Origin of the sequence: Peribacillus sp. NPDC097197 (genome assembly GCF_050278025.1) — a bacterium.
Lineage (GTDB): Bacteria > Bacillota > Bacilli > Bacillales > DSM-1321 > Peribacillus.
On record NZ_JBNNST010000016.1, the window covers coordinates 1 to 57671 of the forward strand.

Consider the following 57671-nt stretch of genomic DNA (forward strand, 5'->3'; position numbering starts at 1 on the left):
CTCGACTTGCATGTATTAGGCACGCCGCCAGCGTTCGTCCTGAGCCAGGATCAAACTCTCCGAAGAAATGTTTGACTTGCTCATTTTGCTTTTTTTATAGTGTGTGCTCACTCAAAATTTACGTTGGCGCTTTGTTTTGTTCAGTTTTCAAAGAGCAATTTCGTTGTCGTTTACTTCGCAAGCGACTTATACATCTTATCATGTTTTCGTTTAGGTTGTCAACATGTTTTTTTGATGTTTTTTTATTTCGTAAAGCTTCGTTGAAGCTGCGAAAGCTGATGTCCCGCAGCGACATGTATTAATATAACACCTATATTATTATTGGTCAATACTAAAAATGATTTTTTAGTATATTTTTTTTAAACTTTATAAAATCGGTGATAAACATCGTGCCCTTTGGTCTCGACTATAATGGTATCCACTACTTTCTTTTCAATTAAGTATTCTAAAAGAACGCCTAGATCGATTGAATAATAACTTAGTTCTGGATGCTCCATTAACTCCGCTATGGTCCAAGATCCTTCTCTAGCATTCATTATTTCCAGTAGGTGTTGAGAACCGGCATTAGTACGGGAATAAATAAGGAACTCACTAGCTAGAAAAAGAAGCTCCAACCTTTTCTCCAGGGTTTCTTCACTGCTAATCAGTTCTTCGTACAACTTATATATTTCAGGTTCCATATGCTTCACTTGATTCCAAACCGTCACCTCTGGATGAAAACCTTGTTCTATTATTTCCAATCGAGCTAGATGATGTAGCGAGTGAACAATATGGTTATAGGCATCCAGGTAATGGCCATTCTCAAAAAAGTCTTTTCCATCCCTATACCTACGAATTAACTTTGCAAATTCCATTCCCATCTTCAGCTTTCTTCCATAGAAGGGAAACTCACGGATTTCGGTTTTTAAATGCTCCAGGTATTCATTTCGGTCGAATAAAATCTTCCCATTATAAATCCAATCCACGACTTTACGATTCGACCCTAATAAAATCCATTCCTTGACTTGCTCTTCTTTCACAACATGTAAAGCCGCTTTCTTATCCTGATAGGTATAGTGCTTTAAAAATACAGGTTCCTCTGCATCATCCACGATGACAAATAGGACATAATCAAACGTATCAGTGATGGGGCTTTTGTGCTCCCTTTTTTCTATTAACAAAATCCCTAATGTGGACTTCAAACTTGCTCGCTCTTGATAAATCGGGCGAAGGATATCTTCCATTATAAATTCCTCCAAAACCATTTTTCTTTTTACATTCGACAATTCTCTTCAAAAATCCTGTTTTCTGAGCCTAGATGTTCCTTCCTATTTTTCCTCGGGTCAACCATAAGTCATTTGTGTCCTTTATTTCTTTTTTGTTCCAACCTTAGTTTATGTTATAGTTAAAGTTATATTTTAGGAGGGTCTAACATGGCTAAATATTCTAGCAAAATCAATAAAATCCGTACGTTTGCTTTAAGTTTGATCTTCGTTGGCTTTATCGTGATGTATATCGGTCTATTCTTTAAGTCGCACCCTATCGTCATGACGCTCTTCATGGGTCTTGGACTTCTATTCATTATCGCAAGCACAGGCGTTTACTTTTGGATTGGGATGCTGTCCACAAAGTCGGTACAGGTTATCTGCCCGAACTGTGGGAAGCCTACGAAAATATTAGGTAGGGTCGATATATGTATGCATTGCAATGAAACGCTGACCCTTGATAAAAAGCTGGAAGGCGAAGAGTTCGACGAAAAATATAATCGCAAAAGCCTGAACGACTGAATGGAATGGATTTTAGTTACAGTGCTTTTGCAACAAAAAAAGTTCCAACCAAGTGGCGGAACTTTTTTTAATGCGCTTCTTTCTTTGCACAATCCGTGCATTCCCCATAGATTTCCATCCGATGGTGACTTACGTTGAATCCGGTGACCTGTGCTGCAAAGTGCTCGACCTCATCCAATGCAGGATAATCGAAGTCGACGATTTTACCACAGCTTTCGCAGATAACATGATAATGATTCGTTGTTACGAAATCAAATCTAGCTGACGAATCGCCATAGGTAAGCTCTTTGACCAATCCCACTTCACGAAACACACGCAGGTTGTTATAAACCGTAGCCACACTCATATTCGGAAACTTGCCTTCTAACGCTTTATAAATATCATCAGCAGTAGGATGCGACATGGAGTCTATCAAATACTCAAGAATTGCATGGCGTTGAGGAGTTATTCTTACACCGGTATCTTTAAGGGAATCCAACGCTTCTTTCAACTGAACTTCAGACACCGTCATCCACCTCTTTTTCTAATTAAGTATGAATTATTACATTGTAATGTTTATAAATAGTGTACTCCCCATAAGCAAGCTTTGTCAATATATCTACACCCTTAGTTTATTCCTCATTCATTTAATTATTTCCTGTTTTTCTAGTTGGTCCTAGTATCCCTTTTTAGGGTCGATGATATTAATGAAATCCTTTCCGTCTTTTAGGTAGACTTTCATGTTTTCCTCAAAGATTGAAAAGGTCCTTGGTAAATATTCGCCGCTTTTGCTTGATAGGTGCGGGGTTACCGTGACCTGCTCCATATTCCAGAATGGGTGGCCCTTCACTAGCGGTTCAGGTTCGAATACATCCAGTATCACATGAGCGAGTTCATGCTCCTGCATGGCCTCTATGAGCACGTCTTCCTTGAACAGATCTCCCCGTCCTATATTCACGAAGACGGCTGTACGTTTCATTGCCTTAAAATGTTCTTTCTTTAACAAATCCTTCGTTTCATCCGTACTAGGCAAGACGCTTACGATATAATCCGCTTTAGGCAATGCTCTCTCAAGCTCCGTAAGGGCGTATAGATGATCGATGTGTTCGACGGCTTTCCCACTACGATTCACTCCGAGGGTCGTCATTCTAAAAGCCTTGGCAAGACGTGCCACTTCCCCTCCAATTGCCCCCGTTCCTAGGATAAGCATCGTTTTTCCATTCAACTCGCCTACTTCTATCTTCCGGTCCCAGATTTCTCCCGCTTCATTCTCAATTAGTTGTTTTAATTTCTTTTCATACTGTAAAAGCATGCCGATTGTATATTCAGCCATCGGGATTTTATGGATGCCCCTAGCGTTGGTCACCATGATTCCGCGTTTCTCAATGGCGGCAAAAGGCATTAACTCCAATCCGGCACTCATGACCATGATCCATTTCACGTTCACTGCCTCTTCAATGATTTCATCGGTTAAATCTTCTCCATATGTAATAAGAACTTCGGCCTCTTGGAGCTTTTCATCCGCCCAAGTTTCTTGATACATGAATGTCAAATCGGGAAATGCTTGTGCCATCTTCTTTTGAATATCTTCATTCGGAATGATTGTTGAAAATACTAACATGATTATCTCTCCTTTTCTTTACATAAAAAAAACACGGGCACTGAATGTCCCGCGCAACTTTCTATGAGGAGGTATTCCCTTACTAAATCATATTCAGGGGTCCTCTATTTGAGTTGGACAAACGCCTCTCCCTATTAAAAAGGGCTTTATTTTAATTGATTTGGATTCAATTCGCATAATTCCGGTGGCACGAATAAACCGTCCTTACGAATCAGTATATCATCAAAGTAGATTGCTCCGCCCCCATATTCGGGTCGCTGGATCAAGACCATGTCCCAATGAGACAATGATTGATTTCCATTATCGGCCTCTTGGTAAGCTTGACCAGTGGCAAGATGCAGACTGCCGCTAATCTTCTCGTCGAATAGGATATCACCCATCGGTTCCATGATATACGGATTGATTCCCAGGGCGAATTCCCCGATGTACCGGGATCCTTCATCCACATCGAGCAAACGATTCATTTGGTCCGACTGGGTGGAAGTAGCTTTCATGATTTTCCCCTTTTGAAACGAAAGGGTTATCCCATCAAATACCTTCCCTTGGTAGGAAGAAGGTGTATTGAAGGAGATCGTGCCATTGATACTGTCTTTTACCGGTGCCGTGAACACTTCGCCATCTGGAAGATTGTTTTTACCAGCGCAAATGACGGCGGGGATATTTTTAATGGAAAAAGTCAGGTCAGTCCCCGGCGATATGATCCGGACTTGATCCGTTTGATCCATCCAATCCTTTAGAGGCTTCATGGCGCTTTCCATTTTGTGATAATCCAGTGTGCACACGTTTAACAAGAAATCTTCATACTGCTCAAAGCTCATGCCGGATCTTTTTGCAGAACCGATGGTCGGATAATTCAGTAGCACCCAGCGCCGGTTATTGACGAAGAACATGGTGGACGTTTTCATGGCATCCTCCTGAAGACGATATCTCTCATGAGTGACACTCACTCCTCGCTCTTCATTTCCATCGCCTGATATGATGATGACTGCATCCACATCTTCGTATTTCTTATAATTCCATTTCGATAAGGTATCGAGCTGTTCCTTAACATTTCCTTTTAGCAGATGACTGGTAATTTCGTCATCTTCAAGTTCCACATAAGGATAGGCCCCCATTCTATAGGCTTCGTCAATCAGTTCCTTCAATAGGGCTTTGGCTGCAACAGGCCCACGGATCAAGACCCGCTCTTTCGCCTGCAGCCTCAGTGAATGATGAATCAGCTGCTTGGCAAGCTTGATAAGTCGCTCATCCTTCATTAGCCTGTACCTTATTTTTCTAGGTCGCGAAGAGTTTCCAACGCTTCTTCGACGTGGCCCTTTACTTTGACTTTACGCCATTCTTTAACGATCGTTCCTTCCTTATCAATCAGGAAAGTCGAACGCTCAATGCCCATGTATTCCTTACCGAAGTTCTTTTTCAATTTCCATACACCATATAATTCAGCGGCTTCTTGCTTTTCATCAGCAAGCAACAGGAAAGGCAACCCATGTTTTTCAATGAACTTTTCATGACGTGTTACCGGGTCCGGGCTAATGCCTATGATGACAGCATCAAGCTCTTCGAATTGTTCATTAGCATCACGGAAATCACAAGCCTCCGTCGTGCAACCGGGTGTCATGTCTTTTGGGTAAAAATATAATACAACGTGTTTACCCTTGAATCCTGATAGGGTAACTTGTTCTCCGTTGTTTGCTGGTAATTGAAAGTCTGGTGCTTTTTCTCCAATTTCGACCGTCATTCTAAACCCTCCATTTCTTTCATCATGGTAAGCGTACCCAATAATCGAAAGAAACACAACTTTCATTTCTTGTTCTTTCTTTCCTTCTGTTCAAAATCGATGACAGCCCTGATCACAAATGCCGCAGGAAGCGTATAGCCAATGAATGCTTGGATTGTCGCGATCATCCGGCCAATGCCGATTGGGGAGATATCCCCATATCCGACGGAGAACATCGTCATCGCACTAAAATAAAATGAAGTCTTCAGCTGCTCGGAAAAGGTTCCATCCAAGCGATTGCCCATATCAAGAATCACCGAATGATTCTGAAGCTCGTATAATAAATAAATCAGTGCAAAACCGACTAATAATGTCGCATATAAATTGCCGAGCCACAGCATATCTTCAAGAGAAAACTTCTTTGCCTCCGACTCAGAAAGAAATAAGGTCCGAATGCTCATCACCATGCAAAAGATAATCCCCACAATCAAAATATAAAAGGTCATCCCCCACGCCTCATTTCAAAAACAACCCACTTCCCTTATACATACTCTTTTGCGAGTCAATATATGCTCGTTTTAGGGGTCAGACCCTATTTCCCAGCTGCTGCACCATCAAGAAAACATAGATACAGCATGGGTTCTCGTGCCACATGGTGGGGGTCAGACCCCATTTCCCGACTTTTTCCTTGTTGACCCATTTGGCCGGGATATGCTAAGATGGGTTAAGTTTTTATAATATTTTGTAAATTTTAGTTTCCGTGTTTATGCGGACGGAGTTTTTTATGAATTTCATATGTGGAGATAGGTTCCTAAGCTTTTTAGGATTAAAAGGGAAGTCCGGTGTAATTCCGGCACGGTCCCGCCACTGTAATGGGAATGTATAGCGCTTTTGTTTGATGCCACTGGTCTTTTTGGATTGGGAAGGCTTTTAGTGCTAAGTAAGAGTTCCCTGAGTCAGGAGACCTGCCTATTTCGACAACACTGTTTTAACCTACGGGAGATAGGGAGGTGTTAGGGACCTTATAATGATAAGGGGTATTTTCGTGCCCCTTTATTTTAAGCATTTCTAACTTTCTCTTTTGACGGTTAGGGGTGCTTTTTTTGTTGTTATTTCATTAAAAGGAGATGGATGTGTTGAAAAGTAGTAATATAGGGTACCCACGAATCGGTGAGGATCGTGAATGGAAACGTACATTAGAGGCCTATTGGGCTGGAACATTAAATGAAACGGAATTCATGGCGCAATTGGAAGCGATCCGTTTAGGCAATTTGCAAAAACAAAAAGATCAAGGCATCGATATCATCCCGGTCAACGACTTTACGTTATATGATCAAATGCTCGATATGTCCGTCATGTTCGGCCTGGTGCCAGAACGCTATTCGGCTTATAAAGGTGGCATGGTCCCCCTTTCCGTTTATTATTCAATGGCCCGTGGGAACAAGGATGAAGTCGCTTCCGAAATGACGAAATGGTTCAATACAAATTATCACTATATCGTTCCAGAGCTAAAACAGTCCCAGCTTACGTTGACAGAAAACAAGCCGCTTGCCGCTTACCGCGAAGCCAAGGAAAAACTAGGAATCGATACGAAACCGGTTATAGTCGGACCTTACACATTCATTTCTTTGTCAAAGGGCTATGATAAAAAAGATCTTCCGGCCATCATCCTGAGCCTGTTGCCTTTATACACAAAAATTTTGCGAGAGCTGGAACAAGAAGGCGTGAAGTGGGTGCAGATCGATGAACCTTCCCTTGTTTCTTCCCTTTCCAAAGACGAGATGAAAACTGTTACATACCTGTATGAAAAATTGAACGAAGCTGTCCCCAACCTGAACATCATGCTGCAAACATACTTTGATGCTGTAGAGCACTACCAAGAAGTGATCGACTTGCCCGTTCAAGGAATCGGCCTTGATTTGGTCCATGACAAAGGAAAAAATCTCAGCAATCTTCAAACAGTCGGTTTCCCGCAAGATAAAATACTTGGGGCCGGTGTGATTGACGGGAAAAACATTTGGCTTTCTGACTTGACGAAAAAAATCAAGTTGGTCGAGTCCATTACGAAACACGTAGCCGAAGATCGAATTTGGCTTCAACCTTCCTGCTCCCTGCTACATGTTCCAGTGACGGTTCGAAACGAGACAGAATTAGCTAGCGAAGTGAAAGAAGCCCTTGCCTTTGCTGATGAGAAACTAGAAGAAATCACACTTTTGGTCAGAGGAAACAACGAAGGTCCAGAATCAATCGAAGAAAAGGTGACGGCAAACAAAGCTGCATGGCAGACCTTAAATAATTCAAAGGCCAGAAACCATAAAGACGTTCAATCCGCTGTCGAACAGGCGAAGCAGCAATCCCATGGCCGTACCCTGCCATTTAAACAGCGCTATCAAAAACAACAGGCGTATTTCAACCTGCCCTTCCTTCCAACCACGACAATTGGAAGCTTTCCGCAGACCGCGGAAGTTAAACAGGCCCGCGGGAAATTCAAACGCGGTGAATGGACGGCTGATCAATATGAAGCATTCGTGAACGAGGAGATTAGCAGATGGATTGATATCCAGGAAGAAATCGGATTGGACGTCCTTGTACACGGGGAGTTTGAACGAACCGATATGGTCGAGTTTTTCGGCCATAAATTGGGCGGATTCGTCTTCCTTGAAAAAGGCTGGGTTCAATCATACGGCTCCCGCTGCGTAAAACCTCCCGTCATCTATGGAGATGTCCATTTCCTCGATCCGATGACGGTCAAAGAAAGTGTGTATGCACAAGCCTTGACGAAAAAAACGGTGAAGGGAATGCTGACCGGTCCTGTTACGATTCTGAACTGGTCGTTCGTCCGTGACGATATTTCACGGGAAAATATCTGCTATCAATTGGCATTGGCCTTGAAACAAGAAGTAGAGGCACTGGAATCAGCAGGGATCAAAATGATCCAAGTCGATGAACCAGCCCTGCGTGAAGGCCTTCCATTGAAAAAAAGCGACCATGATGAGTACTTAAACTGGGCGGTCCATTCATTCTTGATTTCCACTTCGAGTGTGGAAGATACAACGCAAATACACACCCATATGTGCTATTGTGATTTCAACAGCTTCATGGATGTCATCTCCTCCCTTGACGCTGATGTGATTTCCATTGAAACGTCCCGCAGCCACGGCGAGCTCGCTTCCGCATTCGAGGAGAAAACATATGAAAAAGGAATCGGCCTTGGTGTGTATGATATTCATAGCCCTCGCGTTCCTGCAGTGGAAGAAATGGTCGATATGATCGAACGTGGCATCAAGGTACTGGATAAAGACCAATTTTGGATTAACCCTGACTGTGGCCTGAAAACAAGGGGCGTTCCAGAAACCGTCGCTTCACTGAAAAATATGGTCGAAGCCGCAACGGTTGTCCGGAATAAGCTATTGGTCCAACAGGAAAATGACTGATTTAACAACAGGCATTCCCGTTCAACAGTCACGGACGTTTTTAACGGACCTCGTTTTTCCACCTGATACAAACCATCACAATACCATCTTTGGTGGAAAAGTGATGGCGTATGTGGATAAAATCGCCTGCATTGCAGCGATGCGCCACTGCCGGAAACCGGTCGTAACCGCTTCAAGCGACTCCTTTGACTTCCTGGCCCCCATTAAGACCGGGGATGCTATCAATTTGGAAGCCTATGTCACCTGTGCCCATCGAACGTCAATGGAGGTATTCGTAAAAGTAGAACGGGAGAACCTGTTGACTGGCGAAAAGCAACTCACCGCCCGCGCTTTTTTAACGATGCTTGCGATAGACGAAGATGGAAAGCCCATACCGGTTCCACAGGTCCAACCGGAAACGGAAGAAGAAAAGCGGCAGTACGTCCAAGCACAAGCTAGATATCTCGAGAGAAAAAACAAACGCATATAAGCAAAAAATCCCTTCAACAAAATTGTTGAAGGGATTTTTTTTAGTTTCCTGCTCCGCGGTACCTTTTCACACCCTGATTCCAAATGAAGATCGAGATTATGAAAAAGACGACCCCTATAACAGGTGTGGCGAATGCATACGCGTACCACTCTTCTTTTCTAAGAAAATAGGAAGCGGGATACACACCGACAAAGGCAAACGGCAGCACCCAAGTCAGAACAAAGCGGATGACCTTGTTATAAATATCAACCGGATAGCGCCCGTAGTTCCCGATGTTGTACATCATCGGCATGATGGACGTTTTGGCATCAGACCAGAAGCCGATGCTTGCAATCGCAACAAAGATGGCTGCATACGCGAGTGCCCCGCCGATTGCAAAGATGATGAAGAGAATCGGATCATACCAAGTTAGTTCCAGGTTTAACGAAACACCGGAATAGAAGATGATGATCAAACCAGTCACGACTCCAAATAATGATTCAAGCTCAATCCGCTCCAAGATGACTTGAAACAGGCTGTGAATCGGCCTTGTTAATATCCGGTCCATCTCCCCTTTGACGATGTAGCGATCATTGAAATCCCAGATGTTGAAAAAGGATGAAAATAGCGCAAACGGAATAAGGAAAAAACCGTATATGAATATGATTTCGTCCCGGCTCCACCCGCTTAGGAACTCCGTATGTCCGAAGACCACTAAAATAAACACCAGATTCACGACTTGGTTCAGCAAGTCCGAAAGAATCTCGATGACGAAATCAGCCCGGTACTGCAATCTCGTTTTCATATATTGACTCACATATTGAAAAAACATTGATACGTAAAACATCCCATCAACCTCCCTGAATAATCAGCTGTTTTTTTGCGACTATCCATAAAACCTGGATGGGGATAACGAGAATGATGACCCAGATCAATTGCTGTAAAAGAGCCATGCCGATGTCTCCCGTTCCGTATCCATTCGTGAAAATCATACTCGGGACATAGCTGATTCCTTGAAACGGCAGGAACTTCATGATGTCCTGTGCCCAGATTGGATAAAAGCTGATAGGCAATAACAAGCCTGAAAACAAATCAACAATGACCCGTTTCGCCCGGATCAATCCGGCATTATTATATAAGAAAAATGTCGTGATTCCCGTTAATAAGTTGATTTGCGTATTGATGATGAAGCTGAATAACAGGGAAATTCCGAAAAGCCCCCATGTTGCCGGTTCTTTTGGCAAATGGATGGGGAAAATGATGGCGACGAGCAGCATACCTGGAATCGAGAAGAAAAAGAAACGGAAAATCCCCTCACCCAGGCCTTGCATCGTCTTCATCCCTAAATAGTTATAAGGCCGAATCATCTCGATTGCGACCTTGCCGTCCTTGATTTCATCGGCAATCTCACGGTCAATATTATTGAAATAAAAGGCGCGCGCCATCCAGGCAACCGCCACATAGGTGGTCATCTGCATGCTGGATAGTCCTTCAATGGAACTTTTCTCTCCATATATTGCATTCCACAAGAAATAATAAGCACCAATATTGATGCTATAAATTAAAATACCGGTATAATAATCGGTTCGATACGCAAGCATCATCAAAAAACGCATGCGAATCATAGCAAGATACTTTCCCATGGTCCTCTCCCTTCTTGGTAGACACATTTTTTCTGAAAGAGTCAGACCGTGCCTTCTTCGTAAATATTACGAACAATCTCTTCGATGGACGTTTCATGGATTTTGACGTCCTTGATTTTAAAATGTGAAACGACAGCGGCGACAAGTTGTGAAATATGATCACTTTCCTCTTTTAATACGGCTATGTATGCATGATTCTTTTCATCGTGCTCCCAATTTACATAAAAGGATAGCGGCAAGGATTGCAGTTCATTCAGTTCGACTGGCTCGATGAATTGGAAATGGACCTGTTTTTCCTCTGCCCAATTATCTTTCAGGCTTTGCAATTCCCCGTCATAAATGATTTGCCCTTCATCAAGCATGATCACCCGCTCGCACAAGGCCTCGATATCCCCCAAGTCATGCGTGGTCAGAAGGATGGTCGTGTTGTATCTTTCATTGATTTCCTTCAGAAACTCACGGATTTTCATTTTCACTAACACATCAAGACCGATCGTCGGCTCATCCAGGAAAAGCAACGGTGGATTGTGTATCAAGGCAGCAGCCAGTTCACAACGCATTCGCTGGCCAAGGGACAGCTTACGCACTGGTTTATCCAGCAAAGGCCCGATATCCAACGTCTTTATTACATGTGCCATATGATCGTTATATTGTTCATCAGACACCTTATATACTTTTTTCAGCAGCCGGAAGGATTCCTGGACGGCGATATCCCACCATAGCTGCGAGCGTTGCCCGAAGACGACCCCGATGGTCTGGGTGAACTTTTCCCGTTCTTTATGCGGATTCATGCCATTGACCATGATATCACCGGACGTCGGCTCCAAAATCCCCGTCAGCATCTTGATCGTCGTCGACTTTCCTGCCCCATTTTCCCCGATATACGCTACCATCTCACCCTTTTTTACAGTAAAATTGATATCGTTGACAGCAGGCACGATTTTATAATTTCTTGTAAGTAAGTCGCGGAAGGCCCCTTTTAATCCGGAACGGCTTGAAACCGACTTGAATTCCTTCCGTAATTGATTAACCTGAATTGCATTGCTCATTATGTTATTTTCCTCCATATTCCTTGTCCTAATCAAATAGTTTAGCCAACCTCAGCTTTTTAAACAATAAAAATGCCTGGATTCAGGATATCCTGGGTTGGGCGAATTTCGACGATGTATGTATTACCTATAAAAAGGAGACTAATCGCTATGAATATAAAAAAGTTATTGCTCACGCAAATCGAAAAAATCGTACTGGAATTACGGTATGATTTCTTGTACGAGGACGAATACGACCAACTATTGTGCCAGATCGTCCAAAGGGATTCGTCCGGCTCCATCGAAAATACCCCACTAAGCTTTCATTTACATATTAATGAAGAAAAAGGAACAGGACACGCAACCTACTACCAGGCCCAAGGCGAAATCAAACGCCAAACCTTCAACATCGAAAACCCAAGCACCATCCTAGATATAATGTCCTTCATAAGTGAAACTTTGGGGTCAGACCCCATTTCCCAAACGAAATAATTCATCCAAAAAGCTGTACCATCAAGGGTTACAGCTTTTTGGATTGGGGGTCAGACCCTATTTCCCAACTCTTTATAGGAGACTAGTTCGATGTCACGCACGGCTATGGCTTTTTGGATCAATGGGTCTGTCAGGATGGCCATTTCCTTTACACGTGGCAGGGCGTAGGAGCTTCCGTTTAGTATCGATTCGTCTATATACCCGGGATGGCACATGATTTCGACTGTCTCGGAGGATAGACTTTTATCCAAGATATCAACTAAATGACCTGTCGTCAGGTCCGATCCGTAGAAATCCGTTATCAATTTCTCTGTCCTTTTCACCCCTTGATAACCATGAATTGCCCCATCCAATTTCCGAACCGGCAAGCCATGCGCTTTCGCTATCTTTTCAACGATGGGATAAACCTTCTCCAAGCCGTGAACATGGTGATGGCTATCAATGTGAGTCGGTTCCAGCCCCAATGATAGAAATCTCTCCATTTGGCTGTTCAATTCTTTTTCTATATCCGCAGGATCAGCAAACTTATGCATATCCCCGCGTTGATGAAACGCACCATCCTCCCTCACCAGCGAAGGAACATCGCTTCTCACTGGAAAGCCGCAGGTCAAAACCAAGTGAATCCCACGCCAAGATTCGGGTTTTCCTTAGCCAGCGCTACCGCATGCTCGGCACCCGGCATATTGGCCATCAAAGTTGCCGACGTCACGACACCATTCTGAAAACATTCAACAATCCCCAAATTAATTCCCTTACAATACCCAAAATCATCCGCATTAATAATCAGCTTCGTCATCCTTATCCCCCTCCCATTCCCCTTGCCTACTGCTATGAATATACCAGACCGTGGGGGTCAGACCCTATTTCCCAAACAAAATAAAAAGCATGAAAGCTTGGTATATATGGGGTTCGGTCTGCTTGTTTGGGGGTCAGGCCCCATTTCCCAGCGATTTTAAAGTGGAAAAGTGCTATGATTAGGAGTGATTATGTTTGTATTTTTAGGAGGTTTTTAGATTGGATTTTACTAATTCGGAAATTATACATAAAGAGGCATTGGAGCATATCGTCGGTGGGGTTAATAGTCCTTCCCGTTCTTATAAAGCCGTGGGCGGCGGTTCGCCGGTGGCCATGGATCATGCCAAGGGAGCTTATTTCTGGGATGTTGATGGCAACAAGTATATCGATTATTTAGCGGCATACGGCCCGATCATCACAGGCCATGCACACCCCCATATCACAAAGGCGATCACAAAGGCTGCAGAAACAGGTGTTTTATACGGTACGCCGACAAAACATGAAGTCACCTTTGCCAAAATGTTAAAAGAAGCGATGCCTGGCCTTGATAAAGTCCGTTTCACCAATTCTGGTACGGAATCCGTCATGTCCACCATCCGCGTAGCCCGCGCTTACACGGGTCGCGATAAAATCATCAAGTTTGCCGGCTGCTATCACGGTCACTCCGACCTTGTGTTGGTTGCTGCAGGTTCTGGTCCGTCCACACTTGGAACACCGGATTCCGCTGGTGTCCCAAAAAGCATTGCACAGGAAGTCATCACGGTACCTTTCAATGATATCGAGCCATTCAAAGAGGCCCTGAAAAAATGGGGCAACGAAATTGCCGGTGTCCTGGTCGAACCGATCGTCGGCAACTTCGGCATCGTCGAACCGCACCCTGGATTCCTGGAAGATGTGATTTCCTTATCTCATGAAGCTGGAGCACTCGTCATCTTTGATGAAGTCATCACTGCATTCCGCTTCATGTACGGTGGGGCTCAGGACTTACTTGGCGTTCAACCCGATTTGACCGCTCTTGGAAAAATCATCGGTGGGGGTCTTCCAATCGGTGCTTATGGCGGCAAAAAAGAAATCATGGATACGGTCGCACCATTAGGACCTGCATATCAAGCAGGAACGATGGCCGGAAACCCTGCTTCCATGCTATCCGGGATCGCTTGCTTGGAAGTGTTGAAGGAAGAAGGCGTTTACGACGAGCTTGATCGCTTAGGGAAGCTCCTTGAAGACGGCATTCTTAAAGCCGCTCGTCAATATAATGTGCCTATTACCATCAACCGCCTAAAAGGTGCCTTGACCATCTATTTCACTACAGAAACAATCGAAAACTACGAGCAAGCTGAAAATACGGACGGCGAAATGTTCGGTAAATTCTTCAAGCTGATGCTTAATCAAGGAATCAACTTGGCACCATCCAAATATGAAGCCTGGTTCTTGACAACGGCCCATACGGATGAAGATATCGCTTATACTTTAAAAGCGGTTGAACATGCATTCAAGAACTTGATTTAAGCTGGACAAAAGAATAAATATGCACCAACCATTCAACCCCAAGATGGATATCCATCTTGGGGTTTTCTCATATCGGCTAAATTAAACTTTCAAATTGGCTTTCACGGAGTTTTTTCTAAAAAACACACTTTTCCATCCTATCCAATATACTGTATAAAAAATTGATTTCTGAATATTTAAATGATATGATACCAATACATTTATATCCATTTATTCTATTTTATATCATTCAATTAAAAAGCTTGGACAGTTGTTCAAGTTTACTAATATGAACGTTTCATAAAATCAAAAGCCACAGGGGGTGAACGGCAGCAAATAAGGGTTATCCTTATTGACGCCAAACATATGACTCAACAATGGACACCTGCTACATTCAAAGAATTCTATAGAGAAGAACATGATGCCTGCGGTATCGTAGCCCGTATCGAAAAAAAGAAAATCCCCACCAATGAGAACATTTTCGCATGCATTGATGCACTGGTTAAGATGAATCACCGTTGCGGATTCATCAATGGCGAAGGCGATGGCGCCGGTATCCATATTGATATTCCACGTGCTCTTTGGAAAAAGAAACTAGAAAAGGAAAACATCGATTCCGGCATCGTCGATCAAGACGATTTCATAGTCGGTCACCTATTTTTAAGCAGAAAAGCAGATGCAGGCAAATTAAAAACCGAAGTCAAAGAAAAATTGCAGAAACGTGGGCTATCGCTCGTTTTTGAAACGGATAAAGCATACCGCTCTGAAGCTTTGGGCCCGATTGCCATCCAAGAGGATCCTGTGTTCTGGCAAATTGCCTGTTCATCCACGACTACCAATCAACAGGAACTCACCAACATCCTTTTCGAGCTGACGTCCGACATCGAGAATAGTGATTACATTCATGTCGCTTCCTTAAGCCAGCATCATGCCATCTACAAAGTAATGGGTGCCGGGGATACACTCCCTGCCTACTATCATGATCTTGCCGACCCCCTTGCAGCCTCAACTATGACACTGGGTCATAACCGTTTTTCCACCAATACTCTATCAAGTTTTTTCCGTGTGCAGCCATTCAGTGTCCTTGGACACAACGGCGAAATCAATACCATTGCCAAATTACGTGATGAAGCCAAAATGATCGGGGTTCCGATTGCTAAAGACGGAAGTGATTCCCAGGATTTGAATAAAACGATTGAAACATTCATCTGCCGTCACGGCTACTCTTTATTCGAGGCAATCGACCTGGTTTTTCCGCCAATCATCAACGAAATCAAGGAATACCCTGAGCATTTGCAGAACCTTTATACGTATCTAAGGGAAGCATGGGGGCATTTTGCACAAGGCCCAGCTGGAATCATCTCCCGATTCGGAGATGAAGCCGTATTCTCCGTAGACTCGTTAGGCCTACGTCCGCTTTGGAATATCGAGACGGCTTCTTCCTATATGTTCACTTCCGAGCCTGGTATCATCCCCTCTTCAGAATATACGGGAGACCCAAGACCGATGGGACCAGGGGAAAAGGTCGGGTTAAAATGGAATGGCGACCTTATTGAACTATATAACTATAAAGAATATCAAGGGAAAGTGTATGAGCGCTTCAATGAACGTTTTGTTCTTTCCGATGACCTCGTTCGCCTGCAGCCACCAATTTTCGAGAAGGTGTTCACCATGACGCAGCCACAGGCCATTCATAACGGACAATATAAGGCATTCGGTTGGGAAAGGGAGCACGTTCAATTAGTCGAGCAGATGGCTGAAAAAGGTGCAGAACCCATCCGTTCATTGGGTCATGACGCACCGCTTGCCGCCCTTAATCCACAGCGGACCAATCTTTCGGATTTCATTAAGGAAAGCGTCGCCGTCGTAACCAATCCAGCCATCGACCGGGACCGGGAAACCGAGCACTTTTCCACGAGAACCATTATTGGAAGACGTCCTTCTTTATTTGAAGCAAAGAAGGCCGGTCACGTTACCGAACTTCTGACACCTTTATTAATCGAGGGACTGACAGGGTATGAATGCTCCTCCACCCTTTCACAACCAAGCTATGATCAATTTGTCCTTCACAACCAGGATCAAAAACTGGCACATTTCATTTCAAGCACGTTTACAGAAAAGGAGAGTATCCCTGAAGCGTTAAAAAGGATAACGGATGAAGCCGTAAAATCGGTCGATGCCGGGAAAACGCTGCTCATCCTCGATGATGCCCTTGCTCATCAAAACGGGAACCTATGGCTTGACCCTCATCTTGTCACGTCAGCTGTCGATCAAGCATTGGTCAATTCCGGCAAGCGCCGCGATTGCTCGATCCTGTTACGTTCTGCATCCCTAAGGTCACTGCATGATATCATCGTTGCCTATGGCCTCGGTGCCAACTTGATCAGTCCCTATTTCATGTTCCTTTCATTATCTTCCGGGGACCTGAAAGGCGTTATGAATCTATATAACTCGTTGACTAAAGGACTGGAAAAAGTGATCTCCACCATCGGGATTCATGAATTGCGCGGCTATGGCCGGCTATTCTCAAGCATTGGGTTACATGAGGAGATTGCCTCTTATTTGAATGTGGCCAATTTCTTCGGAGCAAACCATTTAGACTATGATTTTGACAAAATCAAAGAGGATAGCATCCAGCGTGCATTAGATTATGATAATGAAAAAGAACGGATGGGTAAAACCTTTCATCTATTCCCGCGGATTTGGAAATCCATCGGCGAAGTCGCTTCCACGGGAAATTATGACGCCTATCGTGAAAAGATCACGGAGCAAGAAGAATCAAACCCGACGACAATCCGTCACCTGACATCACTTAAGTTGTCAGACACACCTGTCCCAGCCGAAGATGTCAGTCTATCCATTGGCGATCAGGAGTTGCCTTTCGTCATCGCCTCCATGTCATTCGGTTCTCAAAATGAAATAGCTTTCCGAGCGTACGCAGAAGCGGCAGACCGTTTGGGCATGATCAGTATGAATGGCGAAGGCGGAGAAATTAAGGATATGCTCGGAAAATACCCGAAATCACGTGGGCAGCAGATTGCTTCCGGAAGATTCGGTGTCAACGCCGAACTCTTGAACTCTTCTAATCTCTTGGAAATTAAGATTGGGCAAGGGGCAAAACCTGGTGAAGGCGGACATCTTCCCGGTTCGAAGGTTACGGCAAAAATTGCGGAAGCACGGAATGCGACGATTGGTTCTGACTTGATCTCCCCTTCCAATAACCATGATATATATTCGATTGAAGATTTGGCCCAAATGATCCATGAGCTGAAAACGGCCAACGATAAAGCCAAGGTGGCCGTCAAGGTACCGGTTGTTCCCAATATTGGAACGATTGCCGTCGGCGTTGCCAAAGCCGGCGCCGATATCATCACGCTTTCCGGCTTTGACGGCGGAACGGGTGCAGCACGGATTCATGCCCTTGAACATGTAGGTCTGCCTGTCGAAATCGGCGTAAAAGCCGCCCATAATGCGTTGCTTGAATCCGGAATTCGGCAAAACATCGAAATCTGGGCTGACGGTGGATTGAAAAGCTCGATGGATATCCTGAAATTGATGTTGCTCGGGGCCAACCGCGTTGGTTTCGGTACCCTATCGATGATTGCCGTTGGCTGTACAACATGCCGCGGTTGTCACCTGGATACATGCCATGTCGGGATTGCCACCCAAATCGAATCGGAAGCACAGGCAAAAGAACATGGATTGCGCCGCTTTGTTCCTCGAAAATTTGATTTGGCGGTTCAAGGATTGACGAATATGTTCACGGCATTCGGCCAGGAGCTAAAAACCCTGACTGGATCACTGGGTGTGAAGAACCTTCAGGATATCGTCGGCCGCTCTGATTTGCTTGAGCAAGTGAAAGGCCAACAATCGCTGGATCTGACCTATTTATTAAAGAACCTTGATATCACGCCATTCTCCAATAGGGAAAAAGAAGCTTATTTGAATGAAAGTTCCCTACAGGTGGCGGTGGGAGCGGAATATCTTGATTCGCAGGTTGAAGAATTACAGCAATCCCGCAGTTATAGCGGCATCACTTCCGAGCAACGGGTCCTTGGTAGCCGTGTTTCGTGTCACCGCGTCCGTAACAGATTGGATGGTTCGTATAAGAATCTGCCTCCCATTCATCTTTCCTATCAGGATGGTTCCATCCCTGGTAATGGCCTTGGTGCCTATAACACCGAGGGAATCACCATTAGCGTAAATGGCGGAGCCCAGGATGGAATCGGCAAAACGTCAATCGGTGGGAATATCGCCATTTTCAAATCACCAGGAAAAGATGGCAACCTTTACAATGGCTCTGTCGGTAAAGGTTTCGGGTATGGGGCACAGCACGGACTCCTTATCGCCCAAGGTGATGCCGATGCAAGGGCGGGAATCCGGCTTTCAGGTGCCGACATGATTATCGGTGGCCTAGTGAAAAAGCCGATTCCAGAAAATGAACATGGCAATATTGCGGTAACCTCGAACATCAAGGGATTTGCATTTGAGTATATGACAAATGGCAGAGGATTGGTTCTAGGGGATCCGGGTCCATGGATTTGTGCAGGCATGACCGGCGGTGTCGTTTATTTAAGGCTTCAGCCGGAAGTCGGCCTAACGAAAGAAGTTATCCAAAGAAGGATTGCGAAGGGTGCGAAAGTGTCGATTGAATCCCTTTCCAAAAAAGGACTTCAGGACGTGAATGAGCTCCTTGGCAAATACGTTGCCCTTTTAAAAGAGCAAGGGCAAGAAGAGGAAGCAGCCTCTCTTGGGGCCTTGCTCCATAATCCGGGAAACCACTTCCTTCAAGTTGTTCCCGTTAAGGAACAAGCAGATCCATCTGTATCAACCGAGTGATGATAAAAAAGCTAATGTCTTTTTACAGGACATTAGCTTTTTTCCATCTTTGTAACTCCCCACAGCAAGAGGAAAAAAGCACCTCATTTACATATGTCATAAAATCTTCATTTTTTCCCTTCCGTAAAAAGCTTATAATTACTTTTACGGCTGCTTTGCTCCATTACTTTTTGTTTACAACATTAAAAATTAGTGTAAAGTACTAACATATAAGTTAGAATACAACTTTACGAATATCCTGTATAAAGAAAGAGCTTCTTATCAGGAACAATAACATCACAAAGAAAGGATTTACCTATATATGAAGTTTGGTGCCCGCATTCTCAAAACAGGAATAGCGATTGTTTTAGCGCTTTATATTTCGGAACTGCTTAATCTTCCTGCTCCTGTCCTTTCTGGGATTGCTGCTATTTTTGCCATCCAGCCAACCATCTATCGTTCTTATCAGACGGTGCTGGAACAAATTCAAGGAAATATCATCGGTGCCTTAGTCGCCATTTCCTTCGTTTTATTGTTTGGTAATGATATTTTCATTATCGGATTGGCCGTAATGGTAGTCATTACGATAAATCTGAAATTGAAAATGGATAAGACGATCGTACTTTCCATCGTGACAGTTATTGCCATTATGGAAAGCCAAGAAGGAGAATTTTTAAACTTTGCATTTGTGCGTCTTTCATCCGTCTTACTTGGGATTATTGCTTCATTTATTGTCAATCTCGTTTTCATCCCGCCAAAGTATGAGGCAAAGCTATATACGCGCATAACCGATGTGACAGAAGATATTTTGAAATGGATCCGAATAAGCACTAGGCATGCTACAGAACATACCTTATTGAAAAAGGATATTAGCAGATTAAAAGAAGATTTGCTTGATTTAGAGCATATCTATTCCATGTATAAAGAAGAACGTGAATATTTCAAAAAGAAAAGTGTAGCTAAATCAAGGAAGCTTGTCGTTTATCGTCAAATGATCATCACGACGAAAAAGGCGTTTGAGACCTTGAGAAGGATTCATAAATTCGAGAATGAAATCTATCATATGCCTGAAGACTTCCAGAAGACGATTTTACATCATCTTGATTCCCTCATACGTAAGCATGAGCAGCTGATTTTATTGCATATCGAAAAAATCAAAAACATTGAGGAAATCGATGATTGGGATCAGGGTTCCCTCAGCCGCAAAGACCTTCTTGCCCTCTTCTTTGAGCAACAAAACGAAGTCGACGAAATGCATGATGACCTCGGGCATCTTTCCGCCCGCCTTGTTCCATTGATTTCTTACATCATTGAGTATGACGAACAATTGGAGCATCTCGAAAAGCTGATTGTCAGCTTCCAATCCTTCCATAAAGATGAGAATGAAGTGTCTATCCAATATGAAGAAGATTAATAGAGAGACGGTTCACTAGATAACCGTCTCTTCTTTTATGTTGGGCTCCCAACATTTTCTCTCCGATATATGTGAATAGTCTAACTATATAGAAAATATCATTCCCCATTGACATTTATTCACAAACGAATTAAGCTAAGATAACTCAACAATAATGTTTAAACTCAGCACTTGCTGAGAGACGGAATTTTAAAAGGATTTCCTTTTTTCGTTCGTCACTTGCCATCTAGGCAGGTGGCGATTTTTATTTTTCAGGGGTGAAAAAACATGCAACTTTTGAAGTATTCTATAATGGTTTTAATTGGTTCCATCTCATACGGCACATTATCCACCATGATGAAATTCGGATTCAAGGATGGTCATTCTTCCGGGGACCTAGTCGGCAGTCAATATTTGATTGGATGGCTGATTGTCGCCGTTTTGTTCCTTTTTTCGTTTAAATATAAAATTTCTTGGAAAAATGCCGGTTTGCTTGCCATTACTGGGATGATGTCCGCTTTTGTCGGAAAAGCCTACGCGGTGGCTGTTGCGGAGCTTCCGGCTTCCATTGCCGTAGTATTTTTATTTCAGTTCACCTGGATTGGTGTCCTTATTGAAAGCATCATAAACAAAAGACGTCCAGATCGAAGCAAGGTCCTGGCCATCTGCTTGCTCTTTATCGGGACATTATTTGCAGGTGCCATCTTTGGCCAGCCTCTCTCTGCCCTTAGTTTGACGGGGGTATTATTCGGGCTTCTGTCTGCCTTGCTCTTTGCTCTTTACATGTTCTGCAACTCTAAGTTCGCCGTTGAAGAGCCCTCGATGAAACGTTTATTTTTCATTGCGACAGGTGCCATGCTGACTGCGGTATTCACAACCAATCCGGTAACGCTTGCCACCAATCTTGTCGAAACCAACCTTTGGCAATTCGGTCTATTGCTCGGTACACTTGGTGTTGTGGTTCCCTTCTTTTTCTTTGCCGTCAGTATGCCGAAAGTCGGCGTCGGCCTGGGGACGATCCTATGTGCCGCAGAATTGCCTTCCGCGATGGTCGTTTCCGTCATCTTCCTTGGAGAAGGCGTAACATCCCTTCAATGGTTTGGAATGTTCTTGATTATCGTCGGAATCGCCTTGCCGGAGTATTTAAAGTATTTGTTGAAAAAGACTCATACCAAGAAAAAGCCTTTGCACGGAAAAAGGGTTTCTTAATGTAACATTCATACGAAAAAAAGAGAAGGATAGCTGAAGCAACTATTATTTGCCTCAGCTATCCTTTTTGCCGTTTCAGTATAATGCCTTGATGGATAATAATAGACATATACATGCTAACGTAAAGAAAAGGACCGAAATTTTGAGATTCTTTCTCATATTAAATCCGTAGGCACTAAAGAAGATGGCAGCGGCTAATTTGGCAAAACCTTTGAAATAAGCATGATTTGAAAAAAGAGTACTGCTAAAAACAACGGAAATCACCAAAGTTACAAAGATTAGAATTTTAAACCACCATGGCTCTCTCAGGAAATGTCTAACCATAAATTTTATCCGCTGCATGAATGTATACTCCCCTTCGATACTCTTTATTAACTAAGTGTATGGTATTTTAACAAGTTTATTAGAATAATCTGCCCCGAAATTCATCTGCATCCTATGTATTCCACAATGATCAAAAAGACCATCCCGCAACAGCGAGATGATCTTTTTTGATGTCAGTTATCCAATTGTTGCACCTGAAAGAGTTTATAATAATTGCCTTGTTTTTGCATAAGCTCTTCGTGTGAGCCGATTTCGGTGATTTCCCCATTATCGATATGGACAATTCGATCGGCATGCGTGATGGTGGAGAGACGGTGCGCCACGATGATCGTGGTTCGGTCCTTCGCCAATATATCAAGGGCTTCTTGAATATTATGTTCACTTTCCAGGTCAAGGGCCGATGTTGCTTCATCCAGGACAAGAATCGGTGGGTTTTTTAGAAAGACCCTGGCGATGGCTACCCGTTGCTTTTGGCCACCTGAAAGTTTCACGCCCCGCTCGCCCACTTTCGTATCATAGCCTTCTTTCAATCCCATAATGAATTCATGGGCGTTGGCTGCTTTGGCGGCTGCAAATACCTCTTCGTCAGTAGCGTCGGGTTTCCCCATCAGGATATTGGCCTTCACAGATTCACTGAATAAGATGTTATCTTGCAGCACCATCCCGATTTTATCGCGCAAGCTTCGAACTTGATAGTTTCGGATATCGGTTCCGTCCAGTAAAACGGCCCCTTCCGTGACATCATAGAACCGGGAAATCAAACTGACGATGGAGGATTTTCCCCCACCACTCATGCCGACCAGTGCAATGGTTTCACCAGGCAACACATCCAGGTTGATATGTTTTAGAACAGGTGCCTCCTTCTCGTCATAAGCAAACGAGACATCCTTGAAGGTGATCCGTCCGTCCACATGCTTCAGTTCTTTTGAATCCGGTGCATCATCGATATCGTACTTCTCATCCACGAACTCGAATACCCGGTCCATGGAAGCCAATGTTTGGGTCATCGTCGTCGATGAATTGACTACGCGACGTAGAGGATTATAGAGCCTGTCTATGAACCCGACGAAGGCGACCATCGTTCCGAGTGTCAACTGCCCCTGTATGACTTGATATCCGGCAAAGCCAATCACCAGTAATGGGGCAAGGTCCGTAATCGTATTCACGACGGCAAACGATTTTGCATTCCAGCTTGTATGCTTGAGTGCCTTATCGAGGAAATTTTTATTCTGCTTCGCAAACAGTTCCTGCTCGCGGTCTTCTATCGCAAAACTTTTGATGACAGACATCCCCGAGACACGCTCGTGAAGATGACTCTGCACATCGGCCAGAGCTTGTGACCGTACTCTCGTATAGATCCTAAGCTTGCCGAAGAAATGCTTGATTGAAAACGCATAAAAAGGCAGCATGAGAATCGAGACGATCGTCAGCTTCACATCCATCGTAAACATGATCACAATGACAATGGCGATGGTGGCGATATCGAGCCAAAGGTTCATCAGGCCCGTAATCACGAAATTCTTCGTTTGCTCGACATCTGTGATCATCCTTGAGATGACCTCGCCCACCCTCGTATTGGAATAATATTTAAAACTTAATTTTTGTACATGAGTGAATAAATTATTGCGAATATCATATAAAATCTTCGTTCCGGTCCATTGGGCAAAATATTGCCGGTAGTATTCAATCGGAGGCCTTATTGCCACGAAAATGAATACCATGATGCCCATCGCCCACAGGAGGTGTTCGGTTTTCTCTTCTGTCGTCAGATTTCCATTAATGATGTCATCTACAACATATTTACTTAATAAAGGAATCAACAGTGGAATTCCGAATTTTAACAGACCTATGAAGACTGTCCCGATAATCTGCCATTTATATGGCTTAACGAATTGCATATATCTCTTAATGCTGCCCACGGGGTCCCTCCATTTTTTTATCTATTTTCTCTTCTTACTATACCCTATTAGCCTTGATTGTCCGACCATCTGCAAAAGAAAAAGCCTGCAATGTTAGCAGCAGGCCCCCTCACTGTTATCGATACGTTAAAAAACGTTCATACCAACTATCAATAAATTCCGCTGAGAATGGTCCTTTTCTCTGGCGAATCATATATATTAGATAGTCTACATTCTGCTTTAGTATTTTATCGATAGCTTCAGGATAATTCATTTCCTTCGAATGTCTTTCATATTCATCCTCATCCAGCAAATTAAACGTCATATCTGGGAATACTTTGATGTCCAGGTCATAATCAATGTATTTCAGTGCTTCTGGATCGTATGTGAACGGAGAACTGATATTACAGTAGTAATACACCCCGTCCTCTCTCAACATGCCAATCACATTAAACCAATACTTTGAATGAAAGTAACAAATCGCCGGTTCCCTTGTGATCCAGGTCCTACCATCAGATTCCGTCACGATCGTTCGGTCATTGGCCGCAATCACCAAGTTTTGAGTTCCCTTCAAGACGGTGGTTTCTTCCCAGATACGATGGATATGTCCATTATGTTTATAGCTTTGGATTTGGATTTTTCCTCCTTCAGCAGGAACAATCCCCATTTATCTCTCCCTACTTTCTATAGACACCTTCAACGTACTGTGCCCTATTCCGTTACAATCGTGTGGATTCGCTTATATACATTTTTCCATTTACCCTATATTCCTATATTATAGCGATTTATTAGGAAATTTAAAACAAAAGAGGCTAATCTACAGTAAAAATGTGTAAAAAGATTAAAAAAAGCAATCTTTTTCCTCATTCTCATCTGAAAATTAGCCAATGTTTTTATTGAACTGCCGCCTGCTCCTGTTGATAACATCGAATGACATCCTCCGTTTGCCGCTCGAACGTTTCATGAATCGTCTTCAATTCCATTTTTCTATGTTGAATTTCCTCTTGAACGGTGACCGCTTTATCTTCTTCCTGATTCGCAAGGAATTGTTTCTCTATATCTTGGTATCTTTCGATTTCGGATTGTACATATAAAAGTCGTTCCATCGTTTTCAACTGGGCGTTAATGAGCCGGTTAAATTCCTCCATATTTGCACCATCCTACATCTGTATTTTTCCCATAGTATGTATATTCTATTTATTTACAGTATTTCCTTTTACATTTAATTTAAAACTTATCCCTTCTCTAAATTTTAACAAAATCCCCTTTCATCTATTCGTCTGGGCAGGCAAGATTAAAACGGGACCAAGGGCGCCAAGCGTGAAGTGGAACTAACATCAATATAGGGTAGGTTCATGGCAAATGATCACAATAAAAGGCACCCTTCAAAAGAAGGATGCCTGGTCGTGGTTGGAGTTCAATTACCCTTGGCTTTTTTTGCTTTGGGATTTTTGGTTTTGTTGTTTCACATCTTGTACATTTGTTTCACTCGCAAACTCTGTACCGTATTGGCCTTGGCCTTGTTGAGATTGCGCGTTTTGTTTTTTAACTTGTTGAATGTCAGTACCTGATTGTGTTTTGTTTTTGTAATTAGCCATTGATATCACCTCCACGGTAATAAGGTATCCATCATCACCGTGGGCTATCCGGCTAATTTTTACCAATTACTTAAACAAGCAGGGAAATTCCGCCATCGACGATGATCGTTTGCCCACGGATCATGCTTGATTCGTCCGCTATCAAGAAGAGAATCGTGTTCACCATATCCTCCACTTCGACCATCCGTCCTGCAGGTGTTTGTTCGGCGGCTTCCGCAAGCATTTGTTCGCGGTTTGGGAATGACTTTAAGGCATCCGTATCAATGACACCGCCTGAAACCGCATTGACGCAAATGTTTCTTGGTGCCAATTCAACGGCCAAATACCTTGTCAATGCTTCGAGCGCAGCCTTTGATACTCCGACTGCAGTATAGTTTTTCAGATATCGGATCGAACCGAGTGAACTGATGCTGACAATTTTCCCTCCGCCGTTTTTTTCCATTAGCTTTGCCGCTTCCTGGGCACAAAATAAAAGGGCTTTCGTATTGATATCCATGGTCCAGTCCCAATGTGTTTCTTCAAGCTCCATTAAAGGACGCTGTACGCCAGATGCCGCATTATTGATGAAAACATCCAAACGCCCGTAATGGGCATCGATTTCGGCGAACATGTTCTTCACTTTTGCGACATCGCCGACATTGGCCTTTACGACAAGCGCTTTCCGCCCCATGGCTTCGATTTCAGCAGCTACTTCTAATGCTTTGGACTTGCTCCGGGCATAATTAATAACAAGGTTGTACCCTTCTTTTGCAAGACGTAATGCCGTGCTTCTTCCGAGACCCTTACTGCTACCTGTAACGAGTGCTACTTTTTGTTCCATATGTTTATTCCATCCTTTCTGAGTGAACATTAAAGTATAACGAATAAAAAAGGAGTGTGTGTCTATGTATGTTGGACGAGATATGACAGAGTTGTCCATGATGGAGAAATCGGATTGGGAAAATAGCGAGCTTGCCTATTTTCATCACTCCCTTCAACAAATGGTACCTTATTTGAACCAAGAAGGACAGAGTATCCATAAGGAAATCGTTCAAGAAATCGAAAGAAGAGGCGGGCTGAAAAGACAGGAAGCCGATTACACTCATGGTACCGAGACAACCTACGATTGACTTGAATTTAATGAAAGATGCCGAAAGCAAAGCTTTTCGGCATCTTCTTTGTTGAGTTCATTCTAAAATATATTTACGTTAAGCAGTTTTTTCTTCATAAGGCAAAAATTGAATTAGCCCCTATCGTTATAGGCTTTCATCATCTTTTGGTGAGAGACTGGAAATGCAAATTCCTCCATCGCCTCTTTACTCACCCACTTCAGCTGATTTTCCCCTAAGGTGTCATCACCGATTGGTTCCTTCAACACTCCGGTATACGTATCCATCTTCCATACCAGATGGGAAAAGACATGTTCAATTTTGACGAGCGAATCGATCAATTCCGGTTTGCTACCGTAAGTCTCAAGAAAACGCGCCTCAAAAAATTCCCGTTTATGTTGAAGGGTTGTGTGAATCTCGAAGTTCGGGTATTCCCAAAGGTTCGCAAGCAATCCTTCCGACGCCCGCTTATGAATGAGGAATTCACCTTTTTCATTCGTCAAAATCGCAGCAACGATTGGTACGTCACGCGACTTTTTCTTTTGGATCTTGACCGGCAGCTCTGACTGTACTCCCTCCTCAAATGCCAGGCAATGGCTTTGCACAGGGCATAACAGGCAGGCTGGCTTGCCTGGCGTGCAAATGAGTGCACCCAGTTCCATCAGGGCCTGATTGAACTCAGACGTATGATTGGGATCGATTAGCTTGCGTACGGCGACCTCGAAGGTTTTCCTCGTCTTCGGCTTAGCGATGTCTTCATAGATCATCAAGATCCGGGACAACACACGCATGACATTTCCATCGACGGCCGGTTCTGGCTTTCCATAGGCAATGCTTAGGATCGCTCCGGCCGTATAAGGTCCGACACCCTTCAGTTTCGAGATTTCCTCCGGGCTATCCGGGACAATCCCATTATAGGATGCTTGGACTTCCTGGACAGCACTATGCAGATTGCGGACCCTTGAATAATAACCAAGGCCTTCCCACGCTTTTAATACCTTTTCCTCATCGGCAACCGCGAATTCACCAAGAGTGGGGAACCAGTCCATAAACCGGTTAAAATACGGGATGACGGTATCCACCCTGGTTTGCTGCAGCATGATTTCAGAAACCCATACCCTGTATGGATCCTTATTTTCACGCCATGGCAAATCCCTTTGTTCTTCAAGGAACCAGTTGACCAAATCTTTCTGAAACGCTTCAATATTTACTTTTTCTATGGTTGGGATCATTATTTCTTTCGCCATTTTGTTCCTCCAAAGATGTTAACTCTTATTAAAAAAGGGAATACACCATAATGGGCATTCTTTTTTAACAGGCACTCATTTCGTTTTATTGTAAGGGGCAAGGTAAGAAAGTCAAATATATTCATTTGATTGATAATATATAAATACGGTATGATGGAAAGAAGACATATTTTTCTATATTGTGGCAGGGAGGTTTTGCTTTGGATACAGGCACTCACTTTGTCATGGGGATTGCTCTTGGAGGACTTGCCACATTAGATCCTGTTATTGCGCAAAGCCCCATTACTTTCAGTGCGGTAATGGCTGGTACGGTTTTGGGTTCGCAAGCTCCTGACATCGACACCATTCTAAAATTAAAAAATAACGCTGTTTATATACGAAATCACCGGGGAATCACGCATTCGATTCCTGCCGTGTTACTTTGGCCCCTGCTTATCAGTGGCACCCTTTACATGATCATGCCTGAGACGAACTACCTTCATTTATGGCTATGGACATTTCTGGCCGTATTCCTGCATGTTTTCGTCGATATCTTCAACGCCTATGGGACACAGGCGCTACGGCCCATTTCCTCGAATTGGGTGGCACTTGGGGTCATCAATACGTTCGACCCGTTCATCTTCGGGATCCATGTTGGCGGCTTGATATTATGGGGATATGGTTTTCCCCCTGGTTATCTATTTCTGACGATGTATGCCATACTCGTTCTTTATTATCTCGCCCGTTTCAGGGAAAGAGCATTCGTAAAGCGAGCAGTCAGACAGCAGATTCCCGGTGCACGGAAAATTCTCTTATCACCAACGATGAGCTATCACCGCTGGAGAATAGCCGTGACTGCCGAAAAGCATTATTATGTGGCCCGGGCTGATCGAGGCTACGTGACGATTCTTGATACGTTTGATCGAATCCCGCTTCCTGAAAGCAAAGTTCTTGAAGCCGCCAAGCATGATATCAATTTGGCAGCCTTTCTCTCTTTTTCCCCCGTCTACAGATGGGAAATTGAGCAGAACAAGGATTATTATGAAGTCCGGTTCATCGATTTAAGGTACCGCAGCAACGGTTATTATCCTTTTGTCGCCGTTGTTCATTTAGACGATGACTTGAATATCTTGAATTCATTTACCGGCTGGATCTTTAGTGAAGCGAAACTCAAGAAGAAATTGAATATCATTTTGTAGTACCTTCATAAGAAAAAAAGGCTGATTCCGAGGGGGAAATCCCCAATGGAATCAGCTTTTTTTAATGAATTTGGTTCTGTTGATCCAGTAAATGCTTATATTTAGGATTTTTTGCAATGAATTCGTGGAATCGTTCCCCGTAGTTGTCGATCCAAGTCTGGACAACTCGTGATGTCATTTCTTCGCCCGCATATTCATGTCCCGCTTTCGCATAGGTCGCCTCGAAATCTTCCCATAATAATTCAACCCAAGTTAGAGCCTGCTCATACGTTATGTGATCATTTTTCTCGAGCAAAATCTTGGTTAATCTTTCATGGTAATCATTCATCTAAACCACCCCGTTGCCAATATTTTTACAGACTGAATTTTACTGTTCCTTACCCATACTAGTAGAGAACAGAAACACTTTTTTACTTATTCTAATGCTTGGAGGAGAAAAACTTGAGAAATAAACAAAAAGGTTTTCCTAACCAAAACAATAATAAATTCCAAGGCGAACCTCGCGCAAAGGAGAGATATGCTTCAAAACGGGCGGATGGCAGCATCAATACACATCCACAAGAACGTATGAAAGCTTCAAGCGAAAGAACGGAATAAAGATACTACCAAAAGGAATCGGGTTCGTCACGATTCCTTTTTTTATTTCAACATCGAAATGGGCAACGCTTCCTCTTTCCCACTTCCACCTAAACGGTATCCCCAGGCAAAAACGCCATTCATATAATCAATTTTGAAGTAGACACCCGGGTCGCCTTCAACTTGATAAATTTCACCTTTTTTAAAATCATCCGGATTTAACAGATAGGCTTTAGCCATGGTCACTTTCCGTTCCAATACGGAATATTCGTTGACCATTCCCAGTTGCTCGGCTTTTCTCGCCTTTTCCGTCAGTGTGGCAATTTCTTGCTGCAGCTCGTAATCCGACATCGTGCTATATCTTACCTCGCTCATATATAAGGCTCCTTAATTAATAATATGTACTTCTATATTAAACAAAATTATGCGTTTTGGCTATGCATGTACCTTAATCGACATCAGAATCGTTCAAATAGCGGTCGATCAATTCGATGGGGAACCCTTTTCGATATAGTGCCTGCTTCATCTTCTGCTTATACTCAAAGCCTTCATAGTTCCGGTAACGGCGTTGAAGTTTTTCGGCATGATGCGTAAGCGAGGTCCATTGCTCATCCTCGTCTTTTTCCACGCCCACCTCTTCCAAGGCCTCGTGTATGATGTCCCGGGGATATCCTTTACGGACTAATGTTTGTTCCACTTTTTGCTGTAATGCCCGTTCCGAGATATTCTTTTCTTTCCTGATCGACTTTTCGGCAAGCTTTCTTGCATGCTCCACTTGAATCTCGTGGGGGTATTCCAACAAAGCTTGTTCGATCAGCTTATCCTGAATCCCTTTTTCCTTCAGCTCCTGCTTTAGCGTGATTGGTCCTTTATTGCCACCGTTCACATGCGTCCGGACATATGCCTTGGCAAAATCGAGATCGTCGAGATAGTGAAAGCTGTACAGCTTATGTATCGCTTCTTTTATAATCGGTTCTTCGATATCCTTCTTTTTTAAATACAGGCGGACTTCCGATTCTGAACGCATGCGGTAGGATAAATAATGGAGGGCATCGGTAAACGCCTTTTGTATTTCATCATGAAACTGCACTTCGGCAAGAAGCAAATCATCGAGTACCGTGCCTTTTTTCAACTGGAACTTCAGAAGGACCTCTTCGTCCACACTGAACGCATATTTTTCATCGACAAATATATTGTAACGGTCTGTTCTTTTCTTTTGGGTCGTTATTTTCGTTATGTTCGGCATACTTTCCACCCCCTTCTTACTTTACCCGTTTCTGTGAACCTTTTCTAGACAAGCACGTCCAAAAATGAAAAAAGAACCCGAGCGTGTTACAGTGAAGGAAAGACAGAAAAAGGATGTGATTTTCATGAAAATAGCCATTGCCGGTGGAAGCGGTTTTGTCGGCTCTGCCCTTATTGACGAATTATTAAAAGAAAATCATGAATTATATATATTGACCAGGCATCCAGATAAATATGATAAGCAAGAGCATATTCATTACGTAGGCTGGCTGAGCGCAGTATCAAGCCCTGAGAGACAGTTGGAAGATCTTGATGTGTTCATCAACCTAGCCGGGGAGTCATTAAATAGCGGTCGTTGGACACAGGAACGGAAACGGACGATTGTCGAAAGCCGGGTCGAGGCTTCCAAGGAAATGAACCGGATCCTCTCCAAGCTTCCGAAAAAAATCCCGTGCCTAATCAATGCCAGCGCAGTGGGATACTATGGCATATCCGACCAGGAAACCTTTACAGAGGAATCGGATTCCATCGGGGAGGACTTTCTGGCCCGCACCGTCAAGCTATGGGAAAAAGAGGCGATGAAATCCAGCCCCTACTGCGAACGTGTCGTCCTCACAAGATTTGGCGTAATCCTGGGGAAAAAAAAAGGGGCACTCCCCATGATGACCCTTCCCTACAAACTTTTCGGCGGTGGAAAAATCGGCAAAGGTACCCAATGGCTTTCCTGGATTCATATTCAAGACGTCGCCCGTGCGGTTTCTTTTTGCATGAAGGAAAAGAATATCCAGGGACCAGTCAATTTCACAGCGCCAAACCCCGTTCAAATGGATACGTTCGGTAAAACGATTGGCGCCGTTATGAAACGGCCTCACTGGTTCCCGGTCCCTCCATTCCTTCTAAAAACCGCACTCGGCGAAATGAGCATCCTGGTCCTTGAAGGGCAAAAGGTCCTACCAAGCAAACTAATGAAGGAGGAATTCACATTCTCCTTTCCCACTCTTAAAATGGCCCTAGAAGATATTTTACATGTATGATTGAAGTTATTTGGGAAAAAATAGGATTATCACATGAATTGGAGATGATCTAAATGGCGAAAAAAACGGATAAAGAAAAAAGTTTCCTAACAAGCATGCAAGAGATCACTTACTCTCGCGAATTCAAACAAGCAGATCGAGCCGGCGGTTTTACAGAAAAGAAACCCCGTCGTTAAGTTTGGCGCTTTTTTCCGTACATGATGATCTACCATTCAACACACAATAAGCTGGAGATGATTTAAATCAAATCATTTCCAGCTTATTTACTTTCATCGAGGGGGCGCTAACATGGGTCGAAATAACATTCACCATAATCGGGATAAAAACAAACAAAAACTGCCACAGGTACCTAAAAACCTTAAAAGTGACGGAATTGATGTCGAATTTTCTACCGAACTAGCCGACCAAGATGATATGGAGGCTCAAGCGCGCGCCAATGCCGCTGACCGTCGAGCCCATAACCGTAAATCATAGCGTTTAGAGGAGGCTGCATATTCAGCAGCCTCCTCTTATACACACCATCTTATCCACAGCCTTGTTAATATTGTGGATATTTTCTGAATATACCGATAAATAATGGGTAATACGACACCTCTTGATTATATGAAAATAATGTAAATTATGGATAACTCTGTGGATAATGTGGATAACAAGCTATATTCCTTGAATCGTAAGCTTTTTACATGTGGATAACATTTAAAAGGAGACTCCTATGACTGGAGTCTCCTTTTCTTATTCATTCACTAATTCAACTAATGAATCGATCATCACCCATTGTTGCCTTAGACGGTATTCTGTGGATTTTTCATAAACCAATTTGCTTGCGGCAGCTTGATCGCTTTCGGCATTCACTAAACTGCGTCCTTCGAGAATGGAATGTTCATCGACGACCGCATGCCATGCAATTCGAAATGACTTACTCAATTTGTTCCCCCCATTATGTTTTCTCATGTTGTCCTTTATTTTATCGGCCACTCGGATTTTTATTTTAAGGGGAATCCTCAAATTATTGTTCTTCCACGACGTTCTCTTCCAACTGTTTGCGAAGCATGAATTTCTGGATTTTGCCACTTGCGTTTCGCGGCAGCTCCTCACAGAAAATATATCGTCGTGGACGCTTATAGTTAGCCAGCGTTATGCTATTCCTGCACCAATCCTCTAAATCCTTCTCAGTTAACGATGAATCTTTCGCCACGATAAACGCCGTCACCGTTTCTCCCCATTTATCATCTGGTTGACCGAGCACGGCACAGTCGAGAACCCCCCGATGTTCATAGAGGGTATCTTCCACTTCACGAGGGTAAACGTTCTCGCCACCCGAAATGATCATATCATCCACCCGGTCCTTGACCCATAGAAAACCGTCTTCATCAAGGAAACCGATATCCCCGGAATGGTACCACCCTTTATGAAGCGCTTTTTCCGTCTCTGGCTCTCTTTGAAAGTACCCTTGCATGATGCAAGGTCCTTTCACGAGGATTTCCCCTGTTTCCCCAGGACCCATGGCATCATCGGGATCCGCTGGCCCATCTTCATTCGGACGGGCAATGACGATTTCATGGCCACGGCATGCCTGGCCGGCTGAACCGGCTTTCCGGATTTGGTCGTCTTCCAGCAGCAAGGTGATGGCTGGACCCATTTCGGTCATCCCGTAAGCCTGGATGAACTGGATGCCCAGTTTTTCCTGGCAAGCGAGCACAAGCGTCGGGGCCATTGGGGCTGCCCCGTACAATCCAAGCTTGAGGCTTTGAATATTATAGTTCTCCAGGTTCTCCTGAAGCAGCATGTTCCACATCGTCGGGGCTGCGAATAGTTTGGTGATTCCTTCCGCTTCGATCAGCTCAAGTGCCAGCTTGGGATTGAACTGATGCATAATCACATTCTTAGCTCCGACCTGAACGCGTGGTAAAAATGAACAGTGCAATTCAGCACAATGGAACATGGGTGCGGTAATCAAACCGACGTCTTGACTTTCATATCTCATCGCCTCTGTTATTATGGCTGACTGCTCGACCATATCCTTATGAAGATGGATCACTCCCTTAGGTCTTCCTGTCGTCCCGCTCGTATACATGATGGCATAGACATCATTTTCATCCACGGCTACATCAACCGGTGTGGAAGATGCATGGATCAGTTTTTCCTGATAACTCTTGGCATAGCTTGGAACTTTCTTATCAATGAACCAGAAAGCAATGCTTGGAAAACGTTTTTCAATCGCCGCCACGGACGATTGCAACTCCTCCTCGAAGATCAGCACCTTTGGCTTTGCATCACTGATGATGAAGGCCAGCTCTTCCGCCATCAATCGAAAGTTAATCGGATTAAAGACAGCCCCAATCTTGGCACAGGCAAAAAACGCGGTGGCCAGTTCTTCATTATTATATAAATAAGTAGAAACCCGGTCTCCTTTTTGGACACCTTCTGCTTGGAGCGCAGCCGCCAGTCTATTCACCTTGTCGTTCCACTGGATGTATGTATATCGGGCATTCCTTCTCACGTCGTAGATAGCTTCTTTAATGGGGAATTTTTGAACCGTCTGATCGAATAGGGTGTTAATCGTAACCGACATCTTTTTTCCTCCTCAAATACCTGCCATCATCCGGGGGATTCCTGATGATGACAGCTTTCTACTTCATCCAAACCTGACCTTCACGTGAATTTACCGATTACTCAACCTTTCGATGATTGTTGCATTGGCCATCCCATGCCCTTCACACATCGTTTGCAGTCCATAACGGCCGCCTGTCCTTTCCAGTTCATGCATCATGGATACCATCAGGCGGGCACCGCTTCCGCCAAGGGGATGTCCCAGGGCAATCGCCCCTCCGTTTGGATTCAGCTTCTGCGGGTCTGCGCCCGTTTCCTTCAACCAAGCCAGGGGTACAGGTGCAAACGCCTCATTCACTTCAAAGATATCGATATCATCAATGGAAAGACCCGACTTTTCCAAAGCCTTTTGCGTAGCCGGAATCGGACCCGTCAACATCAATGTCGGATCTGAGCCGACAACCACCCGCGTATGCACTTTAAAACGTGGTTTTAAACCAAGTTCTTCTGCCTTACTTCTCTCCATCAACAGTAAGGCCGCAGCCCCGTCGCTGATCTGGCTCGAGTTCCCGGCATGGATCAGACCATCTTCTTTAAAAACGGGTTTCAATCCAGATAGGACCTCAACCGTCGTTCCAGCTCTTGGTCCTTGATCTGCCGTGACGTCAATCGGGTTGCCTTCTTTATCCGTACCTGTAACGGAAATGATTTCCCGGTCAAAATATCCCTCTTTTTGCGCGCGTATTGCCCTCTCATGGCTTTCAACGGAAAATGCATCACATTCCTCGCGTGTGATTTCCCACTTTTCGGCGATTCGTTCAGCTGAGAGTCCTTGGTTGATCACCTCATAGTTGTCAACATACTTTTGGCTCGTAGTCGCCCCTTGGTAATTGAATCCCATCGGAACACGGGACATATTTTCCACACCACCCGCTACGACCACATCCATATCGCCTGATAGGATGGCTTGGGAAGCGAAGTGAACAGCCTGCTGGCTTGATCCACATTGACGGTCGATGGTCGTTCCTGGCACTTCAATCGGATAACCGGCAATCAAGGCAGCCACACGGGCAATATCTCCAGCCTGCTCCCCAGCCTGTGTTACACAGCCTAAAATGACATCTTCAACGATGGCTGGGTCGATTCCTGCTTTTTCAACCAGTTTCCTTAACACTTCTCCAGCTAATTCGTCAGGACGAAAGTCCCGCAGGACCCCATTCCTTCTGCCAACCGGTGTACGGATCCCCTCAACAATAACCACTTCACGCATCTAATCGCTTCCCTTCCATTCTTTTTTAGAGGCCAAGATTCTTAGCTATGATTTTTTTCATGATTTCATTGGTTCCTGCGTAAATGCTTGCTACAGGTATATCCCGGTAGCGCCTAGCAATCTTGTATTCTTCCATATAGCCATAGCCACCGTGAAGTTGCATGCATTCCGTGGATATTTTCCTGGCGGTTTCCGTCAATCTCCATTTCGCCATCGACACTTCGGTTACAACGTTTTCCCCTGCCATATGGTTTGCAATCAGTTGGTCCAGAAAAGCTCGGCCCATTTTGATTTCCGTTGCCATCTCGGCTATTTTAAACTGCGTGTTCTGGAACTGGCTCACCGATTTGCCGAATGCTTCACGACTTTTCACGTATTCAATCGTATCCGCAAGCATGTCCTCCGATGCAGCTTGGGCACAGATTGCGACCACAAGGCGTTCCTGTTGCAGTTTCTCCATTAAATAGGTGAATCCCTTGCCTTCTTCACCAAGCAGGTTTTCCTTTGGCACCCGGCAATCCTCGAAAATGAGCTCTGCTGTATCCTGACAATGCAGGCCAAGCTTTTTCAACTTCCTTCCCCGTGAGAACCCGGGTGCATCTCGTTCCACGACGATCAATGAAACGCCTTTATGCTTCGGAACAGCATTTGGATCGGTTTTACAAGCTACGATAATCAAATCGGCATGGATGCCATTTGTGATGAATGTCTTTTGCCCGTTAAGAACATAATGATCTCCATCCAAGATCGCCGTCGTTTTAATATTGGCCAAATCCGATCCCGTCCCCGGTTCCGTCATGGCGATAGCCGTAATCCTTTCCCCGGTCGTACATGCAGGAAGCCAGCGCCTTTTTTGTTCCTCGGTTCCATAGGCGGAAAGATAGGGTACCGTAATATCGCTATGAAGCCCGAAACCGATTAATCCCGAGCCCACCCTTTCCAGTTCTTCATTGATGATGACCCCAAAGCCCCAATCGACTCCTGACCCACCAAACTCTTCATCAAGATCAGGACAGAGAAAGCCTTGCTCGCCCATCTTCTCCCAGAATGACCGTGGGATGAGTCGCTCTTCTTCCCACTTTTCATAATGTGGAACCGCTTCTTTTTCTAAAAACTTCCGTAATGATTTACGGAAAATCTCGTGATCTTCTGTTAAGTAAGAATGCTTCATCTGTTCTCGCTCCTCTTTCTTTTCTCTTCTTCTATCATTACTCCGGTGTCATGGTCACCTTGGTGACATCCTGATGGCCCCGTCCAGCCGGATCGTTTCCCCATTCAGCATCGGGTTGGTTATGATGCTTTCCGTTAGCTTCGCGTATTCGTTTGGATACCCGAGCCTTGATGGGAACGGTACCGTTTTCCCAAGGGATGTCCTCGCTTCTTCCGGAAGCGAATCGAACATCGGTGTATGAAATAAGCCAGGTGCAATCGAGACGACCCGAATGCCAAAAGAAGCAAGATCCCTTGCTATCGGTAAGGTCATGCCGACGATTCCCCCTTTTGAGGCACTATAAGCAGCCTGCCCGATTTGGCCTTCAAAAGCAGCTACGGAAGCCGTATTAATGATCACGCCCCGTTCGCCCTCTTCATTCATTGGATTATGGACCATTTTCTCCGCTGCGAGACGTATGACATTAAACGTGCCGATTAAGTTGACCGTCACCACTTTTGAGAACGCTTTCAATTCATGTGTGCCTTTTCGGCTGACGACCTTCTCGGCAATGGCAATCCCCGCACAATTGACGACCGTGTTAATCGTCCCGAATGTTTCGATTCCTTGGTCCATGGCGGCTTGGACACTATCCTCTTGCGTCACATCCGTTTTAATGAACAGGACGGAATCCCCTAATTCCTCGACCAGCCTGGCCCCTTTTTCTTCCGAGAGATCAAGAATGATCGCTTTCCCGCCTTTATGGATGATGTTTCGCACCGTTGCCTCACCCAGTCCTGAAGCCCCACCTGTCACTACTGCCACTGTCTCTTGAATATTCAAGTCCTCCACCTCTTTCCCTTTGTTTTTGAAGCTTATGATTCAACCTTCAAGTTATGAAGGGTTTTCTTAAAATCATGGATCATATATTCAAAATCCCGCTTCAATTCAGCAAGTTCCCTCATTCGTTCATTGATTTCTTCTAATTTCTGTCCCGCTTTTTCTATCGTTCTCTCCAGTTGCTTGACCCCTGTTCTGTCCTGCTCGAAAAGGACCACAATGTCTTTTATTTCATCTAAAGAGAACCCATACTTCTTGCCACGCATGATGATTTTAAGCTGTGCGAATTCTTTCTTTCCATATACTCTGTTCCCTGTTTCGGTCCGCCTCGGCTTTAGCATGCCTAATTCCTCATAGTAACGCAGCGTCCTCGTCGTCAATTCAAACTCTTTGGCTAACTCAGAAATCGTGTACATCCTATAACCACACTTTACAAAGGGATTATTTACCTTTATCTTACCATTGACGTTAACGTAAACTTCAACAAATATTCATAAAATTTCATGAAATCAAAAGAAAAGGGTCGTTTTACCTGTTATACTAAAGATATATTCTTGTAAATGAAGGGATGGATCAACATGATCTGCTCGAAAATACTAGTTGCCTATGACGAATCTGAATTAGCTCTCAAGTCTTTGGAAAAAGCGATTGAATTAGCCAAGCTGGATCCAGCCATTGAAATTCATGCGATACACGCTGTAACGCTACCGATTCATCCAAGTATATATGGAAACGCTTTTCAAGAAATCGAGGAATCCATGCTGAAGTATGGAGAAGAAGTCATCTCAAAAGCGGATGCGCTATTATCGGAAATTCCGAATAAAACCCAGACATTTGTCGTGGAAGGCTCCGCCATCAAAACGTTATTGGAACATGCGAAGTCCCAAAACTGCGACCTTATCATCATGGGTAGCCGCGGCTTAAGCGGGTTCAAGGAATTCCTGGGAAGCGTCAGTCATTATATCGTGCAGAACTCCCCGGTACCCGTCTTATTGGTTAAGTGATTACATAGTACGACTCGTTTTCACAAAAGCTGGGCTCCTTGAGACCAGCTTTTCTGCTAGCTTGACAATAGGATGTAAACGGCAAAGAGATTCTTATTTTACAAACCCTTATTTCTATGGGTAAAATGAAAGTACTTTGAAGAGATAAGCAGGTGAAGCGATGGATATTAAGCATTTACAATACTTCATAGAAGTGACTAATTTTAACAGTTTCACTCGGGCAGCCGATCATTTATTCATTACTCAGCCGACCATCAGTAAAATGATCAAGAACCTGGAAACCGAACTTGGGGTTGAACTTTTCGATCGTTCCCGCAAGCAACTCGCTCTGACCGATGCCGGTCGGGTCGTATTAGAGCAGGCAAAATTGATTGATAAAGCCTTTCATAACTTGGAAACAGAAATGGATAATTTATTAGGCCTTAAAAAGGGACATATACGAATCGGTTTACCCCCGATTATCGATGCCTCTTTCTTCCCCCGAATTCTTAGCCGTTTTCATGAGGATTATCCCAATATCACCTTTCAATTGGTTGAAGATGGTTCAAAAAAAATTGAAGAGTCCGTTCAAAATGACCAACTGGATATAGGCGTAATCGTCCTGCCGACCAACACCGTTCTATTTCACCATTTTGCCTTTTTAGAAGAAGACATCAAGTTGATCGTTCATCCCTCTCACCCACTTGCTTCCGAGGATGAAATCGATTTGATAGATCTTCAACATGAGTCCTTTATCTTATTCAATAAGGATTATGTTTTGCGTGACCTCATCATTTCATCTTGTAAGGAATCAGGTTTTTCTCCACACATCGTTACCGAAAGCTCTCGATGGGACTTTATAGAAGAAATGGTTTTCTGCAAGCTTGGCATCGCCCTTTTACCAGAAAGCCTCTGTCGGTTGGATAGTCGTGTTAAGACCATTAAGGTTAAAAATCCATCACTGAGCTGGAACTTGGCATTCATTTGGAGTAAGGATCAATACCTTTCATACGCCGCAAAGGAATGGCTGAAATATACAAAGGAAGCATTGGCTAAAAAAGAGTGATCATACACCTTCAATAAGAAAATAATGTAAGCACTATCATAGATATGAGTTATCTTCATGATAACATCTAACCATTTTACTTTATTTACTTGCCGAGTTAGACTTGGTAGTGAGTAAAAAGCACTGCAATACCGATATATCGATATTTTCTGAAAGGAGATATTTATGATCACTTTATCTAGTGTCGATGAGTTACAAGCAACCGAAGAAGCGTTGGAAAAAATTAAATATTCATACCCCGAATTATTTAAAAAACTGCTTCATGTCGTTGCCTTAACACGAGCTTTCCAATTTAAATATCAATTTATGGGCACATTAATCATGGATGAAAACCCTAACGAATACACCCCTGAATTCGTTATGCCCTCCGTTATCACTTTATATAAAGAGGAAGTTCAAAAGTTAAAGAATGATCCGAATATCGAGGTTCTTCGACAAACCCTCTCCCAAAATGAAAATATTGGATATGCGAAAATCAGTATGCTAGTGCTCGGTAAAAGCCCTGAATCACTTTTAGGCGCTTCATACATTAAATAATACCCCCTGATATGTTCCTAAAAAAACCTCCCGTTTTCGGAAGGTTTTTTTCTTTAGCTATACGTCAAAGGACTTTACTCAAAAATGCCTTCGTTCTTTCCTGCTGCGGATTGTCAAAAATCTCGCTAGGCACATTTTCCTCAACGATCAACCCTTCATCCATGAATATCACTCGATCCCCAACTTCTTTTGCAAATCCCATTTCATGTGTCACCACAACCATCGTCATGCCTTCTTTCGCCAATTGCTTCATGACTTCAAGCACTTCACCGACCATTTCCGGGTCTAGAGCGGATGTCGGTTCATCAAACAACATGATCTTTGGGCCCATAGCTAGAGACCTAGCAATGGCTACACGTTGCTTTTGCCCTCCTGACAAAGAGTCCGGATAGGCGTTCGCTTTATCCGAAAGGCCCACCTTATTAAGCAATTCCATGCCCGTCTTTGCTGCCTGTTCCTTGGAAACTTTACGCACTTTTATCGGCGCAAGCATGATATTTTCAAGAACCGTTTTATGCGGGAATAAGTTAAAATGCTGAAAGACCATGCCGACTTCCGTACGGATTTTATTGATATCGACTTTCTTATCCGTCGTATCAAGCCCCTCAATGTAAATGTGGCCACCCGTTATCGTCTCTAGCTGATTGATGCATCTTAGGAAAGTGGATTTCCCAGATCCCGACGGACCAATGACCACGACGACTTCCTGTGGGGCAACGGTTGCACTGATATTCTTCAATACCTCATTGTCACCAAATGACTTATTTAAATTTTCCACCTTGATCATTCTGTTTTCAACCTACTTTCAAGTCTATTTAGTACGAAACTTAGAACGAGCGTCAGGCAAAGATAGATGAAGGCACAGGCCAAATATGGCTCCCATACTTTAAAATACTGACTGCCCATCGCTTTTCCCCAATACATCAATTCCGGGGCAGCAATGACACAAACCAAGGAAGAATCTTTCAATAATACGATGAATTCATTACCTAGAGGAGGAATCATGCGTTTGAATGCTTGTGGAAGGACAACGGAAATCATGGATTGAGTGTGCGTCAAACCTAAAGAACGTGCCCCTTCCATTTGTCCTTTATCAATGGATTGAATTCCGGCCCTAAATATTTCAGCAATATATGCCGCTGCATTTAAAGAAAGTGCAATGACTCCCGCTGCGACGGCATTCGTTTCGCCGGTAAAGAAAGGAACCACCCCAAAGTGGATCAAGAAAATCTGGACCAGTAATGGTGTCCCCCGGAAAACCGTGACATAGCAGTAAAATGGAAAGGCGAGCCATTTATTTCTTACAATCTTCCCTAATCCAATCAGCAATCCTAGAAACGTCCCGATTAGAATCGAAGAAACGGATAGACCAATCGTAAGCAACGTCCCCTTCAATAAGAAAGGCGCATATTCAAAAATAATATCCCAACGAAAACCCATTCTATGTACCTCCTAAAGTCCAAAAAAACTGCGTAACTTCACACGTAAAGTTACGCAATTTTTCTCATAACCTATATTATTGTTGTGCTTTTACCGTCTCGATATCTGGATCTGTGCCAAACTGTTTTTTATAGATTTCGGCGTACTTGCTATTATCGAGCATGGTATTGATCGCTTTATCGAAATCGGCCTTTAACTCACTGCCTTTAGGGAATAGGACTCCATAAAACTCCTCTTCAAAGCTGCTGCTGTCTTCCACGACCTTCAACTTTTGATCAGGATTATTTTTTACATACTCTTCAACGACCGTATTATCTGCCACGACCGCTTCAGCCCCACCCTTGAGCAATTCCTGAATGGCTAAGTTATTATTCTCGAATTTCTTGATATCTTTATGATTTTTTCCAAGAAGGGCTTCCACCGCTTCTTGACCCGTTGTACCTGTTTGGACAGCTATCTTCTTCCCTTTCAAATCTGCTCCCGATTCCACATCACTTTTTTCGGGAACCAAGATTTTATTAGTGGAAAGGAAATAAGGAACCGAAAAATCATACGATTGTTTTCTTTCATCATTCACTGTAATTGCCGATACTGCTAAGTCTGCTCTTTTTGATTCAATTTCCACAAAAATCGGATCCCACCCTACATGCTCGATTTCGACTTTATACCCAGCTTCCTTCGCTACGGCATTGATAAAGTCAACATCGAATCCGACGATTTTATCACCTTCGAGGTATTCAAAAGGCGCATATGCAGCATCCGTCACCACTCTAAGCGTCTTTTCCTTAGGCCCTTCATCACTTGTAGTGGAAACTTCCTTTTCCTTGCCACATCCGGTCATGATCAAAAGCAAAGAAGATATCACGACCAACATGTATACAGATACCCTTTTCAACATAATCCCCTCTTTTCTCCCGTAAACTCTCACTCAAAATAATCTAATAATTTAGATTTGAATGATTATTCAGTATTTTTTACTTAAAAATAGTATACGTTTTTTTGAGTTTTCATGCAATAAAAAGTAAAAAAATAACTTTAGTAGAATACAAGTTTATTACAGTAAATGACAAAACCGAGTATCATAATGGACTTTGAACATGTGAACAATCGATTCATCTTCTTTTTCCATAAAAAATAGAAAATTATATTGAAAACGAATATAAAAAAATAAGCAACCACCCATTTAGAGGGTTGCTGCTTATTATGGTTCGTCCAGTGCACGGTTAGTTTCTTCATCAATATCTAACATATCCAATAGGAAGATAAAGATTGGTATCCCGATAATCAATCCCCAAATTCCAAGGAAGTGTTCGGAAAACAGTAAGATCATAAACGTGAAGAACGTAGGAAGATTTGTTTTGGCCGACATGAATTTCGGGTTCAGAATATAGCTTTCAAGCGCATGAATCACCACAATCATGATCAACACTGCAATGACCTTTGGCATGCCTCCGATACTATAGGCAATCATGCTTAGTGGAATCAAGGAAATAATGACCCCAGCCACTGGAATCAAACCAAGGAAGAAAATCATGATCCCCAAACCAATTAACTGTGGAAAACCAAGAATCCATAAGAACGCAACGGATAGAATGGCATTCGTAATGGCAATTAGGAATTGAACCTCAATGACTTTTCCGAATGAGTTAACGAACTTCACACCGAAATGTCCAATATTAATGAAGAAGGAATTGAATTTCCCCCGCTTAAACTTGGAAGTGAAGCGGATGATTTTATCCTTTTCCAACAAGAAAAACAAGCTAAGCAGTATAGAAATGAAGATTTGAAACGCCAGTTTTCCAAAGTCAGATATATAAAGATAGAGCGTATTCATCTGCTTTTGAAGATCCAGAGGTGATTCAAGTTCATTCATTAAACTAATGGCATATTGAATGACCTTGCTATCAGGCGGATGTTGAAAGAAGAATACAATCTGCGTAATCAGCTCAGTAAATTGTGTCGTAATAACCGGCAAGTACTTATAAAGGACGATAGCTAAAGAAGCAATGAACACTATATAAATGAAACTTATGACCACTTTGGAATTGATGGGCATCACTTTTTTCAGATGAAGCATGATGAACTGTTCAAGCCTTCCCATCAGGAAAGTGAAAACAAATGTGAATAAAACGATATTGACCATACTTCCGATGCTTACAAGAAATAAAAACAGCACAAGTAAGGTAATGAATCTTGAAAATCCTTCGCTTTGTAAATACTCTTTTACCACTTACCTATCTCCTATCTACCATTTTGCCGTAATCTATCTTTGTATTTATTATTTTACACGGAATGGAGGAAATCTACTACAAATACCTTCCAAAAAATAATAATTTGAAATATCTTGCCCGGACTCCCTCAAAAGCCCCGGCTTTGTATTAACTATAACCGGTACAAAAAAGGGATGCACCTATTATGCATCCCAATCAAGAAGGCTTAGTCTTCGTCCTTAATGTCTAGATCTTCCGGAATCGGTTCATTCGCCAATTCTTCGACTAACATTTTATATTTCTCCAGCTGTTCAAAGTGCGTCTTGAACTGGTCCTTATAGATCAATACTACACCCTCGCCGTCATCCACCACTCTAATTTTCCCTTGTAAGATTAAACTTTCGACATATGGTATGGACACCGATAAATAATCAGCCGTTTCCTCTACTGTTAAATACACGTTTTCGTCACTCCTACTACTATCTTTATAGCTATTATACCAGTAGTTCACTTTTTCTGCTTTTCTCCTATTGCCCATTTTCCTCCATCCATTTGAAAAGGGCCTTTCCCAGATTGGGAAAGGCCCTTCTATCATTTCACTGTCACTTTGACCGTTTTGGCATTTCCGGCCTTATCGGTTGCCACAACCGATAACTTTGTCTTTTTCTTTTGTTTTTTCATCGTCACTTTATATTTGCCATTTTTATCGGCTGTCGCCTTTCCGAGAACCTTGGATCCCACTTTAACCTGCACGGTTGCTTTGGCCTCTGTTTTACCGGAAACCGATTTACTTGAACTCGTCACTGCGCTGACTGTAAGCGTTTTGGGTGCCGTCACGTCTTTTACCGTCGTTTTGACCGGGGTGGTCTGGTACTCTTTGCCACCCACGGTTCCTGTAGACCAAACAGAGACTTTCGTTCCGGCTTTTTGTTTACCGATCGTGACAGAATACTTGCCGTTCGCTTTTATCTTTGTTCCCTTTTTATTGACAACTTTATTATTGACCTTCACATACACTGTGGTATTCGGTTCAGCTTCCCCGCTTATCTTTGTATCCTTATCCCCGACCTTTTTGATGGTCGGCCCAGACATGGTTGCACCTACTGCGTATTCTTCCTGGCTTTTTAAACTCCCTGTGTCTTTCACTTTAATATAATATGTTCCCGGAGATACGGAATAGAGTTGAGTATCCGCTTGATCTACACGGTTGGAACTTTCCAGGCTCACCGCTTTATTCTTGGCATTATATAAAGAAAAATCTAGCGAACTATTAAACTCCGTAGCAGCGACCACATATAAGAAACCATAATGCTTCACTTTGATTTTATAGTAATCTACATCGTTCGCTTTATTGAAAATCCCCAAACCAAATTGTTTCAGGCTTATTGAGTTAGACTTTTTAATCGTATTATTCGGTTCTTTTTCAATGAGATACTCACTTGCCATCTTCTTGTATGACTGATTATGTACACGCTCGAAAGGACTTTTCAGGCCTGGTCCCTTTTCAACTGAAACTGTAGCGGCTCCAACCGCCCCTAAATTAAACGAAAATAGACTGAATACCAATGCCAGAATAAAAACAAATGATTTTTTCATAGTTCTCTCCCTTTTTAATAAAGTAAAAGATTTTCTTCTTTTCCCCTTGTCTCTACCCACATACAAAAAGAAAATAAACCCTATTTTACCAAAAATATACTAATAATTACTCTGTGCGTAAAGGGACTAAAGCCTGATATGTCCACCTTATTTCCTGGTTCGTAAATATCAAGGAAAATAAAATGCGTTTATACCTTATAAACCAAACCCATAAAATGTAAAATGGTGTTAATGTAGGAGTTCTATAGACTAGGAGGATTGAAAAAATGACCTTACTTTATGTCATGCTTGCAGCCATTTTCGCGATCATTGTGGTTATCCTGGTAAAACGAAGAAGCGAGCCGGTCAGAATGGAACGGTATCAGCAAGAATTCCGGAGAAGGTATGAGGAGACCTTGGACATAGGCGGGAATGCTATCGTATCGGAAGCCTTAATAGAAAAGCTAAATCAAGCCATGGAAATCGAGTATATGGAAAAGGTCAATACCGATTTCCGTATGAGACACCCACGTTATACACAGGGGAATGTCAACGAGTTATGGCGGGAATTAAAACGGTACTTCATCATGACGGCCGTGTTCGGTAAAATGGAAATGTTTCATGCCACCGTCGATGAACTCTGGCATATCATGCTGGATGATAAACAGAAATATGATAGGTTCTGTCGGGACTTCCTTGGCCAGATGATCCTACATCATCCCCACACAGAGCCTGTCTTTAAACCAGAGGAACGGACACTGTTCGACTTTTACTATGTCCAGCTGTTCACTATTGATTCGCCCTCGATTCTAACTTGGGGAAAGTTCTTCAAACATGATAAAGCAACCTCCTTGCTCCACGATTTCGAAACACTGGAAGTTGACCAGTTAAAGGAAAAATACATGCGAAAACCGACGAGTGTGGAAGCGGAAGAAACTTTTGATAGGTTCTCGGGCCTCATAAAAAGTGACCGCACAGAACGGAGTGTGGATTGGCAAAAACGGTACAATCAAATGGATTATGCTGCACCCGCTTACTTCATTTATGCAAGTGCGGATGCATGTGATTCGGACTTCAAGCATCTGTTTGGTGACGATCCCGCTCACGGTTCCCATTCTGGAAATGTAGGTACCGACAGTCATGGCAGTGTTCATGATAGTGGATCTGATTCCTCGAGTTGTTCTTCCTGTAGCTCGTGCTCTTCATAAAAACAGCACCACCGTTTGTTAGATGGTATCTAGGTGCTGAACACTCTTTGTCCAATCAATAAAGTACCCGTTACCATTTCACCTTCCCCAACCCATTTAAAAATGCCTCCTTTTACTCAAGGAGGCATTAATGGATATCAGTTTTGCTTATTCATGTTCCAGTTTCTTCACCTGTACTTTTACATCAAGCGTTTGGTTCCCACCTCTGTAAACTCCCTGTAACGGGCTGACATCTGAATAGTCCCGCCCAGCGCTAAGACAAATGTGATTTTCAAGTGCCTCTACATTATTCGTAGCATCGAGCCCAATCCAGCCGATACCAGGAGCCATGAATTCAACCCACGCATGGGAGGCAGCATCACCAATCAGCTCCGAGTTTTCACCGACGTAGAGATAGCCGCTTACATATCTGGCCGGAATCTTCCTGGCTCTAAGAACGCCCAGCATAATATGAGAATAATCCTGACATACGCCTTTTTTCAAGTCAAACGCTTCATTAGCCGTTGTGCTTACATTAGTCGATTCTCCGTCATAGTTCATGACCTCATGAAGATACCTCATTAACTGAAGGGAGAATTCAACTGGATTTTCAATATCACCTACCGCTTGGATAACTTGGTCGATTTGATACTGATATAAGAAGGTATAGCTTGTTTCGTTTAAAAAACTCTTATAATGATCATGAAATAATTCCGAATGAAAGATATATCTCATTTCTGGAGAATACTCGATTTGTCGAATAAATGGCGACCTTTGAATACTGACAATGGAGGTCGTCTTGACTTCCAACTTCGTATGTTTTTGAGGGATAAAGAAACTCTCCACGTGATTCCCCCATAAATCCACATGTTCCTTTGGCATAGATACAGGTGTGATTTCATTTTTATAAGATAATAAACGCTGACATTCATCCGTCCTAGGCTTCAAACGAATGGTATTCATACTTTGGTCTACTGCTGTATCATAGTAAAAAGTATTTACATGTTCAACTTCATATTTCATGGCCATTTCTCTCCCTGATACTATGGTTTTACTGTCCTGTAAGAGGAAGGGTTTTTTCTGGGAATGCTCCCTTTCATTTTACAGGATCAGCTTCTAAGTAATACGTTTCGGAGAATAACTTTCCAAATTCCAGGCACTGGCTATAAGCCGAATCAATAAAAACCCCAATCTCTTCCGTATTCAGTTTTTTGATGTCCACATCTTTGAATTCACTGATCATATTGTCAATGGCCGCATACATCTTCCAAGAATAATGGGCCACCTTTTCACCTTCAAGTCCTTTAATAACTTCTCTGACATGTTCCATGCAATAACAGAGGGAACGAGGAAAGCTATGATCGGATATCATGAATTGCAGGACAAATTTGGGTTCCATCAAAGGTCTGAATTTCTTAGTAAAGTCCTCATATCCATTAATGAGCTGTAGACTTGTACGCCAGTCCAATTCTTGCCCTTCCAAGTCACCATATGGAACGGATTGTCGATACATCATCTGCATGACAAGAGCTGTTTTTTCAGCCCGTTCCAGCCATTTTCCTATCTTAATAAAATGATAAGGTAAATCTCGTGACATGGTAGAATCTATTATTCCAGTCGCAATCATTGAAGTGGTTTTAATACGCCTGATATAGGAATGAATCTCTTGGATGGAGTAATCCTCCCTTGCTTGGGCATTTTCTTGCTCTAAGTAAAACTCATTCCATACCTCCCAAAGCATGTTAGGGATTCTATCTCTTGTCATCTTGGCATTTTCTCGAATATTCTTGGTCATCCTCGATAGCGAATTGAAGTTATCTTTTGAAAAGGCCAAATAATGGACGACATTTTTCATCGTAATTTCTTCATAAAGAGAATCGAATTCCTCTTTATCCCCACAAATCCCGATGATCGCTTCCAAGTCATGTTTGACCAGGATTTCATGCTCGGATGCCTCTAGCATTTTTATTAACTGAACCTCAAGGATATCTGCATTACTTTCCATCCGTTCACAATTCCTTGCCATCCAAAATAAAGAATCGGCTACACGACTAAGCATGCTGCATCTCCTCCTTTAACACCCAGGTATCTTTTCCGCCCCCGCCCTGTGAGGAGTTCACAACGAGTGATCCTTCCTTTAAAGCCACTCGCGAAAGTCCGCCAGGCAGTACATGTACTTGTTCCCCCTTCATGACGAATACGCGTAAATCTACATGGCACGGGTAGAATCGGCCTTTTTGGTACGCCGGGGCCCGTGATAATTTAATGGTAGGCTGTGCTATGTACTGATAAGGATTTTCAATGATTTTCTGACGGAATACTTCCCTCTCTTCCTCGGTAGCATGGGGTCCGATTAGCATATCGTAGCCACCAGAAGCCCCTACATTCTTCACGACGAGTTCATCCAACCTTTCAAGAACCCACTCCCTCTGGATTGGATCGCTTAACAGGTAGGTATCCACGTTTTTAATGATCGGTTCTTCCTTCAAATAATATCGAATCATATCCGGTACATAGGAATATATCGCTTTATCATCGGCCACACCGTTTCCAATCGCATTCAAGATGGAGACATTCCCCTCTTTATAAGCAGCAATCAATCCCGGCACCCCGAGTAACGAATCTTCACGAAACGCCTCCGGATCAAGAAAATCATCATCTATACGGCGATAGATGATATCCACCCTTTTTAATCCCCGAATGGTTTTCATGTAAACCATGTTGTCTTTCACGATCAAATCTCTTCCTTCTACAAGCTGGATATTCATTTGTTGTGCTAGAAATACATGATCATAATAAGCCGAATTATACATTCCGGCTGTTAAGAGGACTGCTCTAGGTTCAGTGTTTTTCGAGATGTTATTTGGCACATGCGATAATAAGGAGTGCTGTAAATGAGCAATTTGATTTTCAAGTGTGTTGAGAGAATGTTCAGAAAAAAACTCGGGGTAAACCTGACGCATAACATAACGATTTTGATACACATACGAAAGTCCTGAAGGATTTCGTAGATTATCCTCAAGAACTCGATATTCACCATGTTCATCTTTGATTAGATCGATTCCTGCCAAGAAGATATGATTTTGTAACGGGATATCAACCCCGCCTACCTGTTTATAGTAGTAATACGGGCTATTTTCTACCAGATATTTCGGAACAACATGATCTTTTAAAATTTGTTGATCATGATAGATATCATCCAAAAAGTGATTAAGCGCTTCGACTCGTTGAATCATGCCTTTTTCAATCACTCCCCATTCTTCAGCAGGGATGATAATTGGTATGAAGTCAAACGGCATGGTGCGCTCCGTTCCGCTTTCTTCCCCATACACCGTAAAAGTAATTCCCTGTCTTAAAAAACTGAATTGAGCTGTTTCATGCTTTTTCCTATACTCTTCTTCTGAAAACTGTTGAAGAATTGAATGGAAGTATCGATAGTGGTCTTTTGGCTCTCCATTTTCCTGAAGCATTTCATCGAAAAAGGAGCCCGTTTCATAAGTTTTGAACAATGCTACACGCCTCCAAAAAATGTTATGTAAAGAGTAATGACTATTTAATTACGACAAATTTCATGGGATATCCTTCTTTTCTAACAATATTTTTACTAATAATTTAGATTTTTCTAATAATTGTAGATTGGTACCGTTTACATTTCTTCCTTTATAAATTTACAAGAAAAAAACTAATAGGTTGCCCTATTAGTTCCATCGGTTGAACCAATTTTTGATTCGTTGTTTATTCTTTTCGAGAACTTCCTGCGATGTTTGGTTATCTTTTTGTTTTTTCCATTCAAAGAAAGAAGCAATGGCGATGAGGAGCCCTCCGCCGATGACTAAGTACAACCACCATGGCATCTGTCCCCACATCGAATTTGTATTCATATAGATATTGAACAAGATCGTTACGGTTCCCGCCAAGAAATATGATTTGTATTTCATCGTAAATCCAAGGAGGATCGCCGCTAAAGATATCGTCCCGATAACCAGTGCATCATATAGGGTGTTGCTTGCCATGGCATCTCCTATCATGATAATAAAGAGAACGAAGACGACGCCCATCTCGATATACTGCGTAAATTTGCCTCTATTAAAAATTTTCCGTAATAAGATGGTACTTATGATAAAGAGTGGCAGGATCTGTGCCTCTACCTCCAGGACATCCGGGAATGGAATCTTATCGATGATGACCCAATATGGATATAGACTGAGCACTATGGAAGCTGCCAAATAGATTTCCCTTTCCTTTACTCTCACCGTCATCGCCCTCATCAAGATGAAATAAACCGGCAATAAAAGAGAAACGAAAATGTCTAGAATGATGGATTTAGATTCTCGATTATGAATATCCATCATCATCGCTACAAGGAAAAGAAATCCGTACACCCGGTAAAAATCGATTTGCAAAATGATCGCACCTTTTTTCACGATTCCACTAAAGGATCTTCTACTTACTAACACCATTGCCGCCGTACATCCGAAAAGGACCCCAGTGCCAATGAATATGTCCAATGTTCCTGCATAGGTCATGATGGTCCAATACGGGTACAATCCAAGAATCCCTGCCAGCAATGCGTATGTTTCCCTCTCCTTTGCAGGGATCGTAAAGTGCCTCATCAAGATGAAGTACCCAATCAAGAAACAAGAAACAAGGACCTTGAGTGGCCAATACGTCGGTTCATTCATAAATGCTTCGACATTCATGGTTAGTAAAAAAAGCAAGCCATATATCCGGTATACATCCACCTTGATTCCTGATTCATCCTTCCTTACCAAGCCTGTAAAGAAATGTCTGCTCAACAGGATCATCACGAGCATACAAGCAAAAAGAACGCATTCACCCGTAATCAACGAAACCGTATGAATGTAATCCACGATGCTAATGAACGGATACAGACTGAGGATCATCGCAAGAGCGGAATACACCTCCCTTTCTTTCCGTCCATTTGTAAAGCTTCGTATCAGAATGAAATAGCCTGGGATCAATAGCGCTACAAGGACTTGTAAAAGTGGATAAGATGGTTCATTTACGAGCACTTCCCCATTCATGGCAAGTAAGAATAATAGTCCATAAATACGGAATGCATCGATTGCCGTCCCCGTTTCGTCCGTCTTAAACAGCCCTTTGAAGTATTGCCTGCTCAACAACAGCAACACGACCATACAGAGGAAATGGACAACCAGAGCTGTCACGGTCGGCAGCGAGTGGACGTAATCCCATATGTTGAAAAACGGATACAATCCGATGACGGCCGCTACACCTGAATAGATACCTCTTTCCTGTCTGCCTATCGTAAAGGTTCTCATCACGATAAAGTAAATCGGCAGCAGCAAGGATACCGTTATTTTCAAGATTTCAAATTCCGTAGACTCCCAGAATACTTCCCCATTCATATCAAGTATAAAGAACAAGCCGACTATTCTATAAAAATCAATGATTTGCTTGTCACCTGCTTGGTTGACCAAGCCCGTGAAATATCGTTTACTCATGAACACCATCCCAACAGCACAGGCAAACAGGACAGCCATTCCAAGAAGTATCGATAAAGTGCCCGCATACATCACATAGAAAATGAAAGCCATGCCGAGTGGAAGCACCACATAATTTTGCCAGTTCCTTCTCATGAGTAAATACCAAGCAAAGAGAAGCTGTATAGTCACCAAACCTACCCAAATGATTTCTCGATCAAGAGGGAATTCATACAGGGCCGTTTCAACAATCGACAGGGCAGCCGTTATATGAATGAAAGGAATCAAATAAAACTCGATGATGCCTTTCCACTCTTTTTTGGAGACCGCCCATAGACCCGTAATGATTCCCGCCGTAATCATCAAGCAAATCGAAAAGACGAACCGTGTTGGCTCCATGTCGGTAAAAAACAGCTGGATTTGTAGAAACAGGACGGTAAATCCAAGATATGTGAAGAGGAACCTTTCCCATTTCACCTGGGTTCGCAGTGCACTCACATATAGGAGAAGTTGTGTGATAAATAGAAAGGGTGAAACATCAGACATCGTGATCAGGATGAATCCAAGCGGTATGGCAACAAGGTTGGCCAAATGGCTCGAATAAAGGAAATACTTTCTTCCAGTCTGTGAATGCCTCCCGATCCATTCCCCGACAAGGAAAAAGATGAATGGCCCAAACAGCACAAAACCAATCTGGTATGAAGTCTCACTGAAATCAAAGACCTCATATAGAGAACCATACAATCCCGCACTTGTAACGATGACCGGAAGCCAATAAAGAGATGTACGATGCAAATAAACGGACCACCCGTTTATAGCCGTCGCAATAGCCAGTAAAACGGTGACCTCCAAAGGACTCAATGCACCATATCCGACCAGCAAGAAAGCCATGAAGGACAGGAACTGGCCACTAAAGAAAAAGGGAGGGAAGAAGATCCCCAATGATTTTTTCAAGGCATACGCTGCTCCGATGGAAATCAGGGCTACCATCATTAGATGCATGCTGAATGCCATATTCGACTGAAACCAATCGCTTCTTTCCATCAAATACGGGTAAAACGCGATAAGCCCCAGTAAGAAGGAAATCGGAAATCCATATACACTGACTTCCTTGATTTGTCGAGCATCCCCTTTAAGATAGGTAAGAAAGAACGTGCCAGATACTACGATAAGACCGATGCCTACTTCTAGCCAGGCCATCTCGCTAAATTTGATTGTCAATATTCCCACCATGATCAAGGAAGAAATAAGCAAGACACTCTGTTTAAACAAGCCATACCTTGCATGGCGATTGTATACATACAGACCGACATACAAAAGGATCTGAAGAAGGAACATCAGATTCAAAACAGCGGGGAAAGCAAGTGAAAACGCAAAACAAAGATAAAAGCATCCAAAGTTAAAGACAGCAACCGCCGGATAGGTGAAGTTCCTATTTTTCGTGTGCAGGGCAACATAAACCAATTGGGCAGTCACGATCATCAGAGCGATAAAAATCTGGGCATATTTTTCCTGGTAGGCCATCGCATTGATATATAGGAAAACGATTCCGACCTCGACCAGGCTGGTCACCATGAAGCTTTTGGATAGCCCAGGCTCATTCCTTCTTGCCATATAAGTTGAAAGTGCCATGAAAATCAGCGGGATACTCGCATAAGCGATGACCATGTAATCGCTTAGAACAGAGTTAAAGACCAAATGGATATATCCATAAGTGAAGATGAAATTGAATGCCAGCTCATGATACTTCTTGTGGAATTTCACGGCCAATATCAAAAACAAGATAGAGATGACCATCAATGTAATCGAATAGACCAAGTTACTCGAAAATAACGTGAAGGCGACAAAGCTTTCCACGATGATCTTAAACTGGATGAATCGAAACAGATATGGCCTGAATAGGGCCAACACCTTTCGATTCTTCAGATATTCGACGTTCCATACCAGCAATAAATTAAATATACTGACCATCAATAACAACCACTCGATTGTCGGCGTCAAATAGGCAAAACCGAAATAACATGTGATGGCAAAAGTGAAAATGGAAATGAAAATGAATATTTTCGACTTAAAATATGCTGCAATTCTGTAATAAATCCCTAAGCAAAGGAGACCGCCAAGAAACCCAAGCAGGCCTCCTCCCCCGCCTTCCAGGGATAAATACTCTCCGAAGATCTGATAATAGGAAGCTGATAAAATCGTAATCGGGATAAATAAACTGGCCAATGTCAGAAAAGCAAAAGCCGTTTGTTCAATTTTCAGCTTGGAAGCGATAAAGGCCATGCCAGTGAATACAACAGACACCATACCAATGAACAAGACCTTCCACACCGCGTTCAAGTCCCCCCATGAACTGGTAGCCAAAATCAATCCGCCAAATAAGAGAAGAATGACTCCGGTAAGGAGAACGACGGAAATATTCCTCTCCCGTATCTGCTCCGGTGTCTTTTTCGGTTTTTCTGGGCGCACAACCTTTTTCTTCTGAGTCACCTGTGGCTGGGGAACAGTTTTTTCCACGGGAGCGCTTATGATGACCGGTTCCTCTGGAGGCCTTGAATCCTTTTTCTCTTCGGTGGATTCCTCGACTCGTGGAAGATTTGGCAGATTAGGAGTCTCTTGTACCGTTTGCTCTTCCCCTGTCACGTCATCAACAGGGTAAATGGATGTTTTCTCGTCTTCACGCTCCTGACTTTTCCTTGCAGGCTCTCTTTCAAGTTCAGCTTTCTTTTTTGCCTCATTCAGGCGCTTTTCCTGATAGATGGCCAGTTGAACATGCCTGTCATATGCCCGGCTGATCCGGATATATTCGGTTTTAGGAATGAGCCGCTTTTCCCATAAAGCTTGGAGCTCCTCTTGGAAAATCTGCTGCCTTCTTTCTAAACCCATTTCCTCATTTGAAGAATCAACCATCCAGAAACCCCTTCCTTCGCCATAGCTTCTTCCCATTTTATGTATCTACTACTTTTGATAATAACAAAAATTACCTTATTATAGAATATTAAACCATTTAATAACGAAGAAGCCATCGATTTGACAGCCCAGGTTAGTCCCCTTACCCTATGTGTTTAGTTTCCTAGAAATAGAGAAACTAAGATAGCCCAATGCCACTAGTACGATAAAAATAGGAATGGCAAAAGGCGTCAAAAAGCAAAATACAAAGAAAATGCTGCTAATCGCGAATAGAATCCAGCTTATGATTAGGAAAAGACTCGAAAAAAGTCCGCCATTGCATTGATCACGCTGTTCACCCCACCTTAAGTTCATTGAATCATATAATGCTACAATCCTTCTGGAGAGAATATCCAAGTACAAAAAGGGCGACCCACTAACGGTCACCCCCTCGTTTCTATAATGTTCTTAACTTATCCTCACTTCTTACGATCCATAAATAGACCATGATTGAAATCAAAATCGAAAAAGCTGCCGTGACATAAATGCTTCGGTACCCGAATAGATACCCGATCTGTCCGAACACGATGGCTCCTATTCCAACGCCCAGGTCAAAAAAGGAAAAGTACGTGGCATTCGCCATCGCTTTACGATTGGGGGCCGTTTTCTCGATTGACCATGCCTGCAAGGCCGGCTGCACAGAACCGAACCCCATTCCATAAAGCACGGCTGCGATGTACAGAACCGATTCACCCGGCATCCATGCCAATAGGAACATCCCCGACATAATAAGCAATGCGGAGGGCACGAAAATGGCCCGGTGGCCTCTCCGATCATATAAACGTCCGGAAAATAACCTCGTAACCATGAGTGCCAAGGCATACAGCAAAAAGTACCACTGAATGCCACTGACCCCTTTTTCCGCCGTATAAAGTGGCAGGAACGTCGCAATTCCTCCAAATGTGACGGATATGAAAAAGATTAACAGCGAAGGCTGCAATGCACTTTTTTCATAAATATCAAACCGTTTAGCGCTCAATGCGGCAATCGGATCTCTTTCCACTTTCTGATAGGTGATCATTGATGCCATGATCATGGCCAGTATTCCCAACAGCGAGCAGATCAGGAATAACTGTTGAAATGGAAGGACTGTCACAAGAAAAAGGCCAAGTGTCGGTCCAAGTGCAAGTGCTAGATTACCAGATAATCCGTAATACCCCATCCCTTCACCGCGACGTTTAGCCGGAATGATGTCAGAAGCAATCGTTCCGGACGCCGTTGAAGACAACCCCCAGCCGACTCCCTGAACAATACGCATCAAAAATAACAAGCCGATGCTTCCCATGAAACCGAAGGAACCCACAGAGAAGGCGAATATGGCCAACCCAATCAGAAAGATGATCCTTCTTCCCTTCGTTTCCAACATCTTGCCCGCAAATGGCCTTATAAGCAATGCAGAAAACGTGAATACCCCAAGGACTGCCCCAACCAGGCGGTCATCCCCTCCAAGTTGCTCAACAAACAGCGGGATCGTTGGCATCGTCATTTGGAAACCCATGAAGATACATAGATTCGCCAAACAGATCATGACAAAGTCACGCGTCCATATTCTTTCCGAACCTTTAACCCGTTCCTCGGCTAATGGTTCCCCCATATGATTTCACCTTCTATCCGAAATAGTCATCTCCAGTTTACTAAAAAAGGAAAAAATTAGCGATGAATTGAATTTTGAAGTGCCAAACGAATCAAATTATAACGCCCCGTTCAAAACGGGACCTCTTTTAGCCTTATTTCTCCCTGTCCCTTACTTTTCATGAAAATTTTTTTAACAGCATGCTACTTTTTCCTTTTTAGAGTTTATATAGACAGTGAACTCAAAATAAACCTCAATGAGCTAAAAAGGAGCCGAAAACTAATGATCTATGAAGAAACGTATCGCTATTTATTACGAAATGTAAACTCCACTGAATTCGACACATGCTTATACTCCGTATTGCATATGGATTGGGATGGCATCATTCAAAGCCCGATTCACCAAATGGCCAAAGGAATAGGAACGACTGAAAAATACCTAAAGAAAATCATCAAGAGGCTATCATCACCGGAGTTGGGTTGCGGACGTAGAATATTCATTCCGGTCAATCAGGAAATGGTGACGAAATACCAATTCAATTTAGGTCCAACCGGCAGCTTCACCAACAGAAAAGATCGATATTGTAAAAAATACCGTTTCTTCTATACTGATGCCTTTCGCAGTCTCCCCCTAGCGGCCAAGAGACTTGTACTTATGGCTGCCTTCACGATGTCCGTGAAAAAATCCGAAGTCGTCTCACTGAATTACGAGGAAGTCATTCAGTCGGGAAGTTCCCTGGCTAAAAGAAAGCATATTTACGAAGCGATGAAGATCATTAATGAAACATTGAACGGCACCATGGCCTTTTCCATGGCTTCCTCCACTTTCAACCGTAAGGAATTCATCGTGGTTTCCTT

Annotated in this window: 54 protein-coding genes, 1 rRNA gene, 1 pseudogene and 1 riboswitch (1 of these 57 running past the window's edge); of the genes and pseudogenes, 19 read left to right on the forward strand and 37 right to left on the reverse strand. The window is 43.1% G+C overall.

The window, feature by feature from the left end:
* Positions 1-66 (reverse strand): 16S ribosomal RNA (locus tag ACQKL6_RS17245); the annotation flags it as partial.
* 293 nt (positions 67-359) lie between these two features.
* On the reverse strand, positions 360-1223 hold the full coding sequence (locus ACQKL6_RS17250; protein ID WP_402871363.1) for a nucleotidyltransferase-like protein: 864 nt from the start codon (positions 1221-1223) through the stop codon (positions 360-362).
* Positions 1224-1412: 189 nt separating this feature from the next.
* Here ACQKL6_RS17250 and ACQKL6_RS17255 point away from each other — a divergent pair, with 189 nt between their 5' ends.
* Positions 1413-1766: a YgzB family protein gene (locus ACQKL6_RS17255; RefSeq protein ID WP_402871365.1), complete on the forward strand. Its 354-nt coding sequence runs from the start codon at positions 1413-1415 to the stop codon at positions 1764-1766.
* Between the two features lie 67 nt (positions 1767-1833).
* On the opposite strand, the gene perR is transcribed toward ACQKL6_RS17255, so the two are convergent.
* The 5 genes from perR to ACQKL6_RS17280 form a co-directional block, all read right to left on the reverse strand.
* The gene (gene perR, locus ACQKL6_RS17260) at positions 1834-2277 is read right to left on the reverse strand and encodes a peroxide-responsive transcriptional repressor PerR (RefSeq protein WP_402871367.1); all 444 of its coding nucleotides are present in this window, start codon (positions 2275-2277) and stop codon (positions 1834-1836) included.
* A gap of 144 nt (positions 2278-2421) precedes the next feature.
* Positions 2422-3366: a D-2-hydroxyacid dehydrogenase gene (locus tag ACQKL6_RS17265; RefSeq protein WP_427651589.1), complete on the reverse strand. Its 945-nt coding sequence runs from the start codon at positions 3364-3366 to the stop codon at positions 2422-2424.
* Positions 3367-3512: 146 nt separating this feature from the next.
* Entirely contained in the window at positions 3513-4622 is a 1110-nt protein-coding gene (locus tag ACQKL6_RS17270) for an aminopeptidase (RefSeq protein ID WP_427651590.1), read from the reverse strand.
* Between the two features lie 11 nt (positions 4623-4633).
* A complete protein-coding gene (bcp, locus tag ACQKL6_RS17275; RefSeq protein WP_402871374.1) occupies positions 4634-5104 on the reverse strand; it encodes a thioredoxin-dependent thiol peroxidase in 471 nt (156 codons plus the stop codon).
* A gap of 62 nt (positions 5105-5166) precedes the next feature.
* Positions 5167-5589, reverse strand: a complete 423-nt coding sequence (locus ACQKL6_RS17280) for a potassium channel family protein (RefSeq protein ID WP_402871377.1) — start codon at positions 5587-5589, stop codon at positions 5167-5169.
* Positions 5590-5871: 282 nt separating this feature from the next.
* Positions 5872-6070: riboswitch (cobalamin riboswitch) on the forward strand.
* Positions 6071-6210: 140 nt separating this feature from the next.
* Between ACQKL6_RS17280 and metE the strand changes: the two genes are divergently transcribed.
* Complete coding sequence (gene metE, locus ACQKL6_RS17285; RefSeq protein WP_427651591.1) at positions 6211-8517, forward strand: 5-methyltetrahydropteroyltriglutamate--homocysteine S-methyltransferase; 2307 nt, start codon at positions 6211-6213, stop codon at positions 8515-8517.
* On the forward strand, positions 8510-8986 hold the full coding sequence (locus tag ACQKL6_RS17290) for an acyl-CoA thioesterase (protein WP_402871382.1): 477 nt from the start codon (positions 8510-8512) through the stop codon (positions 8984-8986). The genes metE and ACQKL6_RS17290 overlap by 8 nt, the downstream gene beginning before the upstream one ends.
* Positions 8987-9026: 40 nt before the next feature.
* On the opposite strand, the gene ACQKL6_RS17295 is transcribed toward ACQKL6_RS17290, so the two are convergent.
* From ACQKL6_RS17295 to ACQKL6_RS17305, 3 genes are read right to left on the reverse strand one after another with little or no spacing between them, the layout of a single operon-like run.
* On the reverse strand, positions 9027-9812 hold the full coding sequence (locus ACQKL6_RS17295; RefSeq protein WP_427651592.1) for an ABC transporter permease: 786 nt from the start codon (positions 9810-9812) through the stop codon (positions 9027-9029).
* A gap of 4 nt (positions 9813-9816) precedes the next feature.
* A complete protein-coding gene (locus ACQKL6_RS17300; protein ID WP_427651594.1) occupies positions 9817-10608 on the reverse strand; it encodes an ABC transporter permease in 792 nt (263 codons plus the stop codon).
* A gap of 41 nt (positions 10609-10649) precedes the next feature.
* Positions 10650-11657 (reverse strand): ABC transporter ATP-binding protein, encoded by a 1008-nt coding sequence (locus tag ACQKL6_RS17305; RefSeq protein WP_427651595.1) that lies wholly within the window; start codon positions 11655-11657, stop codon positions 10650-10652.
* A gap of 150 nt (positions 11658-11807) precedes the next feature.
* Here ACQKL6_RS17305 and ACQKL6_RS17310 point away from each other — a divergent pair, with 150 nt between their 5' ends.
* On the forward strand, positions 11808-12128 hold the full coding sequence (locus tag ACQKL6_RS17310) for a hypothetical protein (RefSeq protein WP_402988845.1): 321 nt from the start codon (positions 11808-11810) through the stop codon (positions 12126-12128).
* 50 nt (positions 12129-12178) lie between these two features.
* Here ACQKL6_RS17310 and chbG read toward each other — a convergent pair.
* Positions 12179-12924, reverse strand: a pseudogene (chbG, locus tag ACQKL6_RS17315) (chitin disaccharide deacetylase).
* Positions 12925-13142: 218 nt separating this feature from the next.
* On the opposite strand from chbG, the gene ACQKL6_RS17320 reads away from it, so the two are divergent.
* From ACQKL6_RS17320 to ACQKL6_RS17335, 4 genes are all read left to right on the forward strand, one after another.
* Positions 13143-14432, forward strand: coding sequence for a glutamate-1-semialdehyde 2,1-aminomutase (locus ACQKL6_RS17320; protein WP_402959298.1), 1290 nt, complete (start codon positions 13143-13145; stop codon positions 14430-14432).
* Positions 14433-14777: 345 nt separating this feature from the next.
* Positions 14778-19250, forward strand: coding sequence for a glutamate synthase-related protein (locus ACQKL6_RS17325; RefSeq protein ID WP_402988848.1), 4473 nt, complete (start codon positions 14778-14780; stop codon positions 19248-19250).
* A 301-nt stretch (positions 19251-19551) separates the two neighbouring features.
* The gene (locus tag ACQKL6_RS17330) at positions 19552-20643 is read left to right on the forward strand and encodes an FUSC family protein (RefSeq protein ID WP_402871399.1); all 1092 of its coding nucleotides are present in this window, start codon (positions 19552-19554) and stop codon (positions 20641-20643) included.
* A 267-nt stretch (positions 20644-20910) separates the two neighbouring features.
* Positions 20911-21831, forward strand: coding sequence for an EamA family transporter (locus ACQKL6_RS17335; protein WP_427651596.1), 921 nt, complete (start codon positions 20911-20913; stop codon positions 21829-21831).
* Between the two features lie 497 nt (positions 21832-22328).
* Here the strand turns inward: ACQKL6_RS17335 and ACQKL6_RS17340 are convergent, their stop codons facing one another.
* The 5 genes from ACQKL6_RS17340 to fabL form a co-directional block, all read right to left on the reverse strand.
* Positions 22329-24074, reverse strand: a complete 1746-nt coding sequence (locus ACQKL6_RS17340; protein ID WP_403079863.1) for an ABC transporter ATP-binding protein — start codon at positions 24072-24074, stop codon at positions 22329-22331.
* A gap of 115 nt (positions 24075-24189) precedes the next feature.
* The gene (ntdP, locus tag ACQKL6_RS17345; protein WP_402871408.1) at positions 24190-24720 is read right to left on the reverse strand and encodes a nucleoside tri-diphosphate phosphatase; all 531 of its coding nucleotides are present in this window, start codon (positions 24718-24720) and stop codon (positions 24190-24192) included.
* 226 nt (positions 24721-24946) lie between these two features.
* Positions 24947-25201, reverse strand: a complete 255-nt coding sequence (locus tag ACQKL6_RS17350; RefSeq protein ID WP_427651598.1) for a YgaB family protein — start codon at positions 25199-25201, stop codon at positions 24947-24949.
* Between the two features lie 273 nt (positions 25202-25474).
* Positions 25475-25651 carry a gamma-type small acid-soluble spore protein gene (locus ACQKL6_RS17355; protein WP_402871417.1) on the reverse strand — a complete coding sequence of 59 codons (177 nt, stop codon included), beginning with the start codon at positions 25649-25651 and terminating at the stop codon, positions 25475-25477.
* 70 nt (positions 25652-25721) lie between these two features.
* Positions 25722-26471, reverse strand: a complete 750-nt coding sequence (gene fabL / locus ACQKL6_RS17360; RefSeq protein ID WP_402871419.1) for an enoyl-[acyl-carrier-protein] reductase FabL — start codon at positions 26469-26471, stop codon at positions 25722-25724.
* Between the two features lie 64 nt (positions 26472-26535).
* Between fabL and ACQKL6_RS17365 the strand changes: the two genes are divergently transcribed.
* Positions 26536-26760 (forward strand): hypothetical protein, encoded by a 225-nt coding sequence (locus ACQKL6_RS17365; RefSeq protein ID WP_402871421.1) that lies wholly within the window; start codon positions 26536-26538, stop codon positions 26758-26760.
* Positions 26761-26873: 113 nt separating this feature from the next.
* Here the strand turns inward: ACQKL6_RS17365 and mutY are convergent, their stop codons facing one another.
* Positions 26874-27986 (reverse strand): A/G-specific adenine glycosylase, encoded by a 1113-nt coding sequence (gene mutY, locus ACQKL6_RS17370; protein ID WP_427651599.1) that lies wholly within the window; start codon positions 27984-27986, stop codon positions 26874-26876.
* A gap of 200 nt (positions 27987-28186) precedes the next feature.
* Here mutY and ACQKL6_RS17375 point away from each other — a divergent pair, with 200 nt between their 5' ends.
* Positions 28187-29164, forward strand: coding sequence for a metal-dependent hydrolase (locus tag ACQKL6_RS17375; protein ID WP_402871425.1), 978 nt, complete (start codon positions 28187-28189; stop codon positions 29162-29164).
* A gap of 61 nt (positions 29165-29225) precedes the next feature.
* Here the strand turns inward: ACQKL6_RS17375 and ACQKL6_RS17380 are convergent, their stop codons facing one another.
* Complete coding sequence (locus ACQKL6_RS17380; RefSeq protein WP_402871428.1) at positions 29226-29492, reverse strand: YfhJ family protein; 267 nt, start codon at positions 29490-29492, stop codon at positions 29226-29228.
* A 113-nt stretch (positions 29493-29605) separates the two neighbouring features.
* Here ACQKL6_RS17380 and ACQKL6_RS17385 point away from each other — a divergent pair, with 113 nt between their 5' ends.
* Positions 29606-29761 (forward strand): small, acid-soluble spore protein K, encoded by a 156-nt coding sequence (locus ACQKL6_RS17385; protein WP_427651600.1) that lies wholly within the window; start codon positions 29606-29608, stop codon positions 29759-29761.
* Between the two features lie 42 nt (positions 29762-29803).
* Here ACQKL6_RS17385 and ACQKL6_RS17390 read toward each other — a convergent pair whose 3' ends face one another.
* Together ACQKL6_RS17390 and recX are read right to left on the reverse strand one after the other, a co-directional pair.
* Entirely contained in the window at positions 29804-30115 is a 312-nt protein-coding gene (locus tag ACQKL6_RS17390) for a YfhH family protein (protein WP_402871434.1), read from the reverse strand.
* Between the two features lie 73 nt (positions 30116-30188).
* Positions 30189-30986, reverse strand: a complete 798-nt coding sequence (gene recX, locus ACQKL6_RS17395; protein ID WP_427651601.1) for a recombination regulator RecX — start codon at positions 30984-30986, stop codon at positions 30189-30191.
* A 124-nt stretch (positions 30987-31110) separates the two neighbouring features.
* On the opposite strand from recX, the gene ACQKL6_RS17400 reads away from it, so the two are divergent.
* The 3 genes from ACQKL6_RS17400 (at position 31111) to ACQKL6_RS17410 (ending at position 32493) form a co-directional block, all read left to right on the forward strand.
* On the forward strand, positions 31111-32019 hold the full coding sequence (locus ACQKL6_RS17400; protein ID WP_427651616.1) for a TIGR01777 family oxidoreductase: 909 nt from the start codon (positions 31111-31113) through the stop codon (positions 32017-32019).
* A gap of 53 nt (positions 32020-32072) precedes the next feature.
* On the forward strand, positions 32073-32195 hold the full coding sequence (locus ACQKL6_RS17405; RefSeq protein WP_402871438.1) for a YfhE family protein: 123 nt from the start codon (positions 32073-32075) through the stop codon (positions 32193-32195).
* Between the two features lie 112 nt (positions 32196-32307).
* Entirely contained in the window at positions 32308-32493 is a 186-nt protein-coding gene (locus tag ACQKL6_RS17410; protein ID WP_402871439.1) for a YfhD family protein, read from the forward strand.
* A 258-nt stretch (positions 32494-32751) separates the two neighbouring features.
* On the opposite strand, the gene ACQKL6_RS17415 is transcribed toward ACQKL6_RS17410, so the two are convergent.
* The 6 genes from ACQKL6_RS17415 to ACQKL6_RS17440 form a co-directional block, all read right to left on the reverse strand.
* On the reverse strand, positions 32752-32943 hold the full coding sequence (locus ACQKL6_RS17415) for a hypothetical protein (RefSeq protein ID WP_402871442.1): 192 nt from the start codon (positions 32941-32943) through the stop codon (positions 32752-32754).
* Positions 32944-33025: 82 nt separating this feature from the next.
* Positions 33026-34591, reverse strand: a complete 1566-nt coding sequence (locus ACQKL6_RS17420) for a fatty acid--CoA ligase (RefSeq protein ID WP_427651602.1) — start codon at positions 34589-34591, stop codon at positions 33026-33028.
* Between the two features lie 90 nt (positions 34592-34681).
* Positions 34682-35839 (reverse strand): thiolase family protein, encoded by a 1158-nt coding sequence (locus tag ACQKL6_RS17425; RefSeq protein WP_402871447.1) that lies wholly within the window; start codon positions 35837-35839, stop codon positions 34682-34684.
* Positions 35840-35864: 25 nt separating this feature from the next.
* Positions 35865-37010, reverse strand: a complete 1146-nt coding sequence (locus tag ACQKL6_RS17430) for an acyl-CoA dehydrogenase family protein (RefSeq protein ID WP_402871450.1) — start codon at positions 37008-37010, stop codon at positions 35865-35867.
* Between the two features lie 54 nt (positions 37011-37064).
* Positions 37065-37832, reverse strand: a complete 768-nt coding sequence (locus ACQKL6_RS17435) for a 3-hydroxyacyl-CoA dehydrogenase (RefSeq protein WP_402871453.1) — start codon at positions 37830-37832, stop codon at positions 37065-37067.
* A gap of 32 nt (positions 37833-37864) precedes the next feature.
* Entirely contained in the window at positions 37865-38245 is a 381-nt protein-coding gene (locus tag ACQKL6_RS17440) for a MerR family transcriptional regulator (RefSeq protein ID WP_402871455.1), read from the reverse strand.
* 144 nt (positions 38246-38389) lie between these two features.
* Here ACQKL6_RS17440 and ACQKL6_RS17445 point away from each other — a divergent pair, with 144 nt between their 5' ends.
* The 3 genes from ACQKL6_RS17445 (at position 38390) to ACQKL6_RS17455 (ending at position 40415) form a co-directional block, all read left to right on the forward strand.
* Entirely contained in the window at positions 38390-38833 is a 444-nt protein-coding gene (locus tag ACQKL6_RS17445) for a universal stress protein (RefSeq protein ID WP_427651604.1), read from the forward strand.
* A 160-nt stretch (positions 38834-38993) separates the two neighbouring features.
* Positions 38994-39878 (forward strand): cidABC operon transcriptional activator CidR, encoded by an 885-nt coding sequence (gene cidR, locus ACQKL6_RS17450; RefSeq protein ID WP_402871459.1) that lies wholly within the window; start codon positions 38994-38996, stop codon positions 39876-39878.
* Positions 39879-40043: 165 nt separating this feature from the next.
* Positions 40044-40415 (forward strand): hypothetical protein, encoded by a 372-nt coding sequence (locus tag ACQKL6_RS17455; protein WP_402959312.1) that lies wholly within the window; start codon positions 40044-40046, stop codon positions 40413-40415.
* A gap of 64 nt (positions 40416-40479) precedes the next feature.
* Here ACQKL6_RS17455 and ACQKL6_RS17460 read toward each other — a convergent pair whose 3' ends face one another.
* The 6 genes from ACQKL6_RS17460 to ACQKL6_RS17485 form a co-directional block, all read right to left on the reverse strand.
* Complete coding sequence (locus tag ACQKL6_RS17460) at positions 40480-41202, reverse strand: amino acid ABC transporter ATP-binding protein (RefSeq protein ID WP_402871463.1); 723 nt, start codon at positions 41200-41202, stop codon at positions 40480-40482.
* Positions 41199-41855, reverse strand: coding sequence for an amino acid ABC transporter permease (locus tag ACQKL6_RS17465; RefSeq protein ID WP_402871465.1), 657 nt, complete (start codon positions 41853-41855; stop codon positions 41199-41201). Before ACQKL6_RS17465 ends, ACQKL6_RS17460 begins: the two co-directional genes overlap by 4 nt.
* 76 nt (positions 41856-41931) lie before the next feature.
* Positions 41932-42750: a basic amino acid ABC transporter substrate-binding protein gene (locus ACQKL6_RS17470; RefSeq protein WP_427651605.1), complete on the reverse strand. Its 819-nt coding sequence runs from the start codon at positions 42748-42750 to the stop codon at positions 41932-41934.
* A gap of 306 nt (positions 42751-43056) precedes the next feature.
* On the reverse strand, positions 43057-44085 hold the full coding sequence (locus ACQKL6_RS17475) for an AI-2E family transporter (protein ID WP_402871469.1): 1029 nt from the start codon (positions 44083-44085) through the stop codon (positions 43057-43059).
* Between the two features lie 206 nt (positions 44086-44291).
* Entirely contained in the window at positions 44292-44525 is a 234-nt protein-coding gene (locus tag ACQKL6_RS17480; protein WP_402871471.1) for an excisionase family DNA-binding protein, read from the reverse strand.
* A 131-nt stretch (positions 44526-44656) separates the two neighbouring features.
* A complete protein-coding gene (locus tag ACQKL6_RS17485) occupies positions 44657-45661 on the reverse strand; it encodes an Ig-like domain-containing protein (protein WP_427651606.1) in 1005 nt (334 codons plus the stop codon).
* A 266-nt stretch (positions 45662-45927) separates the two neighbouring features.
* On the opposite strand from ACQKL6_RS17485, the gene ACQKL6_RS17490 reads away from it, so the two are divergent.
* Positions 45928-46848, forward strand: coding sequence for a hypothetical protein (locus ACQKL6_RS17490; RefSeq protein WP_402959318.1), 921 nt, complete (start codon positions 45928-45930; stop codon positions 46846-46848).
* Positions 46849-46995: 147 nt separating this feature from the next.
* Here the strand turns inward: ACQKL6_RS17490 and ACQKL6_RS17495 are convergent, their stop codons facing one another.
* The 5 genes from ACQKL6_RS17495 to ACQKL6_RS17515 form a co-directional block, all read right to left on the reverse strand.
* Positions 46996-47850: a transglutaminase family protein gene (locus ACQKL6_RS17495; RefSeq protein WP_402871480.1), complete on the reverse strand. Its 855-nt coding sequence runs from the start codon at positions 47848-47850 to the stop codon at positions 46996-46998.
* Between the two features lie 73 nt (positions 47851-47923).
* Positions 47924-48886 (reverse strand): alpha-E domain-containing protein, encoded by a 963-nt coding sequence (locus ACQKL6_RS17500; RefSeq protein ID WP_427651607.1) that lies wholly within the window; start codon positions 48884-48886, stop codon positions 47924-47926.
* Entirely contained in the window at positions 48879-50336 is a 1458-nt protein-coding gene (locus ACQKL6_RS17505) for a circularly permuted type 2 ATP-grasp protein (protein ID WP_402988884.1), read from the reverse strand. The genes ACQKL6_RS17500 and ACQKL6_RS17505 overlap by 8 nt, the downstream gene beginning before the upstream one ends.
* A 189-nt stretch (positions 50337-50525) precedes the next feature.
* Positions 50526-55202 (reverse strand): hypothetical protein, encoded by a 4677-nt coding sequence (locus ACQKL6_RS17510; protein WP_427651608.1) that lies wholly within the window; start codon positions 55200-55202, stop codon positions 50526-50528.
* Positions 55203-55638: 436 nt separating this feature from the next.
* Complete coding sequence (locus ACQKL6_RS17515) at positions 55639-56835, reverse strand: MFS transporter (RefSeq protein WP_427651609.1); 1197 nt, start codon at positions 56833-56835, stop codon at positions 55639-55641.
* A gap of 261 nt (positions 56836-57096) precedes the next feature.
* Here ACQKL6_RS17515 and ACQKL6_RS17520 point away from each other — a divergent pair, with 261 nt between their 5' ends.
* Positions 57097-57671, forward strand: partial view of a hypothetical protein gene (locus ACQKL6_RS17520; protein ID WP_427651611.1) — the beginning only. It continues 769 nt past the right edge of the window; the window shows 575 of its 1344 coding nt (coding positions 1-575); its start codon is at positions 57097-57099; the stop codon falls past the right edge of the window.

Coding starts and splice junctions, on each gene's coding strand:
- ACQKL6_RS17250 (WP_402871363.1), bottom strand. CDS start 1,223: ATGGAAGATATCCTTCGCCCGATTTATCAAGAGCGAGCAAGTTTGAAG.
- ACQKL6_RS17270 (WP_427651590.1), bottom strand. CDS start 4,622: ATGAAGGATGAGCGACTTATCAAGCTTGCCAAGCAGCTGATTCATCAT.
- ACQKL6_RS17295 (WP_427651592.1), bottom strand. CDS start 9,812: ATGTTTTACGTATCAATGTTTTTTCAATATGTGAGTCAATATATGAAA.
- fabL (WP_402871419.1), bottom strand. CDS start 26,471: ATGGAACAAAAAGTAGCACTCGTTACAGGTAGCAGTAAGGGTCTCGGA.
- ACQKL6_RS17425 (WP_402871447.1), bottom strand. CDS start 35,839: ATGCGTGAAGTGGTTATTGTTGAGGGGATCCGTACACCGGTTGGCAGA.
- ACQKL6_RS17485 (WP_427651606.1), bottom strand. CDS start 45,661: ATGAAAAAATCATTTGTTTTTATTCTGGCATTGGTATTCAGTCTATTT.
- ACQKL6_RS17265 (WP_427651589.1), bottom strand. CDS start 3,366: ATGTTAGTATTTTCAACAATCATTCCGAATGAAGATATTCAAAAGAAG.
- mutY (WP_427651599.1), bottom strand. CDS start 27,986: ATGGCGAAAGAAATAATGATCCCAACCATAGAAAAAGTAAATATTGAA.
- ACQKL6_RS17455 (WP_402959312.1), top strand. CDS start 40,044: ATGATCACTTTATCTAGTGTCGATGAGTTACAAGCAACCGAAGAAGCG.
- ACQKL6_RS17390 (WP_402871434.1), bottom strand. CDS start 30,115: ATGAGCGAGGTAAGATATAGCACGATGTCGGATTACGAGCTGCAGCAA.
- ACQKL6_RS17255 (WP_402871365.1), top strand. CDS start 1,413: ATGGCTAAATATTCTAGCAAAATCAATAAAATCCGTACGTTTGCTTTA.
- ACQKL6_RS17325 (WP_402988848.1), top strand. CDS start 14,778: ATGACTCAACAATGGACACCTGCTACATTCAAAGAATTCTATAGAGAA.
- ACQKL6_RS17280 (WP_402871377.1), bottom strand. CDS start 5,589: ATGACCTTTTATATTTTGATTGTGGGGATTATCTTTTGCATGGTGATG.
- cidR (WP_402871459.1), top strand. CDS start 38,994: ATGGATATTAAGCATTTACAATACTTCATAGAAGTGACTAATTTTAAC.
- ACQKL6_RS17335 (WP_427651596.1), top strand. CDS start 20,911: ATGCAACTTTTGAAGTATTCTATAATGGTTTTAATTGGTTCCATCTCA.
- ACQKL6_RS17515 (WP_427651609.1), bottom strand. CDS start 56,835: ATGGGGGAACCATTAGCCGAGGAACGGGTTAAAGGTTCGGAAAGAATA.
- ACQKL6_RS17350 (WP_427651598.1), bottom strand. CDS start 25,201: ATGGAGGAATTTAACCGGCTCATTAACGCCCAGTTGAAAACGATGGAA.
- ACQKL6_RS17430 (WP_402871450.1), bottom strand. CDS start 37,010: ATGAAGCATTCTTACTTAACAGAAGATCACGAGATTTTCCGTAAATCA.
- ACQKL6_RS17380 (WP_402871428.1), bottom strand. CDS start 29,492: ATGAATGATTACCATGAAAGATTAACCAAGATTTTGCTCGAGAAAAAT.
- recX (WP_427651601.1), bottom strand. CDS start 30,986: ATGCCGAACATAACGAAAATAACGACCCAAAAGAAAAGAACAGACCGT.
- ACQKL6_RS17400 (WP_427651616.1), top strand. CDS start 31,111: ATGAAAATAGCCATTGCCGGTGGAAGCGGTTTTGTCGGCTCTGCCCTT.
- bcp (WP_402871374.1), bottom strand. CDS start 5,104: ATGACGGTCGAAATTGGAGAAAAAGCACCAGACTTTCAATTACCAGCA.
- ACQKL6_RS17490 (WP_402959318.1), top strand. CDS start 45,928: ATGACCTTACTTTATGTCATGCTTGCAGCCATTTTCGCGATCATTGTG.
- ACQKL6_RS17500 (WP_427651607.1), bottom strand. CDS start 48,886: ATGCTTAGTCGTGTAGCCGATTCTTTATTTTGGATGGCAAGGAATTGT.
- ACQKL6_RS17365 (WP_402871421.1), top strand. CDS start 26,536: ATGTATGTTGGACGAGATATGACAGAGTTGTCCATGATGGAGAAATCG.
- ACQKL6_RS17330 (WP_402871399.1), top strand. CDS start 19,552: ATGAAGTTTGGTGCCCGCATTCTCAAAACAGGAATAGCGATTGTTTTA.
- ACQKL6_RS17460 (WP_402871463.1), bottom strand. CDS start 41,202: ATGATCAAGGTGGAAAATTTAAATAAGTCATTTGGTGACAATGAGGTA.
- ntdP (WP_402871408.1), bottom strand. CDS start 24,720: ATGGGGATTGTTCCTGCTGAAGGAGGAAAAATCCAAATCCAAAGCTAT.
- ACQKL6_RS17355 (WP_402871417.1), bottom strand. CDS start 25,651: ATGGCTAATTACAAAAACAAAACACAATCAGGTACTGACATTCAACAA.
- ACQKL6_RS17445 (WP_427651604.1), top strand. CDS start 38,390: ATGAAGGGATGGATCAACATGATCTGCTCGAAAATACTAGTTGCCTAT.
- perR (WP_402871367.1), bottom strand. CDS start 2,277: ATGACGGTGTCTGAAGTTCAGTTGAAAGAAGCGTTGGATTCCCTTAAA.
- ACQKL6_RS17510 (WP_427651608.1), bottom strand. CDS start 55,202: ATGGTTGATTCTTCAAATGAGGAAATGGGTTTAGAAAGAAGGCAGCAG.
- ACQKL6_RS17405 (WP_402871438.1), top strand. CDS start 32,073: ATGGCGAAAAAAACGGATAAAGAAAAAAGTTTCCTAACAAGCATGCAA.
- ACQKL6_RS17305 (WP_427651595.1), bottom strand. CDS start 11,657: ATGAGCAATGCAATTCAGGTTAATCAATTACGGAAGGAATTCAAGTCG.
- ACQKL6_RS17495 (WP_402871480.1), bottom strand. CDS start 47,850: ATGAAATATGAAGTTGAACATGTAAATACTTTTTACTATGATACAGCA.
- ACQKL6_RS17300 (WP_427651594.1), bottom strand. CDS start 10,608: ATGGGAAAGTATCTTGCTATGATTCGCATGCGTTTTTTGATGATGCTT.
- ACQKL6_RS17310 (WP_402988845.1), top strand. CDS start 11,808: ATGAATATAAAAAAGTTATTGCTCACGCAAATCGAAAAAATCGTACTG.
- ACQKL6_RS17290 (WP_402871382.1), top strand. CDS start 8,510: ATGACTGATTTAACAACAGGCATTCCCGTTCAACAGTCACGGACGTTT.
- ACQKL6_RS17420 (WP_427651602.1), bottom strand. CDS start 34,591: ATGTCGGTTACGATTAACACCCTATTCGATCAGACGGTTCAAAAATTC.
- ACQKL6_RS17465 (WP_402871465.1), bottom strand. CDS start 41,855: ATGGGTTTTCGTTGGGATATTATTTTTGAATATGCGCCTTTCTTATTG.
- metE (WP_427651591.1), top strand. CDS start 6,211: ATGGATGTGTTGAAAAGTAGTAATATAGGGTACCCACGAATCGGTGAG.
- ACQKL6_RS17440 (WP_402871455.1), bottom strand. CDS start 38,245: ATGTACACGATTTCTGAGTTAGCCAAAGAGTTTGAATTGACGACGAGG.
- ACQKL6_RS17410 (WP_402871439.1), top strand. CDS start 32,308: ATGGGTCGAAATAACATTCACCATAATCGGGATAAAAACAAACAAAAA.